At 69.2% G+C, this 56,976-nt stretch carries 51 protein-coding genes (1 of these 51 running past the window's edge); 42 read left to right on the forward strand and 9 right to left on the reverse strand.

Going from position 1 to position 56,976, the window contains the following annotated elements:
- The 4 genes from sucC to odhB form a co-directional block, all read left to right on the forward strand.
- Positions 1-1,007 (forward strand): ADP-forming succinate--CoA ligase subunit beta (sucC, locus tag JJL56_RS06515; protein ID WP_247890967.1); only part of this gene is annotated, 1,007 nt, incomplete at its 5' end.
- Position 1,008: 1 nt separating this feature from the next.
- Entirely contained in the window at positions 1,009-1,884 is an 876-nt protein-coding gene (sucD, locus tag JJL56_RS06520; RefSeq protein ID WP_145622830.1) for a succinate--CoA ligase subunit alpha, read from the forward strand.
- 150 nt (positions 1,885-2,034) lie between these two features.
- Positions 2,035-4,959 carry a 2-oxoglutarate dehydrogenase E1 component gene (locus JJL56_RS06525; RefSeq protein WP_145622831.1) on the forward strand — a complete coding sequence of 975 codons (2,925 nt, stop codon included), beginning with the start codon at positions 2,035-2,037 and terminating at the stop codon, positions 4,957-4,959.
- A gap of 42 nt (positions 4,960-5,001) precedes the next feature.
- On the forward strand, positions 5,002-6,252 hold the full coding sequence (gene odhB / locus JJL56_RS06530; RefSeq protein WP_145622832.1) for a 2-oxoglutarate dehydrogenase complex dihydrolipoyllysine-residue succinyltransferase: 1,251 nt from the start codon (positions 5,002-5,004) through the stop codon (positions 6,250-6,252).
- A gap of 127 nt (positions 6,253-6,379) precedes the next feature.
- On the opposite strand, the gene JJL56_RS06535 is transcribed toward odhB, so the two are convergent.
- Positions 6,380-8,641: an ATP-binding protein gene (locus JJL56_RS06535; RefSeq protein ID WP_200484637.1), complete on the reverse strand. Its 2,262-nt coding sequence runs from the start codon at positions 8,639-8,641 to the stop codon at positions 6,380-6,382.
- 247 nt (positions 8,642-8,888) lie between these two features.
- On the opposite strand from JJL56_RS06535, the gene JJL56_RS06540 reads away from it, so the two are divergent.
- The 3 genes from JJL56_RS06540 to JJL56_RS06550 all read left to right on the forward strand — a co-directional run bounded on the left by JJL56_RS06540 (position 8,889) and on the right by JJL56_RS06550 (position 12,071).
- Positions 8,889-10,268: a diguanylate cyclase gene (locus tag JJL56_RS06540; protein WP_200484639.1), complete on the forward strand. Its 1,380-nt coding sequence runs from the start codon at positions 8,889-8,891 to the stop codon at positions 10,266-10,268.
- A gap of 101 nt (positions 10,269-10,369) precedes the next feature.
- Positions 10,370-11,524, forward strand: a complete 1,155-nt coding sequence (zapE, locus tag JJL56_RS06545; RefSeq protein ID WP_200484641.1) for a cell division protein ZapE — start codon at positions 10,370-10,372, stop codon at positions 11,522-11,524.
- 133 nt (positions 11,525-11,657) lie between these two features.
- A complete protein-coding gene (locus tag JJL56_RS06550) occupies positions 11,658-12,071 on the forward strand; it encodes a hypothetical protein (RefSeq protein ID WP_200484643.1) in 414 nt (137 codons plus the stop codon).
- 12 nt (positions 12,072-12,083) lie between these two features.
- On the opposite strand, the gene JJL56_RS06555 is transcribed toward JJL56_RS06550, so the two are convergent.
- Positions 12,084-12,662 carry an LOG family protein gene (locus JJL56_RS06555; protein WP_014241640.1) on the reverse strand — a complete coding sequence of 193 codons (579 nt, stop codon included), beginning with the start codon at positions 12,660-12,662 and terminating at the stop codon, positions 12,084-12,086.
- 46 nt (positions 12,663-12,708) lie between these two features.
- On the reverse strand, positions 12,709-13,569 hold the full coding sequence (gene pdxY / locus JJL56_RS06560; protein WP_145622837.1) for a pyridoxal kinase PdxY: 861 nt from the start codon (positions 13,567-13,569) through the stop codon (positions 12,709-12,711).
- Positions 13,570-13,725: 156 nt separating this feature from the next.
- Here pdxY and JJL56_RS06565 point away from each other — a divergent pair, with 156 nt between their 5' ends.
- On the forward strand, positions 13,726-14,607 hold the full coding sequence (locus tag JJL56_RS06565; RefSeq protein WP_200484645.1) for an HpcH/HpaI aldolase/citrate lyase family protein: 882 nt from the start codon (positions 13,726-13,728) through the stop codon (positions 14,605-14,607).
- Between the two features lie 45 nt (positions 14,608-14,652).
- Here JJL56_RS06565 and JJL56_RS06570 read toward each other — a convergent pair whose 3' ends face one another.
- Positions 14,653-15,171 carry a hypothetical protein gene (locus tag JJL56_RS06570; protein ID WP_145622839.1) on the reverse strand — a complete coding sequence of 173 codons (519 nt, stop codon included), beginning with the start codon at positions 15,169-15,171 and terminating at the stop codon, positions 14,653-14,655.
- A 199-nt stretch (positions 15,172-15,370) separates the two neighbouring features.
- Between JJL56_RS06570 and JJL56_RS06575 the strand changes: the two genes are divergently transcribed.
- Positions 15,371-15,691, forward strand: coding sequence for a con-10 family general stress protein (locus tag JJL56_RS06575; protein ID WP_145622840.1), 321 nt, complete (start codon positions 15,371-15,373; stop codon positions 15,689-15,691).
- Between the two features lie 102 nt (positions 15,692-15,793).
- On the opposite strand, the gene leuB is transcribed toward JJL56_RS06575, so the two are convergent.
- Positions 15,794-16,909: a 3-isopropylmalate dehydrogenase gene (gene leuB / locus JJL56_RS06580; protein WP_145622841.1), complete on the reverse strand. Its 1,116-nt coding sequence runs from the start codon at positions 16,907-16,909 to the stop codon at positions 15,794-15,796.
- Between the two features lie 148 nt (positions 16,910-17,057).
- Positions 17,058-17,669 carry a 3-isopropylmalate dehydratase small subunit gene (gene leuD / locus JJL56_RS06585; RefSeq protein WP_145622842.1) on the reverse strand — a complete coding sequence of 204 codons (612 nt, stop codon included), beginning with the start codon at positions 17,667-17,669 and terminating at the stop codon, positions 17,058-17,060.
- A gap of 285 nt (positions 17,670-17,954) precedes the next feature.
- Here leuD and JJL56_RS06590 point away from each other — a divergent pair, with 285 nt between their 5' ends.
- The 32 genes from JJL56_RS06590 to JJL56_RS06745 all read left to right on the forward strand — a co-directional run bounded on the left by JJL56_RS06590 (position 17,955) and on the right by JJL56_RS06745 (position 52,563).
- A complete protein-coding gene (locus tag JJL56_RS06590; RefSeq protein ID WP_200484646.1) occupies positions 17,955-19,583 on the forward strand; it encodes a hypothetical protein in 1,629 nt (542 codons plus the stop codon).
- Positions 19,584-19,638: 55 nt separating this feature from the next.
- Positions 19,639-20,667, forward strand: coding sequence for a glycosyltransferase family 2 protein (locus JJL56_RS06595; protein ID WP_145622844.1), 1,029 nt, complete (start codon positions 19,639-19,641; stop codon positions 20,665-20,667).
- 2 nt (positions 20,668-20,669) lie between these two features.
- A complete protein-coding gene (locus JJL56_RS06600; RefSeq protein ID WP_145622845.1) occupies positions 20,670-21,104 on the forward strand; it encodes a GtrA family protein in 435 nt (144 codons plus the stop codon).
- Between the two features lie 154 nt (positions 21,105-21,258).
- A complete protein-coding gene (locus JJL56_RS06605; RefSeq protein ID WP_145622846.1) occupies positions 21,259-21,579 on the forward strand; it encodes a hypothetical protein in 321 nt (106 codons plus the stop codon).
- Between the two features lie 67 nt (positions 21,580-21,646).
- Positions 21,647-22,483 (forward strand): diaminopimelate epimerase, encoded by an 837-nt coding sequence (gene dapF, locus JJL56_RS06610; RefSeq protein WP_200484648.1) that lies wholly within the window; start codon positions 21,647-21,649, stop codon positions 22,481-22,483.
- A 29-nt stretch (positions 22,484-22,512) separates the two neighbouring features.
- A complete protein-coding gene (gene mtaB, locus JJL56_RS06615) occupies positions 22,513-23,772 on the forward strand; it encodes a tRNA (N(6)-L-threonylcarbamoyladenosine(37)-C(2))-methylthiotransferase MtaB (RefSeq protein ID WP_145622848.1) in 1,260 nt (419 codons plus the stop codon).
- 16 nt (positions 23,773-23,788) lie between these two features.
- Positions 23,789-25,024 (forward strand): signal recognition particle-docking protein FtsY, encoded by a 1,236-nt coding sequence (gene ftsY, locus JJL56_RS06620; protein WP_145622849.1) that lies wholly within the window; start codon positions 23,789-23,791, stop codon positions 25,022-25,024.
- Positions 25,025-25,107: 83 nt separating this feature from the next.
- A complete protein-coding gene (locus tag JJL56_RS06625) occupies positions 25,108-26,649 on the forward strand; it encodes an AMP nucleosidase (protein WP_200484650.1) in 1,542 nt (513 codons plus the stop codon).
- Between the two features lie 93 nt (positions 26,650-26,742).
- A complete protein-coding gene (locus JJL56_RS06630; protein WP_200484652.1) occupies positions 26,743-27,819 on the forward strand; it encodes a lipid A deacylase LpxR family protein in 1,077 nt (358 codons plus the stop codon).
- Positions 27,820-27,885: 66 nt separating this feature from the next.
- Positions 27,886-28,461 (forward strand): septation protein A, encoded by a 576-nt coding sequence (locus JJL56_RS06635; protein WP_200484654.1) that lies wholly within the window; start codon positions 27,886-27,888, stop codon positions 28,459-28,461.
- A gap of 35 nt (positions 28,462-28,496) precedes the next feature.
- A complete protein-coding gene (gene puuE, locus JJL56_RS06640; RefSeq protein WP_200484655.1) occupies positions 28,497-29,414 on the forward strand; it encodes an allantoinase PuuE in 918 nt (305 codons plus the stop codon).
- A 182-nt stretch (positions 29,415-29,596) separates the two neighbouring features.
- Complete coding sequence (locus JJL56_RS33895; RefSeq protein WP_211111785.1) at positions 29,597-30,745, forward strand: SPOR domain-containing protein; 1,149 nt, start codon at positions 29,597-29,599, stop codon at positions 30,743-30,745.
- Between the two features lie 219 nt (positions 30,746-30,964).
- On the forward strand, positions 30,965-31,369 hold the full coding sequence (locus JJL56_RS06650; protein WP_200484659.1) for a response regulator transcription factor: 405 nt from the start codon (positions 30,965-30,967) through the stop codon (positions 31,367-31,369).
- Positions 31,366-33,573 carry a 3'-5' exonuclease gene (locus tag JJL56_RS06655; protein WP_200484661.1) on the forward strand — a complete coding sequence of 736 codons (2,208 nt, stop codon included), beginning with the start codon at positions 31,366-31,368 and terminating at the stop codon, positions 33,571-33,573. The genes JJL56_RS06650 and JJL56_RS06655 overlap by 4 nt, the downstream gene beginning before the upstream one ends.
- Positions 33,570-33,803: a hypothetical protein gene (locus JJL56_RS06660; RefSeq protein ID WP_145622857.1), complete on the forward strand. Its 234-nt coding sequence runs from the start codon at positions 33,570-33,572 to the stop codon at positions 33,801-33,803. Before JJL56_RS06655 ends, JJL56_RS06660 begins: the two co-directional genes overlap by 4 nt.
- A 1-nt stretch (position 33,804) precedes the next feature.
- Positions 33,805-36,543: a sensor histidine kinase gene (locus JJL56_RS06665; protein WP_145622858.1), complete on the forward strand. Its 2,739-nt coding sequence runs from the start codon at positions 33,805-33,807 to the stop codon at positions 36,541-36,543.
- A 180-nt stretch (positions 36,544-36,723) separates the two neighbouring features.
- A complete protein-coding gene (locus tag JJL56_RS06670) occupies positions 36,724-37,035 on the forward strand; it encodes an STAS domain-containing protein (protein ID WP_145622859.1) in 312 nt (103 codons plus the stop codon).
- On the forward strand, positions 37,020-37,397 hold the full coding sequence (locus JJL56_RS06675) for a response regulator (RefSeq protein ID WP_014241666.1): 378 nt from the start codon (positions 37,020-37,022) through the stop codon (positions 37,395-37,397). Before JJL56_RS06670 ends, JJL56_RS06675 begins: the two co-directional genes overlap by 16 nt.
- Before the next feature lie 30 nt (positions 37,398-37,427).
- On the forward strand, positions 37,428-39,665 hold the full coding sequence (locus JJL56_RS06680; RefSeq protein WP_145622860.1) for a chemotaxis protein CheA: 2,238 nt from the start codon (positions 37,428-37,430) through the stop codon (positions 39,663-39,665).
- 10 nt (positions 39,666-39,675) lie between these two features.
- Positions 39,676-40,233, forward strand: coding sequence for a chemotaxis protein CheW (locus JJL56_RS06685; protein WP_014241669.1), 558 nt, complete (start codon positions 39,676-39,678; stop codon positions 40,231-40,233).
- A gap of 231 nt (positions 40,234-40,464) precedes the next feature.
- Positions 40,465-43,392 carry a methyl-accepting chemotaxis protein gene (locus tag JJL56_RS33635; protein ID WP_200484663.1) on the forward strand — a complete coding sequence of 976 codons (2,928 nt, stop codon included), beginning with the start codon at positions 40,465-40,467 and terminating at the stop codon, positions 43,390-43,392.
- Positions 43,389-44,309: a CheR family methyltransferase gene (locus JJL56_RS06695; RefSeq protein WP_145622861.1), complete on the forward strand. Its 921-nt coding sequence runs from the start codon at positions 43,389-43,391 to the stop codon at positions 44,307-44,309. The genes JJL56_RS33635 and JJL56_RS06695 overlap by 4 nt, the downstream gene beginning before the upstream one ends.
- Before the next feature lie 3 nt (positions 44,310-44,312).
- Positions 44,313-44,939 carry a chemotaxis protein gene (locus tag JJL56_RS06700; protein ID WP_145622862.1) on the forward strand — a complete coding sequence of 209 codons (627 nt, stop codon included), beginning with the start codon at positions 44,313-44,315 and terminating at the stop codon, positions 44,937-44,939.
- A gap of 3 nt (positions 44,940-44,942) precedes the next feature.
- On the forward strand, positions 44,943-46,007 hold the full coding sequence (locus JJL56_RS06705) for a protein-glutamate methylesterase/protein-glutamine glutaminase (RefSeq protein ID WP_145622863.1): 1,065 nt from the start codon (positions 44,943-44,945) through the stop codon (positions 46,005-46,007).
- An 11-nt stretch (positions 46,008-46,018) separates the two neighbouring features.
- Entirely contained in the window at positions 46,019-47,185 is a 1,167-nt protein-coding gene (locus tag JJL56_RS06710) for a methyl-accepting chemotaxis protein (RefSeq protein WP_145622864.1), read from the forward strand.
- 113 nt (positions 47,186-47,298) lie between these two features.
- A complete protein-coding gene (locus JJL56_RS06715; RefSeq protein ID WP_014241675.1) occupies positions 47,299-47,604 on the forward strand; it encodes an STAS domain-containing protein in 306 nt (101 codons plus the stop codon).
- A 5-nt stretch (positions 47,605-47,609) separates the two neighbouring features.
- Positions 47,610-48,338 (forward strand): ATP-binding protein, encoded by a 729-nt coding sequence (locus JJL56_RS06720; protein WP_186452767.1) that lies wholly within the window; start codon positions 47,610-47,612, stop codon positions 48,336-48,338.
- Complete coding sequence (locus tag JJL56_RS06725; RefSeq protein ID WP_145622866.1) at positions 48,338-49,513, forward strand: fused response regulator/phosphatase; 1,176 nt, start codon at positions 48,338-48,340, stop codon at positions 49,511-49,513. The genes JJL56_RS06720 and JJL56_RS06725 overlap by 1 nt, the downstream gene beginning before the upstream one ends.
- Positions 49,510-50,706: a PP2C family protein-serine/threonine phosphatase gene (locus tag JJL56_RS06730; protein WP_145622867.1), complete on the forward strand. Its 1,197-nt coding sequence runs from the start codon at positions 49,510-49,512 to the stop codon at positions 50,704-50,706. Before JJL56_RS06725 ends, JJL56_RS06730 begins: the two co-directional genes overlap by 4 nt.
- A 24-nt stretch (positions 50,707-50,730) precedes the next feature.
- Complete coding sequence (locus JJL56_RS06735; RefSeq protein ID WP_145622868.1) at positions 50,731-51,186, forward strand: putative toxin-antitoxin system toxin component, PIN family; 456 nt, start codon at positions 50,731-50,733, stop codon at positions 51,184-51,186.
- 114 nt (positions 51,187-51,300) lie between these two features.
- Positions 51,301-51,732, forward strand: coding sequence for a hypothetical protein (locus tag JJL56_RS06740; RefSeq protein WP_145622869.1), 432 nt, complete (start codon positions 51,301-51,303; stop codon positions 51,730-51,732).
- A 255-nt stretch (positions 51,733-51,987) separates the two neighbouring features.
- Positions 51,988-52,563: a DedA family protein gene (locus JJL56_RS06745; RefSeq protein WP_145622870.1), complete on the forward strand. Its 576-nt coding sequence runs from the start codon at positions 51,988-51,990 to the stop codon at positions 52,561-52,563.
- Between the two features lie 82 nt (positions 52,564-52,645).
- Here the strand turns inward: JJL56_RS06745 and JJL56_RS06750 are convergent, their stop codons facing one another.
- Genes JJL56_RS06750 through JJL56_RS06760 form a run of 3 tightly spaced genes read right to left on the reverse strand, consistent with a single transcriptional unit; the run spans position 52,646 to position 54,918 of the window.
- Entirely contained in the window at positions 52,646-53,803 is a 1,158-nt protein-coding gene (locus JJL56_RS06750) for a PP2C family protein-serine/threonine phosphatase (protein WP_145622871.1), read from the reverse strand.
- Positions 53,804-53,822: 19 nt separating this feature from the next.
- Positions 53,823-54,605, reverse strand: a complete 783-nt coding sequence (locus tag JJL56_RS06755) for an ATP-binding protein (protein ID WP_200484665.1) — start codon at positions 54,603-54,605, stop codon at positions 53,823-53,825.
- Between the two features lie 7 nt (positions 54,606-54,612).
- A complete protein-coding gene (locus JJL56_RS06760; protein ID WP_200484667.1) occupies positions 54,613-54,918 on the reverse strand; it encodes an STAS domain-containing protein in 306 nt (101 codons plus the stop codon).
- 234 nt (positions 54,919-55,152) lie between these two features.
- On the opposite strand from JJL56_RS06760, the gene JJL56_RS06765 reads away from it, so the two are divergent.
- On the forward strand, positions 55,153-56,976 hold the 5' portion of the coding sequence (locus JJL56_RS06765) for a PAS domain-containing sensor histidine kinase (protein WP_145622874.1). Its footprint extends 483 nt past the window's final position; only the first 1,824 of its 2,307 coding nucleotides appear in the window; it begins with the start codon at positions 55,153-55,155; the stop codon falls past the right edge of the window.

The following is a 56,976-nucleotide window of genomic DNA, read 5'->3' on the forward strand; positions in this document are numbered from 1 at the left end:
AGGGCAAGGGCGGCGTCCGCGTCGTCAAGTCCATCGAGGAGGTCGGCAAGAACGCCGGCGAGATGCTCAACCACGTGCTGGTCACCAAGCAGACCGGTCCGGACGGCCGCGAGGTCAAGCGCCTCTACGTCGAGGAAGGCGCCGACATCAAGCGCGAGCTCTACCTCGGCATGCTGACCGACCGCGCCACCGGCCGCGTCACCATCATGGCGTCCACCGAAGGCGGCATGGAGATCGAGGAGGTCGCCCACAACACGCCGGAGAAGATCGTCAAGGTCGCCATCGACCCGGCCACCGGCATCCAGGGCTATCACACCCGCAAGGTCGCCTTCGCGCTCGGCCTCGAAGGCAAGCAGGTTTCCGCCGCCGCCAAGTTCATCGTCGCCGCCTACCAGGCCTTCGTGGACCTGGACTGCGCGATCGTCGAGATCAACCCGCTGATCGTCACCGGCTCGGGTGAGATCCTGGCGCTCGACGCCAAGATGAGCTTCGACGACAACGCCCTGTTCCGCCACAAGGACGTCGAGGAGCTGCGCGACGAGGCCGAAGAGGACCCGGCCGAGATCGAGGCCGCCAAGCACAGCCTCAACTACGTCAAGCTGGACGGCAACATCGGCTGCATGGTCAACGGCGCCGGCCTGGCGATGGCGACCATGGACATTATCAAGCTGTACGGCGGCGAGCCGGCCAACTTCCTCGATGTCGGCGGCGGTGCCACCAAGGAGCGCGTCACCGCGGCCTTCAAGCTGATCCTCTCCGACCCCAACGTCGAGGGCATCCTGGTCAACATCTTCGGCGGCATCATGCGCTGCGACGTCATCGCCGAAGGCGTGGTCGCGGCCGCCCGTGAGGTGCACCTGCACGTTCCGCTGGTCGTCCGCCTGGAAGGCACGAACGTCGAGCTGGGCAAGAAGATCCTTGCTGAGTCCGGTTTGCCGATCCTGTCGGCCGACAACCTCGCCGACGCCGCCGAGAAGGTGGTCAAGGCCGTGAAGGAGGCCGCGTAAGATGGCTGTTCTCGTCGATAAGAACACGAAGGTGCTCTGCCAGGGCTTCACCGGAGCCCAGGGCACCTTCCATTCCGAGCAGGCGATCGCCTACGGCACCAAGATGGTCGGCGGCGTCACCCCGGGCAAGGGCGGCACCAAGCACCTCGACCTGCCGGTCTTCGACACGGTGGCCGACGCGGTCGAGAAGACCGGTGCCAACGCCAGCGTCATCTACGTGCCGCCGCCCTTCGCGGCGGATGCCATCCTGGAGGCGATCGACGCCGAGATCCCGCTGGTGGTGTGCATCACCGAGGGCATCCCGGTGCTCGACATGGTGCGCGTCAAGCGCGCTCTGAGCAACTCCAAGACCCGGCTGATCGGGCCGAACTGCCCGGGCATCATCACGCCCGACGAGTGCAAGATCGGCATCATGCCCGGCCACATCCACAAGCGCGGCAAGATCGGCATCGTCTCGCGCTCGGGCACGCTGACCTACGAGGCGGTGGCGCAGACCACGGCGGCGGGGCTGGGCCAGACGACCTGCATCGGCATCGGCGGCGATCCGGTCAACGGGACGAACTTCGTGGACAGCCTGGAGCTGTTCCTGAAGGACCCGGAGACCGAGGGCATCATCATGATCGGTGAGATCGGCGGCGACGCCGAGGTCAAGGGCGCGGAGTTCATCCGCGACTCCGGGACCAAGAAGCCGGTCGTCGGCTTCATCGCCGGCCGCACCGCGCCTCCGGGCCGCCGCATGGGCCATGCCGGCGCGGTGATCTCCGGCGGCAACGACACCGCCGACTTCAAGATCGACTTCATGAAGTCGGTCGGCATCGCCGTCGCCGACAGCCCCGCCAGCCTGGGTTCCACCATGCTGAAGGTCTTCAAGGGCTGATAAAGCGGTAGGCGGGAACCCATATTCCCGCACACCGCCGAAGGACCGGCGGCCCCCGTGACTCCACCCGGAGATCCGGGGGCCGTTCGGACCCCAGCGACAAGCAAAAAAACTCTCTGAGGGAACCGGGCAAACGCCCGAGGCAAACATATGTCCGCTAATCTGGAGAAGACCTCGTTCCTGTTCGGCTCGAACGCCGAATATGTCGCGGAGTTGTACGCGCGCTTCCTGAAGGACCCCTCCTCGGTGGATTCGAGCTGGAACGGCTTCTTCAGGGAGCTGGACGACGACTCCCGCGCCGTCCTGAACGAGCTGAACGGCCCGTCCTGGAGCCTGGAGGAGGGCACGCTCGCCAACGGCGCGCTCGACCCCGTCGCCGCCTCGCTGGAAAACATCGGCGCCCCGGCCGCGACCAACGGCAACGCCGGCCTCGTCGCCCATGCCCAGCAGGTCTATGGCGGCATCAGCCACCAGCAGCTGCGCGCCGCGACTCTCGACAGCATCCGCGCGCTGATGCTCATCCGCGTCTACCGCGTGCGCGGCCACATGAACGCGCATTTCGACCCGCTGGGTCTCGAGAAGCGCGAGCCGCACCCGGAACTGGACCCGGCGACCTACGGCTTCGGTCCGGGCGACATGGACCGCCCGATCTTCCTGAACTACTCGCTGGGCCTGGAAACGGCGTCGCTGCGCCAGATCCTGGAGATCCTGCAGAAGACCTACTGCGGGAACATCGGCGTCGAGTTCATGCACATCCAGGACCCGGAAGAGAAGGCCTGGATTCAGGAGCGCATCGAGGGCGGGCGCAACCACACCGAATTCACGGTGAACGGCAAGCGCGCCATCTACGAGCGGCTGATCGCCGCCGAGGGCTTCGAGAAGTTCCTCCAGCTGAAGTACACCGGCACCAAGCGCTTCGGCCTTGAGGGCGGCGAGTCGATGATCCCCGCGCTGGAGCAGGTCCTGAAGCGCGGCGGCCAGCTCGGCCTCAAGGAGGTCGTCGTCGGCATGGCCCACCGCGGCCGGCTGAACATGCTGACCAACTTCATGGGCAAGCCCTTCGCCGCGGTCTTCTCGGAATTCCAGGGCAACCCGTCCAGCCCGCAGGACGTGCAGGGCTCCGGCGACGTGAAGTACCATCTCGGCACCTCGTCGGACCGCGACTTCAACGGCAACATCGTCCACCTGTCGCTGACCGCCAACCCGTCCCACCTGGAATGGGTGAACCCGGTCGTGCTGGGCAAGGTGCGCGCCAAGCAGGCGCAGCGCAACGACCTGGACCGCGAGCAGGTCATGGGCGTGCTGATCCACGGCGACGCCGCCTTCGCCGGCCAGGGCATCGTGGCCGAGACGCTGGGCCTGTCGGAGCTGCGCGGCTACCGCACCGGCGGCACCGTGCACTTCATCATCAACAACCAGATCGGCTTCACCACGAACCCGACCTATTCGCGGTCCGGCGTCTACTGCTCGGACATGGCGAAGATGGTCCAGGCGCCGATCTTCCACGTCAATGGCGACGACCCCGAATCCGTCGTCCACATCAGCCGCATCGCCGCCGAGTTCCGCCAGAAATTCAAGCGGGACGTGGTGATCGACATGGTCTGCTACCGCCGCCACGGCCACAACGAGGGCGACGAGCCGGGCTTCACCCAGCCGCTGATGTATAAGAAGATCCGCGCCCACGGGACCACGCGGGAGCTGTACGGCAAGCAGCTCGTCGAGGAGAACGTCCTCACCCAGGCCGAGTCCGATCAGATGATCCAGGACTTCATGAAGAAGCTGGAGGGTGAGTTCGAGGCCGCCAACTCCTTCAAGCCGAACAAGGCCGACTGGCTGGAAGGCAAGTGGTCGGGCCTGGAGGCCGCGAAGACCGACGACGAGCGCAAGGGCAACACCGGCGTGGCGATCGACGTGCTGCGCGAGGTCGGCAACAAGCTCTGCGAGTACCCGAAGGACTTCGCGATCAACTCGAAGATCGCCCGCCAGCTCGAGGCCAAGAAGAAGTCGCTGGAGACCGGCGAGGGCATCGACTGGGCGACCGCGGAAGCGCTCGCCTACGGCACGCTGCTGGTCGAGGGCAACGGCGTCCGCCTGTCGGGCCAGGATTCCGGCCGCGGCACCTTCTCGCACCGCCACGCGGTGATGTACGACCAGAACACCGAGAACAAGTACATCCCGCTGAACCACCTGCGTCCCGACCAGGGCCCGTTCGAGGTGCATGACAGCCCGCTGTCCGAGGCCGCCGTGGTCGGCTTCGAATACGGCTACTCGCTGGCCGAGCCGCACAGCCTGACCCTGTGGGAAGCGCAGTTCGGCGACTTCGCCAACACCGCCCAGACCATCATCGACCAGTTCCTCTCGTCGGGCGAGTCGAAGTGGCTGCGCATGTCCGGCCTCGTGCTGCTGCTGCCGCACGGCTATGAGGGCCAGGGTCCGGAGCACTCGTCGGCCCGTCCGGAGCGCTTCCTCCAGATGTCCGCCGAGGACAACTGGCAGATCTGCAACCTGACGACCCCGGCCAACCTGTTCCACGCCTTCCGCCGCCAGATGCGCCGGCCCTTCCGCAAGCCGCTGGTGCTGTTCACGCCGAAGTCGCTGCTGCGCCACAAGCTGTGCGTCTCCAGCCTGTCGGAGCTGGCCGAGGGCACGAACTTCCGCCGCGTGCTGGGCGAGACGGCGACCGACCTGCTGCCGAACGAGCAGATCCGCCGCATCGTCGTCTGCACCGGCAAGGTCTACTACGACCTGCTTCAGGAGCGCATGGCGCGCGGCATCAAGGACGTGGCGCTCGTCCGGCTGGAGCAGCTCTACCCGTTCCCCCGCTCCGCCCTGACCGAGGAGTTCGCCCGCTACCCGAACGCCGAGGTGGTGTGGTGCCAGGAGGAGCCGGAGAACCAGGGCTACTGGGCCTTCGTCGACCGCCGTCTGGAAGGCGCCCTCACCTCGATCGAGCACAAGGCCTCGCGCCCCAGCTACGTCGGCCGTCCGGCCGCCGCGTCGCCGGCCACCGGCCTGCTCAAGCGTCACAACCAGGAGCAGGCGAAGCTTCTGGAAGACGCGCTCGTCATCCGCTGACTCGACGCCCAGGCGTAGAACAAGAAAGTACGAGAGGAACTTATGGCTACCGAAATCAAGGTCCCCACCCTGGGCGAGTCCGTCTCCGAGGCGACCGTTGCCCGCTGGCTGAAGAAGGTCGGCGACGCGGTCGCCGCCGACGAGGCGCTGGTCGAGCTGGAGACCGACAAGGTCACGCTTGAGGTGAACGCTCCGTCCGCCGGCACGCTGGCGGAGATCGTCGCCGCCGACGGCGCCAACGTCGGCGTCGGCGCCCTGCTGGGCGTTCTCGGCGAGGCCGGTGCCGCCGTCGCCGCTCCGGCGGCTGCCGCCGCTCCGGCCGCCGCCCCGGCCAAGACGGCTGCCCCGGCCGCCGCTCCGGCTCCGGCGGGCACCGCCGCCCTGGCCGACGCCGGCCCGGCGGCCCGCAAGCTGGTCGCCGAGAAGGGTCTCGACGCCGCGCAGATCGCCGGCACGGGCAAGGACGGGCGCATCACCAAGGGCGACGTGATCGATCATGCCGCCAAGCCGGCCGCGGCCCCCGCCGCCGCTCCGGCCGCCGCCCCGCAGAAGTACCAGTGGACCGCCGGCACCGCGGGCGACCGTCCGCGCGCCGCGCAGGAGGAGCGGGTCCGCATGACCCGTCTGCGCCAGCGCATCGCCGAGCGTCTGAAGGAGGCCCAGAACAGCGCCGCCATGCTGACCACCTTCAACGAGGTGGACATGACCAACGTCATGGCGCTGCGCAACGAGTACAAGGACTTCTTCGAGAAGCGCCACAAGGTGCGTCTCGGCTTCATGTCCTTCTTCGTGAAGGCCGCCATCCAGGCGCTGAAGGAAATCCCGGCGGTCAACGCCGAGATCGACGGCACCGATCTCGTCTACAAGAACTACTACGACATCGGCGTCGCCGTCGGCACGCCGCAGGGTCTGGTCGTTCCGATCGTCCGCGACGCCGACAAGCTCGGCTTCGCCCAGATCGAGGGCAAGATCGGCGAGCTGGGCAAGAAGGGCCGTGACGGCAAGCTGTCGATGGACGAGCTGACCGGCGGCACCTTCACCATCTCCAACGGCGGCGTCTACGGCTCGCTGATGTCCACCCCGATCATCAACCCGCCGCAGTCGGCCATCCTGGGCATGCACAAGACCCAGGAGCGCCCGGTCGTCGTGAACGGGAAGATCGAAATCCGCCCGATGATGTATCTGGCCCTGTCCTACGACCACCGCATCATCGACGGCAAGGAGGCGGTGACCTTCCTCGTCCGCATCAAGGAGAACATCGAGGACCCGCGGCGCCTGCTGCTGGACGTCTGATACGCACAAGGGGACTGCGGGGGGCACCGTCCTCCCGCACCCGACCGCCGGGGACGAAAGCCTCCGGAACCTGAAGAAAGGCGCCGCAAGGCGCCTTATTTTTTGCCGTCACGCCGTCGGTCGCCCATCACACCAGCGCGGCGGCGATCCGGGCGGCGGTGTCTTCCGGCTTCACCACCCGCTCGGCGGGCAGGCGCAGGGTCATGGTCGTCCCGGCGCCCAGCGTGCTGGCGCAGGTCAGCGAGCCGCCGTGCAGCTCCATGAAGTTCTTGGAGATGGACAGGCCCAGCCCGGTGCCCTCGAACTGGCGGCTGGCGGAGTTGTCGGCCTGCCGGAAGGGCTGGAACAGATGATCCATGAACTCCTTCGGGATGCCGATCCCGGTGTCGGTCACCGACAGGGCCAGGGCGCCGTCCTCCTCGACGCGGGCGGCCAGGGTGACGCTGCCGCCCTCCGGCGTGAATTTCACCGCGTTGGACAGCAGGTTGAGCAGCACCTGCTTGAACGCGCGGCGGTCCACCCAGACGGTGGGAAGGCCACCAGACACGCCGTTGCGCAGGTCCACCCCGCTGTCGGCGGCGCGGTCGCGGACCATGGTCAGGCATTGGGCCACCGCCTCGCAGGGGTCGATCACCTCTTCGGACAGCTCGTAGCGGCCCGCCTCGATCTTCGACATGTCGAGCACGGCGTTCACGATGTCCAGCAGATGCTTGCCGCTGTCGTGGATGTCCTTGGCGCAGGATTTCTGGCGGTCGTTCAACTTGCCGAAGAACTCGCTGTCGAGGATCTCCGAGAAGCCGATGATGGCGTTCAGCGGTGTCCGCAGCTCATGGCTCATGTTGGCCAGGAAGTCGGACTTGGCGCGGTTGGCCATCTCCGCCTGGCTCTTGGAGGCGAGCAACTCGGCCTCCTGCTGCCGTCGCTTGGTGACGTCGCGGATGACGCCGACGAAGACGCGGCGCGCCGCTCCATTCTCCTCCGCCCCATTCTCATCCGGCCCGCCCTCCCCGTCCGGCCCGCCCAGCCGCAGCGCGCTGACCGCCAGATTCATCGGGAAGGTGCTGCCGTCGCGGCGCAGCGCCAGAACCTCGCGGTCGTTGCCGATGATGCGCGACCCGGCGTTCGGGCGGTACTCGGCCATCGAGCGGTCGTGGCCGGCGCGGAAGCCTTCCGGCAGCAGGATGTTGACGCTCTGCCCCACCACCTCCGCCTCGGCATAGCCGAACATGCGCTCCGCCGCGGGGTTGAAGGTCTCGATGATGCCGCGGGAGTCGATGGTGACCACCGCGTCCACCATCGACTCCAGGATGCCGCGGATGCGGCGGGAGGCACGCTCCAGCCGGTTCTGGTCCTGCTCCCGCCGGGACTGCTGCCGCTCCACGTACCAGGTCAGCAGGGCGATCACCACGGACATGGCGAGGCCCATGGCGATCCACACCGCGCTGTCGCGCTTCCATTCGCCCAGCGCCTCGCCCTTCGGCAGGGTGGCGGCGACGGTGAAGGGATAGTCGGCGACGCGGCGGACGCTGGCGATGCTGGGGCGCCCGTCGGTGGGCAGCACGGTGTCCAGCGTCGCCGCATCCCGTGTGCGCAGCACGGCGTCGACCTCCGGCCAGTCGGCCAGCGTGGCGAGGCGCCGGCGGCCCTCGTCCCAGGGGCGGTGGATCAACACCGTGCCGTCGGCCAGCGCCAGGGTGACCGTGCCCTCCAGCCCCAGCCGCAACCCCTCGAAGCCGGCTCCCAGACGCAACGGATTGATCATGGCGACGACCACCCCGGCGAAGCTGCCGTCCGGGTGGGACCAGCGGCGGCTCATCGGAATGACGTAGGTGCCGGGAAAGCCCATGCTGGGGATCGGCGCGCCGATGTGAAGCCCGCCGTCCGACGCGCCCTCGTCCCGGTGGGCCGCGAAATAGGGGCGGTTGGTCAGATCGAAAGCCGGAGGACTGCTGTCGGCGGAATGGTGCAGCGCGCGCCCCTGCTCGTCCACCACGATCAGGCCGGAAATCGGGCCGATGGCGTCGCGCCGGTTGCGCAGAAGGGCGTTCACCGACGGCGCCGCCGCGGTGCGGGCCTGCGGGTGGGTGTCCAGGATGGTGACCAGATCGGACAGCAGCAGGTCCACGCTGAACACCGTGCGGACGGCCTGCTCCTCCAGGATGCGGGCGAGGTTGCGGGTCGAACGCTCGGCCCCATGGACGGCCTCGGCGTGGCGCTGCCAGACGCCGTAGCCGATCATCGCGTTGACCACGACGATGAAGGCCACGCCGGACGCCCTCATCAGGAAGCGCACCGACCCCAGAACCTCGAACAGCCGCTCCCCCATTCCCGCAGGCCCCATTCCAGAGGGCGGCAAGGTCGCGTCGCGAACCGGATTGCGGCTGGCCATGGCTGTGAACAACTCTCCGCACGCAGTACAACGGGACCGTTGAGGGACCGCCCGCGTGGCATTGCCCAACGTAAGACGGTGCCGCCACCGGCCACCGCCAATCTCGCGCGAAAACCATAATGGAAGTTTAACCTTAATGCATCAATGAACCGGACCGTGTGGACAAGCGATTGCCGCTTTGCCTGACGCTCTCGGGGCGTTAAGAATTCGCAGGGGTCGGGGGCGGTTGCGCAAAGGAACAGGGACGATGGACAGCCAGAAAGACCGCAAGGCCGCAATCCTCGCCACCACGCTGTCGTCGCTGTGGACGGACACCGAACCCGCCGTGCGCGAGCGCGTGACCGCCATCGCGCTCGCCGACGCCGACGCGATCTCGGACGTCTTCTACGCGATCCTGCTGGACCGCCCGGACAGCAACGCCTTCCTCAGCCACACGCTGGTCCAGGAACGGCTGCGCCCGTCGCTGGCGCGCTGGATCGCCGCTCTCTTCACCGCCTCCACCGACGAGGCCATCGCAGCGGTGCTGGAGCAGAATTACCAGGTCGGGCTGATCCACGCCCGCATCAACATCCCGCTGACGCTGGTCAACGCCGGGATGCGGATCGTCAAGAAGGAGCTGTCCACCCGCCTGCTGGCCGCCGACCTCAGCCGTGCGCAGACCGCGTCCGCCATCCTGTTCGTCGGCGAGTTGCTGGACACCGTGCTGGACAACATGCACGAGGCCTATCTGGGCGACCTGCTGGGCAACGTCCGCCACCAGCAATCGCTGAAGATGTTCATGAGCGGCCCCAACCTGGCGCTGGAGGGCGAGCGGCTGAAATCGTCGCTGTTCGATTGGCTGCGCAACACGGTTGTGTCCTTCTACACGCACGAGGACAGCAACCATGCGAGCCCGCCGCCCATCGAATCGTCCGATTTCGGCCTGTGGCTGAACCACAAGGCGGAGCTGACCTTCGGCCGCGTGACCGAATTGGACCTCATCCGCGAGCGCACCACCCGCATCAGCGCCAAGGTGACCGCCGCGGTGGAGGGCGGCTTGATCACCCCCGCCTTCGTGAAGGAACTGAACAACGACGTCACGGAGATCGCCTACGTCCTCGGCACCATCATCGGGAAGGCGATGGAGATCGAAAGCGGGCGCGACCCGCTGACCCGTCTGCTGACGCGGCGCTTCATGCCGGCGATCTTCCAGCGCGAGGTGGCCATCAGCCTGCGTCACGGCAAGCCCTTCGCCGTGCTGCTGATGGACGCCGACCATTTCAAGACGATCAACGACACGCTGGGCCATCAAGCCGGCGATTCCGTCCTGTCGGACATGGCCGAGCTGCTGCACACCCACGTCCGGGCCGGCGATTTCGTCTTCCGCTACGGCGGGGAGGAGTTCCTCGTCCTGCTGACCGAGATGGACGAGGCGTCGTTGCGCGTGAAGGCCGAATGGCTGCGCCAAGCGGTCGAGGACCACCGCTTTCCCGGCGCCGGGGGCGCCGGGAATGGGCTGCGGGTCACCGCCTCGATCGGGGCGGCCCTGCACGAGGGGCACCCGGATTACGAACACACCGTCCGCCGCGCCGACGCCGCGCTCTACGAGGCCAAGCGCCAGGGCCGCAACCGTGTGGTGATCGCCTGAATGGTGATCGCCTGAGCGCGGCTGCATCCCGGCATCGGGCGTTGCCCTGCGGGGACGCATCGGCTACGTAAGACCTTTCCCTGCCGAGACCCGCGAATTCCATGTCTGACGGACCGCTTTCGCTCTACCGGGCCCGCCGCGGCACCGGGACGCTGCGCCCCGACCCCGACCAGGAGCTGGCCGCCGAGAAGCTCCAGAGCCTCCACAAGGCGCTGAAGGGTTACAGTCCCCAGCCCGCCGGGAAGGCCGGCGGGGCGAAGGCCGGCTGGCTGGAGCGGTTCGGATTGGGCCGCCCGCGCTCCGAACCGGCGGAGGCGCCGCAGGGCCTCTACATGTACGGCGGCGTCGGGCGCGGCAAGTCGATGCTGATGGACCTGTTCTTCGACACCGCCCCGGTGGAGAAGAAGCGCCGCGTCCATTTCCACGAATTCATGCTGGAGGTGCACGAGCGCATCCACCAGCACCGCCAGTCGGGCAAGAGCAAGGGCAAGGACGCCGACGACGCTCTGCCCGAGCTGGCCCGCGCGCTGGCCGACGAGGCGTGGCTGCTCTGCTTCGACGAGTTCCACGTCACCAACGTCGTCGATGCGATGATCCTCGGCCGGCTGTTCACCAGCCTGTTCGACCTCGGCGTGGTGGTGGTCGCGACGTCCAACTGGCCGCCGGACATGCTCTACAAGGACGGTCTCCAGCGCGAGCTGTTCCTGCCGTTCATCGCGCTGCTGAAGGACAAGCTGGACGTTCTGGCGCTGGAAGGGCCGACCGACTACCGGCTGGACCGGCTCCAGGGCAAGCCCGTCTATTTCTGGCCGCTCGGCGCGGAGAGCGACGCCAAAATCCGCCGGACCTTCGCGACGCTGACCGACGGCGCCCGGGGCGAGCCGACCCATCTTTCGGTCCAGGGCCGGAAGGTGGAGATCGCCTGCGCCGCCAAATGCGTTGCCCTGGTGGATTTCTGGAGCCTGTGCGGCAAGCCGCTGGGCGCCGCCGACTACATCGCCATCGCGACGCACTTCCACACCGTCCTGATCCACGGCGTGCCGACGATGAAGGACGAGTTGCGCAACGAGGCCAAGCGCTTCATGACGCTGATCGACGCGCTCTACGAGCACAAGGTCAACCTCGTGGTCGCCGCCGAAGGCCCGCCGGAGCGGCTGTACCCCGAGGGCACCCACGCCTTCGAATTCGAACGCACGGTCAGCCGCCTGATGGAGATGCAGAGCGAGGACTACCTGCGCCAGCAGCACCTGACCTGAGGGGCCGCGGTCCCGCGCTTCCGCCCGTGTTACCACGGGGATGCCGCCCTACTCCCGTTTCGCGCCGAAGATATGCGGGCGCCCGACGTTGTATTGCTGAACGTCGGTCCAATGGCGAGGGAGAGGGTGAAGCATGCCTTGGCGGTCCCAGTGCGGTGCACTGACGCTGGCGCTTTTTCTGACGGCACCGATCCATCCCGCCCCCGCCGCCGCGGCGGGCAGCGTCGATTGCTGGCTGCTCGATGGGGACGCACTGACCAGGGCGCGCGAAGGCGGCTGGTGCAAGGACGCCTTTTCCCGGAATTCACAGACCGGGGAGGCGCCGGTCGTCACGGTGACCGCGGCCCCCCTGCCCGCCCGCAAGCCCGACCCGCCCCCGAAGAAGCGGGTCGTCACCGTCCAGCGCAAGGCGAAGGCGCAGCCGGACTCCCAGGCGGCGGCCATCGTCCGGCCCGCGGGCCGGAGCGGAGCGGTCGCCGAGGTGGATTTCGGCACCCAGTTCAAGCGCGACTGGAACGCCCTGATGAAGAAGCTGCTTGAGCCGTAAGGCCCCGCCGGGTCAGGTGCGGGCCTCGTCCAGCCACTTCCTCACCGCCGGCGGCTCGTAGGCGGCGAAGGCGTCCAGGATGCCCGGCGCGGTGTCGCGGACGATCAGCATGTCGCGGTGCTTGGGCTGCATGAAGCGTTCCCCCGCCACATGGTCGAGGAAGCCGGCCAGCCCGTCGTAGAAACCGGAGGCGTTGAGCAGGCCGCAAGGCTTGTCGTGGCGGCCGAGCTGCGCCCAGGTCCACACCTCGAACAGCTCCTCCAGCGTGCCGATGCCGCCGGGCAGCGCGATGAAGCCGTCCGACAGCTCGGCCATCAGGGCCTTGCGCTCGTGCATGGTGGCGACGATCCGCAGCTCCTGAAGGCCCTGGTGGCCGACCTCCTTGTCCATCAGGAATTGCGGGATGATGCCGGTGACCGTGCCGCCCGCCGCCAGGACCGAGTCGGCGATCCGCCCCATCAGGCCGGTCCGCCCGCCGCCATAGACGAGGCCGATGCCACGCTCCGCCATGTGGCGGCCAAGCTGCTCCGCGGCCTCGCCATAGGCCGGGTTGGTGCCGGGGTTGGACCCGGCATAGACGCAAATCCGCATGTCGTTCCTCTGTTCGCGCCGTCCGTGGGCGCGTGTCGTAAGGGGCTTACCGGACGCGGGTGACCGTGAAGCGCTGGCCGGGGTTCACGAACTCGTCCTGCGCCGCGATCAGTTGCAGCTCCCGCGTGCCCATCCGGCGGGTGGTCTGGAAGATGGCGTAGATGGCCGCCGCCGCCTGCTCCAGCGCATCGGCCGGATCGAACGCCTTCAGGTAATGGGCCAGGAACAGGGCGGCCACCGCGTCGCCCGACCCGTTGGGCGGCGGGTCCAGCGGCAGGCGCGGGGTGGAGACCAACCACGCGCCGTCCCGGTCATCGGCCAGCATCTCGATGTGGCCGGGGTCGGCGTCCTTGCGGGTCAGGCTGGTCACCAGCACCAGCCGCGGCCCGCGCTCCCGCAGGGCGGCGGTGGCGGCCAGCGCATCGTCCAGCGTCTCCACCGTCCGCCCGGTCAGATACTCCAGCTCGAACTGGTTGGGGGTCATCAGGTCGGCGGCGGGGACGGCGTGGTCGCGGATGAACTCCGGCAGGCCGGGACGCACGAAGAAGCCGCGCCCGACATCGCCCATCACCGGATCGCAGGCGTAGACGGCGCGCGGGTTGGCCGCCTTCAGCCGGGCCGCCGTCTCCACGATCACCTGTCCCAGCCCGACGTCGCCCATATAGCCGGAGAGCAAAGCGTCGCAGGTGGGCAGGACGCCGCGCGCGGCGACGCCGTCCATCAGGTCGGCCACATGCTCCGCCGTGAAGACCTGCCCGGTCCATTCGCCGTAGCCGGTGTGGTTGGAGAACTGCACCGTGTTCACCGCGATGGCGTCGCAGCCCAGCCGTTGCAGCGGGAACACCGCGGCCCGGTTGCCGACATAGCCGTAAGCGACGTGGGACTGGATCGAAATGACGGTCTTCATGGGCGGACGATCCGAAAGGTTGGGGGCGCATCCTAAACCGTCCGCGCCACACGCTGGGGATGTTTCCATGCAGACCAGCCCTACGCACTGCATGGACAGGCCGCGCTCCTGCGGCTAATCCTGCGGCAACGACACAAGACCGCTTGAGGGAATGCCATGGCCGCCACCGCCCGCCCGCGCCGCAGCGTGCTCTACATGCCCGGTTCCAACGCCCGCGCCCTGGAGAAGGGGCGCAGCCTGCCCGCAGACGGGCTGATCCTCGACCTTGAGGACGCCGTCGCTCCCGACGCCAAGGCAGAGGCCCGCGTCACCATCAAGGCGTCCATCGCCGCCGGCGGCTATGGCGGGCGGGAACTGGTGGTCCGCACCAACGGGCTGAACACCCCCTGGGGCTACGATGACCTCGTGATGGCGGCCGCCAGCGGAGCCGACGCGGTGCTGCTGCCGAAGGTGGAGAGTCCCGACATGGTCCGCCAGGCCGAGGCGGTGCTGCGCGCCAACGGCTCGCCGGAGGAGCAGGCCATCTGGTGCATGATGGAGACGCCGCTCGGCATGCTCAACGCCAAGGAGATCGCCGGGGCCAGCCCGAAGCTGGGCGGGCTGGTGATGGGCACCTCCGACCTCGCCAAGGACCTGCACGCGGCCCACACGCGCGACCGGTTGCCGATGCTGACCAGCCTGGGCCTCTGCCTGCTGGCGGCGCGGGCCTATGGCCTCGCCATCCTCGACGGGGTGCATCTCGACCTGAACGACGACGTGGGTTTTGCCGAGTCCTGCGCCCAGGGGCGGGAGCTTGGCTTCGACGGCAAGACGCTGATCCACCCCAAGACCATCGCCGCCTGCAACGCCGCCTTCGCCCCCGGCGAGGATGAAATCGCCCAGGCTCACCGGATCATCAAGGCCCATGCCGAGGCCGTCGCCCAGGGCAAGGGGGTTGTGCTGGTGGACGGGCGGCTGATCGAGAACCTGCACGTCGAGAACGCGCGGCGCCTCGTCGCGATGGCCGAGGCGATCCGGGCGCTGGAGGCGGCGGGCTGAGGCCCGCCGCTCCGCTCACTGGTAAACACTCAGGAAGGAAAACGCTCAGGAGTCGCGGCGCGCCTGGGCGTCCTTCACGAACTGCGACACCCGCCCGATCTCGCGCGGATCGGTGTCGACCGTCCGGCGGCCGCTGGGGATCGGGCGCATGCCCTTGCGGGGGGTGCGTCCGGGCGAGGGGTGCCGGGGCTGCGCGTCCTGCCTGCGCTTCAGGGCATCCTGAAGGTTGGCCTGGATGATCTCCCGCCGCCGCTCGGCGCGGAACCGCTCCAGCCGCCCGTTCACCCGTTTCAAGGCCCGCGCGTAGACCTGCTTCTTGGCGGACAGGCCGCGCTCGCTGGCGTCCGCCGATTGCTGACCGGTGCCGCTGGCCTTGCCCCGCCGTCCCCGACGGCGCGAGGCGATGATGTCACGCGCCCGGTCGCGTTCCCCGCGCAGCCAGCGGGCAAGCGTCAGGGTTTCGTCGGGCGGCAGGGCCTCCAGCTCCGGATAATGGCTGCGGCGGACCTGCTCGAATTCCTTCTCGGACAACAACCGTCGTTCGGCCGTGAGTTCGACTCCCATCGTTGACCCTCTCTGCTTCGTGGTTCCGCTTCGGCTTACCCCCGTCCGGTCAACCGTTCGGGAGGCGAAGCGTTCCCCGATGCTGTCCGATGCGTCCCACTGCCACTTAGGGGTGCTGAAGAAATCAGAATCACGACCTCTCCGGAACCAAGTCGCCCCTCATCGGTTTTCCGGCATGTGGCAGAGGTGGAGGTTGAAGATGGCCTCGAAAGACAACGGCCAAAGCGAAGTCCAATCCGGGAGCGGTCGCACGTCGAACCGCGGCTTCGCGTCGATGGACCGTGACCGGCAGCGCCAGATCGCCAGCAAGGGCGGGGAAAGCGTGCCGGCCGACAAACGCAGCTTCTCCAAGAACCCGGAACTCGCCGCGGAGGCGGGGCGGAAAGGCGGCCGGAGCGTACCGGCATCCTCCCGCAGCTTCTCCAAGAATCCGTCCCTGGCCGCCGAAGCCGGGCGGAAGGGCGGACAGGCGAGCCATGGCGGACGCGGGGCCGCCCTGCGTCCGGGCGAAGGCGACTGACGGCGCTCACGAAAAAGCCCCTCTCCGGAACCGGAGAGGGGCTTTCTTTTCGTCGCCCGCTGGTCGGCGTCCCCAAGCCCGCAGGTCCGGGGACGCGACCGGTCAGGAGGCCAGCTTGTCCAGCTCGCGCAGGATCGAGTCGCCCATGACGGTCGTGGAGCAGCGGGCCATGCCCGGCGCCATGATGTCCGCCGTGCGCATGCCGCCCGACAGCACGTTCTGCACGGCCTTCTCCAGCATCTTCGCCTCCTCGTCCATGTTGAACGAGTAGCGCAGGCACATGGCGAAGGACAGCAGGGTCGCGCAGGGGTTGGCGAGGTCGCGGCCGGCGATGTCCGGAGCGGAGCCGTGCACCGGCTCGTAGAGCGCCTTGCGCTGGCCGTTGGCGTCCGGAGCGCCGAGCGAGGCCGACGGCAGCATGCCGAGCGAGCCGGTCATCATCGCCGCCTCGTCCGACAGGATGTCGCCGAACAGGTTGTCGGTGACGATCACGTCGAACTGCTTCGGGTTCTTCAGCAGCTGCATGGCGCCGTTGTCGGCGTACATGTGCTCCAGCGTGACGTCGGAGAACTCCTCCTGATGGAGTTTCGTGACTTCCTGGCGCCACAGGAGGCCCGATTCCATCACGTTGGCCTTCTCCATCGAGTGGAGCTTGTTGCCGCGCTTGCGCGCCAGCTCGAAGGCGACGCGGGCGACGCGGCGGATCTCGCTGGTCGTGTAGACCTGGGTGTTGACGCCGCGGCGCTCGCCGTTGCCGATGTCGGTGATGCCGCGCGGCTCACCGAAATAGACGCCGCCGGTCAGCTCGCGGACGATCAGGATGTCCAGGCCCCTGATGACGTCGGCCTTCAGGGTCGAGGCGTCGACCAGGGCGTCGAACACCACCGCCGGGCGCAGGTTGGCGAACAGGTTCAGCTCCTTGCGGAGCGTCAGCAGGCCGGCTTCCGGACGCTTGGTGTAGTCGGTGGGATTGTCCCACTTCGGGCCGCCGACGGCGCCCAGCATCACCGCGTCCGCCGCCAGCGCGTCGGCCAGCGTCTCATCCTTCAGGGGAACGCCGTAGGCATCGATGGCCGCACCGCCGACCAGCCCCTCGGTGACGTCGAAGGTGACGTTGCGCTTGCGGTCGAGCCAGTCGATGACCCGGCGCACCTGGCGCATGACCTCCGGACCGATCCCGTCGCCGGGCAAAAACAGAAGCTTCTTGTTGGCGGGCATGGCGCACGCACTCCCCATTGGAGATTTTATCAGTGTTGTCTAATCCGCGGACCGACTGGCCGGAAGGTGGGTCCCACCCCGCCGGTCCGCAAGACCCATGGCCCGATGCCATCGGGCCCGTACGTCGGTTCCGGGCGTTTGGCCCGGATCAGCCCCACAGCCAGGGCTGGCCACCGCGCTGCTTGCCTTCATACTGGTCGATGAAGGCGGCCTGCTGCATGGTCAGACCGATGTCGTCCAGCCCGTTCAGCAGGCAGTGCTTGCGGAAGGGATCGACCTCGAAGCTGATCTTGCCGCCGTCCGGACCGGTGATTTCCTGTTTCTCCAGATCCACCGAGACGACGGCGTTCGACCCGCGCGACGCGTCGTCGAGCAGCAGGTCCACCTGCTCCTTGGGCAGCTTGATCGGCAGGATGCCGTTCTTGAAGCAGTTGTTGAAGAAGATGTCGGCGAAGCTCGGCGCGATGATGCAGCGGATGCCGAAATCGGCCAGCGCCCACGGCGCATGCTCACGCGAGGAGCCGCAGCCGAAATTGTCGCCCGACACGAGGATCTTGGCGCTGCGGTAGGCCGGCTTGTTGAGCACGAATTCCGCGACCTCGGCGCCCTCGGGGGTGTAGCGCATCTCGTCGAAAAGATGCTTGCCCAGCCCGGTCCGCTTGATGGTCTTCAGGAATTGCTTGGGAATGATCATGTCGGTGTCGACGTTGATCATCGGCAGCGGCGCCGCAACACCGGTGAGAACCGTAAACTTTTCCATCGCCAGAATCCTGTCGCGCAAAAGAGGCGCAAGCATGTGCATGCGGAGTTCGGTGAATAGCAGACCCGTCCCGCCATTGCCAGAGGAAGCTTGCCGCAAAAGCCGCTCGCGGCGCGCGATTCCGCATCCCGGAACACAGCCGGACGCAACGAAATTGCTCCCGAATGCCCTTCGCCATGTCCTCCGCCATGTCCTCTGCCAGGGCCGGCCCGGCATCCCGTCCTTGCTGTCGGGCGTCCCCTCGCCTACCAAGGGGCCGACGCTCCCCTGGGTTCCGCGACCTCCATGACTTTGCTCCCCACCGCCCGCCGTCCGCGCACCGCGGCGCTCGCCTTTTTGCTGCTCGCCCCTCCGCTCTACGGCCTGCTCGGGCTGGCGCTCGGCATGGACGCCAACTGGGATCTGCGGAACTACCATTGGTACAACGCCTACGCGCTGCTGACCGGGCGGCTGGGCATGGACATGCTGCCGGCGCAGATGCCCAGCTTCTACAACCCCCTGCTGGACGTGCCCTTCTATCTGCTCGCCAGCCATCTGCCGGCCCGCGCGGCGGGATTCGTCTGGGGGACGCTGCACGGGCTGAATCTGGCGCTGGCCTTCCTGCTGGCCCACGCCACGCTGCGCGTCGGCGGCGCGGCGGGGCGGGTGGCACTGGCCGCCGTTCTGGCGGTGATGGCCGGCTTCGGGGGCGGCACGCTGGGGCTGCTCGGCACCACCTTCCACGACAACATGGTCAGCCTGGGCGTGCTCGGCGCGCTGGCCGTGGTGGCGGGGTCGCTGCCGCGGCTGATCGACGGGCCGGCGCCGGGCGCCCTCGCGCGGGCGGCGGCGGCGGGGCTGCTGGCCGGGGCGGCGATGGGCATGAAGAACCCGACGGTGATCTACGCGGTCGGGCTCTGCCTCGCCTTCCTGGCGCTGCCGGCGCGGCCCTGGCGGCGGCTGTGGCTGGCCTTCGTCTTCGGCGTCGGGGTTCTGGGCGGGCTGGCGCTGTGCGGCGGCTTCTGGATGGCCCATCTGTGGGTGGAGTACGGGAACCCCGTTTTCCCGCACATGAACCAGATCTTCAAGTCGCCCTTCGCCGCGCTGTCCGGCTACGTCAACGTCGGCTTCTTCCCGGACTCGCGGCTGGAGCGCCTGTTCTTCCCGCTGGTCTTCCCTTTCGCCCCGCTGAAGGTCGGCGAGGTTCCCTTTTTCGACCTGCGCGTCCTGGTGCTGTTCCTTCTCGTGCCCGTCGCCGCCGCGCTGGCGCTGCTCGGGCGGGCCTTCCACCGACCTTCCGCGGGACTGACCGAGAAAGCCGCCACCCGCTACCTGCTGACCGCCATGGCGGTGACCTACGCGCTGTGGGTGGGGATGTTCTGCATCTACCGCTATCTGGTGCCGCTGGAGATGCTGGCCCCGCTGGCCATCGTCATGGCGGCGGGCCTGCTGCCGGTGCCGCGCCGGGCGGCGCTCGTCCTGGCGGCGGCGCTCCTGCTGCTGGTCCAGGCCACCGCCCGGCCCGCCGACTGGGGCCGCGCGCCGTGGAGCGAGCGCTGGGTGGAGGCCGCCGTTCCGCCCATCGAGGACCCGGACGGCACGATGGTGCTGATGGCCGGCTACTGGGCGATTTCCCACGTCGTCCCGGCCTTCCCGCCGCGCATCCCCTTCGTGCGCATCCAGTCCAACTTCCTTCAGCCGGACTCGGTCGGCAACGGCTATCTCGCCCTGATGCAGGACAAGGTGGGCGCGCACCGCGGGCGCTTCCTGATGCTCAGCACCATCCCCGACACGCCCGGCGCCGCGAAGGCCGCCGCCCTTCTGGGGCTGCGGGTGGCGCAGGACAACTGCCGCGTCATCCCCAACAACCTGGGCGAGCCGCTGAACCTCTGCGCCGTGGCGCGCCTGGCGGACCTTGAAAGGTCAGTGGATTAAATCAGGCGATTGTGCTGTTTAACCCTACACCGGCACCGTTTCGAAGCGCATCGCCATGACCGTCTCCGCCATCGACCGCCCTGCAGCGTCCGCAGCCCCAACCACGGACCCGGACCCGGACACGGCGCCCGCAATGACCCCCGTGGTGGCGGTTCTGATCCCCTGCTACAACGAGGAGGCGGCCATCGCCGCCGTCGTGCAGGATTTCCGCAAGGCCCTGCCCGACGCGACGGTCTATGTCTACGACAACAACTCGTCCGACCGCACGGTGGAGGTGGCGAAGGCCGCCGGCGCCGTGGTCCGGCACGAGCCGTTGCAGGGCAAGGGCAATGTCATGCGCCGGATGTTCTCCGACATCGAGGCGGACGTCTATGTGCTGGTGGACGGCGACGACACCTACCACGCCCCCTCCGCGCCGCTGATGGTCAGGCGGCTGTGGGACGACCAGCTCGACATGGTCAACGGCGCCCGCGTCACCGAGATCGTCAAGGCCTACCGGCCCGGCCACCGCTTCGGCAACAAGCTGCTGACCGGCATGGTAGCGCTGATTTTCGGCAACCGCATCCAGGACATGCTGTCGGGCTACCGCGTCTTCTCGCGGCGCTTCATCAAGTCCTTCCCGGCGCTGGCCAGCGGCTTCGAGACGGAGACGGAACTGACCGTCCACGCGCTGGAGCTGAACATGCCCATCGCCGAGATCAAGGCGCCCTACAAGGACCGCCCGCCGGGCTCGCACAGCAAGCTGAACACCATCCGCGACGGCGTCCGCATCCTGCGCACCATCGTCAATCTGGTGAAGGAGGAGCGCCCCCTGCCCTTCTTCTTCGCCATCTTCGCGGCGCTGGCCGCGGCGTCGATGATCCTCGCCTGGCCGGTGGTGGCGACCTATCTGCAGACCGGGCTGGTGCCGCGCCTGCCCACCGCCGTTCTGTCCACCGGGCTGATGCTGCTGGGCTTCCTCAGCCTGACCTGCGGGCTGATCCTCGACACCGTGACGCTGGGCCGCCGCGAGGCCAAGCGCATGCGCTACCTGTCCATCCCCGCGCCCGGCGTCCATCCGGTCCGCAAGTCGGCCGGGTCCTGACGATGGGCGAATTCATCGGCTCCCTGTCCGACAGCCGGCTCGGCCGGCTGGCCGTGCAGTTCGGCAAGTTCGGCCTCGTCGGCGTGGTCGGTCTGGTGGTGGACACGGCGGTGGTCTACGCGCTGGTGTTCGGCGCCGGGATGGAGTTCTTCGCCGCCCGCATCCCGGCCTATCTGGCCGCCGCCACCACGACCTTCGCGCTGAACCGCGCCTTCACCTTCCGCGGGGCCGCCGACGCGCCGCTCCACATCCAGTGGGCCAAGTTCCTGGCCGCCAACGCCTTCGGCGGAGCGGTGAACTATGGGGTCTCGGTCGGGCTGGAGGCCGCCCTGCCGCTGGCCGAGGCGCATCCCGTGCTGGCGGTCGCCGCCGGCTCCCTGGCCGGCATGGCCCTGAACTTCGCCGCCTCCAAGCATCTGGTCTTCAAGGGCGCCTGAAAAGGGGGCGCCTGACGGCCCCTCTCTCCTTCCGCATATGACCGGAAGCCCCATTGTGCGCCGCCGCAAACACCCGAAGTCCATGGAATGGGGCGCATCCTCCGGGAAAGGCCCCCTTCACCGCCCAGCCTTGGCAAGGAGCCGGGAGGTTGCCATGAACAACAGCGACGTGCTGTGGGCCTGGGTGGCCGGAGTGGCCGTGTCACTGGCCTTGCTGGCTGGACTGTCCGGCGCGGACGGGCCGCCGCCCCACGCCACAGACGGGCATTTCACGCTGCCGGAGATGGGCATGGGAGCCTCGGGCTGGGATTACGAGGCGTGGGAGCGCACCGGCGGGACGCCGCCGAGGCCCGAGTCGGGCGATGCGCTCGCCCGGGCGCTGGATCTTCTGGAAGGCGCGGTGCCCGCAGCGGACGCAGTCCTTCCCGACGGGGACATGGCGGACACGGACACCGGCGGGGCGGAGACGCAGTGAACTCTTTGCCGCCGCCCATCGGCGCGGCCATGGACTCCGCGGGTCCGGTCGCCATATAACGGCGGTCATGACGCGCGAATTCCTGAAGATGCACGGGCTCGGCAACGACTTCGTCGTGATCGACGCCCGCAACACGCCGTACACGCCGGCCGAGGCCGAGGTGCGTGCCATCTCCGACCGCAAGACCGGGGTGGGCTGCGACCAGTTCATCGTGATCGAGCCGGCGAAATCGGACGGCACGGCGGGCTTCATGCGCATCCGCAACGCCGACGGCGGCGAGGTGTCGGCCTGCGGCAACGCCTCGCGCTGCGTCGGCTGGCTGCTGATGGAGGAGGCGGGGGCGGAGCGCGTCGCCTTCGAGACCAACGCCGGCATCCTGCAGGCCAGCCGCGCCGACAATGGGCGGATCACCGTGGACATGGGTCAGGCCAATCTGGACTGGACGCAGATCCCGCTGGCGGAACCGGCGGACACGCTGCGCCTCGACGCGGTGTCGCACGGCGGCTTCGCCGGTCCCACCGCGGTCAGCATGGGCAACCCGCACGCCGTCTTCTTCGTGGACGACGCCGAGGCGGTGCCGCTGGCCGAGGTCGGCCCGGTGTTCGAGACTCATCCGGCCTTCCCCGAGCGCACCAACGTCGAGTTCGCGCAGGTGCTCTCCCCCGGCAGCGTCCGCATGCGCGTGTGGGAGCGCGGGGCCGGCATCACCCAGGCCTGCGGGACCGGCGCCTGCGCCACCGCGGTCGCCGCGATCCGCCGCGGGCTGACCAACCGCAAGGTCGACGTGATCCTGGATGGCGGCACCCTGACCATCGAATGGCGTGAGGACGGCCGCGTCCTGATGACCGGCCCGGTCGCCCTCAGCTACACCGGGCGGCTGTCCGCGGAGTTGGCGGCCACCTGAACGAATAGCCGCCGTTAGGCTGAAAGAGCATGAGCGACACTGTGACCAACGAGCCGGAGATCGTCACCTTCGGCTGCCGCCTCAACACCTACGAATCCGAGGTGATGCGCACCCACGCCCGCAACGCGGGTCTGGAGGACGTCGTCATCGTCAACACCTGCGCGGTGACCTCGGAAGCGGAGCGGCAGGCCCGCCAGACCATCCGCAAGCTGCGGCGCGAGCGCCCGAACGCCCGCATCGTGGTGACCGGCTGCGCCGCCCAGATCGACCCCCAGCGCTACGGCGCCATGCCGGAGGTCGATCAGGTCCTGGGCAACCAGGAGAAGCTGCAGCCCGAAAGCTGGGGCCTGGCCCCGGCGGAGAAGGTGCTGGTCAACGACATCATGTCGGTCAAGGAGACCGCCGGCCATCTGATCGGCGGGTTCGAGGACCGGGCGCGCGCCTTCGTCCAGGTCCAGCAGGGCTGCGACCACCGCTGCACCTTCTGCATCATCCCCTATGGCCGCGGCCCGTCGCGCTCCGTCCCCATCGGGGCGGTGGTGGAACAGGTGCAGGCGCTGGTGAAGGCCGGCTACAACGAGGTCGTGCTGTCCGGCGTGGACATCACCAGCTTCGGCCCCGACCTGCCCGGCACGCCGACGCTGGGGCAGATGGTGCGCCGCCTGCTCGCCCTGGTGCCGGAACTGCCGCGGCTGCGCCTGTCCTCGCTCGACTGCATCGAGATCGACGACGACCTGTGGCGGCTGATCGAGAACGAGCCGCGGCTGATGCCGCACCTCCACCTGTCGCTCCAGGCCGGAGACGACATGATCCTGAAGCGCATGAAGCGCCGGCACAGCCGCGCCGACGCCATCGCCTTCTGCGAGCGCGTGCGCTCCCTGCGCCCCGACATGGTGTTCGGCGCCGACTTCATCGCCGGCTTCCCCACGGAAACCGACGAGATGTTCGAGAACACGCTGCGGCTTGTCGAGGAGTGCGGCCTGACCTGGCTGCACGTCTTCCCCTACAGCCCGCGCCCCGGCACCCCGGCCGCCCGCATGCCGCAGGTCGACGGCGGCGTCCGCAAGGAGCGCGCGGCCCGTCTGCGCGCGCTCGGCGCCGAGGCGGAGGCCCGCACACTGGCCTCCCTCGTCGGGCGCGAGGTGTCGGTGCTGGTCGAGAAGGACGATCTCGGCCGCACCCAGCATTTCGCCGAAATCCGCCTGGGCACGCCCCGGCCCCCCGGCTCCGTCCTGCGTGCCACGGTCACCGGCGTGGCCGGCGGCGCGCTGACCGGCACCCCCCTTTGAGAACAGTGGACACGCCATGATCCTGCGTTGGTTCGGCCGCAAGAAGCCCGAAGAGCAAGCCCGCAAGGACGAGACGACCGCCCCGCTCCCGGAGCCGGTTGTCCAGGAGCCGATTGTCCAGGAGCCGCCTGTTCCGGAACCGGTCGCCGAGGAGCCGCCCCCGGTGCCCGAGGTGGTGCCGGAACCCGAGCTTCCGCCCCCGCCCGCGGTCGAAACCCCGCCCCCGCCGCCCATCGCCCCGCCGTCCGAGCCGGAGGAGCGCGAGGACACGCCGGAGATCGTCCGCGACGACCTCCCCGTGGCCCTGACGGCCGAGGAGGAGAAGCCCAAGAAGGGCTGGTTCGCCCGGCTGAAGGACGGCCTGTCCAAGTCCTCGTCCAAGCTGACCGAGGGCATTTCCGGCATCTTCACCAAGCGCAAGCTCGACGACGAGGCGCTGGAGGAGCTGGAGGAGCTGCTCATCACCGCCGACCTCGGCCCGACCACGGCGGCCAAGGTGACGGCGGAGCTGGCCCGCACCCGCTTCGGCAAGGAAGTCAGTCCGGAAGAGGTCAAGGCCACGCTCGCCGCCGAGGTCGCCAAGATCGTCGGTCCGGTGGCCAAGCCGCTGGAGATCGACGCCGCGCTGAAGCCCCATGTCATCCTGGTGGTCGGCGTCAACGGCACCGGCAAGACCACGACCATCGGCAAGCTGGCCCGCCAGTTCCGCGCCGAGGGCAAGACGGTCATGCTGGCCGCCGGCGACACCTTCCGCGCCGCCGCGGTCAGCCAGCTGAAGATCTGGGGCGAGCGCACCGGCTGCCCGGTGATCTCGCGCGACACCGGGGCCGACGCCGCCGGCCTCGCCTTCGACGCGCTGGAGGAGGCGCGGCGCCAGGGTGTGGACATCCTGCTGATCGACACCGCGGGCCGCCTGCAGAACAAGGCCGGGCTGATGGAGGAGTTGCGCAAGATCGTCCGCGTCATCAAGAAGGTGGACGAGAGCGCCCCGCACACCACCCTGCTGACGCTGGATGCCACCACCGGCCAGAACGCGCACAATCAGGTGGAGGTGTTCCGCGACATGGTGAACGTGTCCGGCCTGATCCTGACCAAGCTGGACGGGTCGGCGCGCGGCGGCGTGCTGGTCTCGCTGGCCGAGCGGTTCAAGCTGCCGGTGCACGCCATCGGCATCGGCGAGGGCGTGTACGACCTGCGCCCCTTCGACGCCGACCAGTTCGCCAAGTCTCTGATGGGGTTGCCGTCCCAGTAACGGCGCCCCCAGCACGGGCAGGCGGGCGGGGAGAGCGAGAAAGGGACTTCCGGCAGCTTCGTCCAGGCCCTATCTGAAGAGTCATGACGGCTGCCCAAACCTCCCCCTCCCCCGTGCCTCCCGGTCCTGTCGAGCGCTTCACCGACGCGGACGCCGCCCTGGCCCTCGTCAAGGACCTCTACGACCGCAACACCGCCTATCTGCGCGACCGCTTCGCCGCCTTCACCCGCGGCGGGGACGGCGGGCGGCGCGAACAGGCCCACTACCCCTATGTCCGCCTCTCCACCGCCTCGGCGGCCACGGTGGACACGCGGCTGGCCTACGGCTTCGTTGAGGGACCGGGCACCTACTCCACGACGCTGACCCGCCCCGACCTGTTCGACCGCTATTACCGCGAACAGCTCTCGCTCCTGCTGCGCAACCACGGCGTTCCGTTGGAGGTCGGCATCAGCGACGAGGCGATTCCCATCCATTTCGCCTTCCCCCAGGGCATGCATGTCGAGGGCGACCTGACGCCGGAGCGGCTGGCCGGCCTGCCCGACCTGTTCGACCTGCCCGACCTCGCCCGCATGGACGACACCATCGTCAACGGCACCTACGAGGAGTCGCTGGACGCGGTGAAGCCGCTGGCTCTGTTCACCGCGCCGCGGGTGGATTTCTCGCTGCACCGGCTGCGCCACTACACGGCGACGGCGCCGGAGGATTTCCAGAACTTCGTCCTGTTCACCAATTACCAGTTCTATGTGGACGAGTTCATCCGCATGGCCCGCGAGATCATGGAGCCGGCCTCCGATCCCGAACTGGCCGCCTACCGCAGCCAATACGACCGCTTCGTCGAGCCCGGCGGCATCGTCACCCAGAACGCCAATCTGATGGCCGGTGCGGGCGGTACCCCCGGCGAGGCGCCGACGAACGGCGCCCGGCTGCTCCGCCTGCCGCAGATGCCCGCCTACCACCTGACCCGCCCGGACGGGAACGGCATCACACTGGTCAACATCGGCGTCGGCCCATCCAACGCCAAGACGATCACCGACCACATCGCCGTCCTGCGCCCGCACGCCTGGATCATGCTGGGCCACTGTGCCGGTCTGCGCAGCACGCAGCGGCTGGGCGACTATGTGCTGGCCCACGGCTATGTCCGCGACGACCATGTGCTGGACGCCGACCTGCCGACCTGGGTGCCCGTCCCGGCGCTGGCCGAGGTGCAGCGCGCCCTGGAGACGGCGGTGGAGCGGGTGACCGGCCTGTCCGGCTACGCGCTGAAGAGCATCATGCGCACCGGCACTGTGGCGACCATCGACAACCGCAACTGGGAACTGCGCGACCACCGCGAGCCGCTGATGCGCTTCAGCCAGAGTCGCGCCGTCGCGCTGGACATGGAAAGCGCCACCATCGCCGCCAACGGCTTCCGCTTCCGCGTTCCCTACGGCACGCTGCTCTGCGTTTCCGACAAGCCGATGCACGGGCAGTTGAAGCTGCCGGGCATGGCCGACCGCTTCTACCGCGAGCGGGTGGACCAGCATCTGAAGATCGGCGTGCTGGCCATGGAGCTTCTGCGCGAGCATGGCATGGAAACCCTGCATTCCCGCAAGCTGCGCAGCTTCGCCGAGGCCGCCTTCCAGTAAGATAGAACGTTTTGCCTGACCCGAAAGCGCAGGCGCCAAAGGGCGTCCGCGTCTTATCTTAGGGTGCCCGGCAACGAAGGGAATTTGACCATTATGGCCGTGCGTTCAGGTTGGAGCGTCATCGCCGCCCTCTCTCTCGGGCTGGCGGCAGGACCGGTGCTGGCCCAGGACAATGTTCCAAAAACCGACGCTGTTCCAAGCACGGAGGCCGCTCCGCCAGCGGAAACCACTCCCCGGTCCGGCCCGTCCATCGGCTTCTGGGTCGACAACGACCTGTTCGGCGGCGGGACGGACCGTTACTACACGAACGGAGTCCAGTTCTACTACGTCTCCGGCGAGCGCCCGACCTACGGCAACATCGACTGGCTGGCCAACCTCGTCCCCTGGATCGGGGAGCATGGGGTGCGGCGCTACGGCATCGCCTTCGGCCAGAACATGTACACCCCCAGCGACATCACCAAGCCGATCCCCGACGCCACCGATCGCCCCTACGCCGGCTGGCTGTACGGGCGCCTGTCGGTGATTTCCGAAGAGACGCGGCAGGTGGACCGCATCGACCTGGACATCGGCATGGTCGGCCCGGCCTCGCTGGCGGAGCAGACCCAGAAGACGGTGCACCGCATCGTGCCCGGTGCCCGCTGGCCGGAGGGCTGGGATTACCAGCTCAAGAACGAGCCGGGCATCATCCTCAGCTACGAGCATGTCTGGCGCGCCGAGCGCCCGGCGCGCATCGGCCCCTTCGAGGCGGACATCAGCCCCCATGTCACGGCCAGCGTCGGCAATGTCCTGACCTTCGGCGGGGCCGGCGTCACGATGCGGCTGGGCGGCAACATGGCGCCGCCGGTCGGCGCGCTGATCCTGCGCCCGACCGCCAGCATCCCTTATCAGGACAGCGTGGCCGCGGGCGCGCCGCGTCCGCCCTTCTCCTGGTACGTCTATGCGGGGGCGGAGGGGCGCGCCGTCGCCCGCAACATCTTCCTGGACGGCAACAGCTTCCGCGACAGCCGGTCGGTGGACAAAAACAACTTCATCGCCGCCTTCCAGCTCGGCGTGACGCTGCGCTACGACCGGTTCGGCATCTCCTATGCCCAGAATTTCCTGTCGCCGGAGTTCGAGGGGCAGAAATCCTACACCAACTACGGCTCGATCCGCGCCTCCTACCGGTTCTGACCGCCTCGACTGCAATCACCCCGCTTCCCTCTTTATCCCAAGCCCGGTTCGGTCTATGTGAGGGTCATGAACCAATACGCCCGACTGCTGATCGAAGCCGGCCCGCTGGCGGCCTTCTTCATCGCCAATTCCCAGGCCGGCATCATGATCGGCACCGCCGTCTTCATGGTGGCGATCAGCATTTCCGTGCTGGTCTCCTGGCGGTTCGAACGCAAGGTGCCGGTGATGCCGGTGGTCGGGGCGGGCTTCGTCCTGCTGTTCGGCGGGCTGACCCTGTGGCTTCAGGACGATCTGTTCATCAAGATCAAGCCGACGCTGGTCAACCTGCTGTTCGCGGCGGTCCTGTTCGCGGCGCATCTGACGCGGCGCAACGTGCTGAAGCACGTCCTGGGGTCGGTCCTGAACCTGTCCGACGCCGGCTGGCGCACGCTGGCGATCCGCTGGGCGTGGTTCTTCCTGCTGCTGGCCGCGCTGAACGAGGTGGTGTGGCGCACCATGACCACCGACGCCTGGGTGAACTTCAAGGTGTTCGGCATCATGCCGCTGACCCTGCTGTTCAGCGCCTTCCAGGCCCCGTTGATCCTGCGCCATCAGGTGCCGGAAGAGCCGCCGGCCGAGAAGTCCTCCACCTCCGCCTCCTGACCGTCCCCCCTCTTCCCTGAAGGAGCGCACCCGCCATGTCACACGACTACCCGCGCGACCTGATCGGCTACGGGTCCCGTCCGCCGCACCCCTACTGGCCGGGCGGGGCGCGGGTGGCGGTGCAGTTCGTCATCAACTACGAGGAGGGCGGGGAGAACTGCGTCCTGCACGGCGACGCCGCGTCGGAGGCCTTCCTGTCGGAGATCGTCGGCGCCCAGCCCATCGTCGGCATGCGGCACATGAACATGGAGTCGATCTACGAGTACGGGTCCCGCGCCGGCTTCTGGCGGCTGCACCGGATGTTCACGGAGCGCGGCCTGCCGGTGACCGTCTACGGCGTCGCCATGGCGCTGGAACGCAACCCCGACGCCGTCCGCGCCATGCAGGACGCCGGGTGGGAGATCGCCACCCACGGCTACCGTTGGATCGATTACCAGCATCTGCCGGAGGAGGTGGAGCGCGAGCACATGCTGCGCGCCATCGACATCCACACCCGCGTCACCGGCTCCCGCCCGCTCGGCTGGTATCTCGGGCGGTGCAGCCCAAACACCTGGAAGCTGGTGTCGGAGGAGGGCGGCTTCCTCTACAACGCCGACAGCTACGCCGACGACCTGCCCTATTGGGACGACCGCTTCGGCCGGCCGCAGCTGATCGTGCCCTACACGCTCGACGCCAACGACATGCGCTTCGCGACCAACCAGGGCTTCAACACCGGCGAGCAGTTCTTCACCTATCTGAAGGACAGCTTCGACGTGCTCTACGCCGAAGGCGAAGACCAGCCGAAGATGATTTCGGTCGGGCTGCACTGCCGTCTGGTCGGGCGTCCGGGGCGCGCCGCGGCGCTGGCCCGCTTCCTCGACTATGTGGGGGGCCATGACAAGGCGTGGGTCGCCACCCGGCTGGACATCGCCCGCCATTGGATGGCCGAGCATCCCTACCGGCCGGGGGCCTGAACCGGGAAGGGGCGTCCCGAACGCGCCCCCGGCCCAACTTTCTCACGCCAATTCGTCGCATCGGCGTTTGAACGAACGTCGAAATACAGTAGAAGGTCTTTGGATCGCGGCGCGGCCCTTTCGGGGCCGCGGTCCCGTGACTGCCGATTCCTTGCGATCTTCAACTGGGTGCGCACGCCGCCGTGACGTTCAAGGATGAGATGAAGGCCGCCGGTCAGACCGGGGAAAACAAGACATCCCCGATGGCGGATGGTCTTGCCGGCGATGACGGGGAGGCCAGGGACGACATCGCCCGCCTTCTGCGCGCCCTCAACGACGACCTGAAGGCCGATCCGACGGAGGACGACGATCTCCTGTCCCCGGACGCCGGGCGGAAGTCGGAGCGGCACCTGCCCATCGGCAAGATCGCCGCGGCGCTGGCCGCCGCCATCGGCATCGGCGCGGTCGTCGTGATGCTGGACCAGGGCGGGGAAGCGCCGTCCGCGCCCCCCGCGCCGCTCATCACCGCCGTTCCCAGCGCACCGGCCCCCGGCGGCGCCTCGCCCGGCGCCGGGACTCCGGCGAAACCGGAAGCGTTGATCACCCGCGCGGCGCCCGTTCCTGCACCGCCCCAGCAGGCGCCGATGCAGACGCAAACCATCGTCGCACCGGCCGCACCGGCGCCCGCCGTGGGCACGCCGCCCATGGCGCTGCCGCAGATTCCGCCGCCCGCCCTGAAGGTGCCGGAACCGCCGGCCCTGCCGTCGCCCGCCCCTGCCGTCGCCAAGCCGGCCGACCCCGCGCCGCATCCCGTGGAAGCGGCGGAAAATGCGAAGGCCCCGACGCATCCGCCGGCTTCGACCATGGCCCCGCCCCCGGCCGAGCCCGTCAAGGCGCCCCCCCCCATGAAGACCGCGGAAACGGCGGAGCTTCAGGCCATGCTGTCGGCTCCACCGCCGCCGACCTCGACCCAGCGCCAAGCCGCGGTGGCGCGCCCGGCGCCGCAGCCCGCCAAGCCGGCGCCCAAGGCCGCTTCCACACCTCCCACGGCTCCACCCGCCACGGCGCCGTCGTCCGGCGTGCTGACGCCCCCGCCGTCGGCCGCCGCTCCGGACGGGCGCTACACCGTGCAGGTCGGGTCCTTCCAGCAGGCCGACAACGCCGAAGGGCTGGTCCGCCGCCTGCGTGGTCTCGGCTTCAACGCCTACGCGCTGGACTGGACCGACGCCGAGCAGCGGTCCTGGCACGTCGTCCGCGTCGGCGGCTATGCCGACACCGCCGCCGCCCGTCAGGCCGCCGCGTCGCTGAAGGGCAAGGTGGAAGCGCAGCCCATCGTCGTCTCGACGCGCTGACCGCAGGCAACGGCGCTGCCGCGACAAACTGTCGCTCCTGTCTATTCCGCTTCTTTCCTTTGCAAGAGCCCGTCCGCAATTTCGGTATTGCGGGCGGGCTTCGTCTTGATCTGTCCTTCTCCTTACCGCTAACATGGGATTGAACAGGCACGCATATTAGAACAAGCGCAGCCGCAAGAAGCCGGCGCATCAGACCGGCGAACCGGAGGAAACCCTGGTATGAAGCCGACGATCCTGGTCGCCGACGATGAGCCCAGCATCGTGCTGTCCCTGCAGGTTCTGTTGCAGAAGGCGGGCTTTGTCGTGCGCATCGCCCGCAACGGTGAGGAAGCCCTTGAATCGGTTGCGGAACACACGCCCGACCTGATCCTGCTGGACGCCATGATGCCGCGGCGCGACGGGTTCGACGTCTGCCAGTCGCTGCGCGCCGACCCCGCCTACCAGTCGCTGCCCATCATCATGCTGACGGCCAAGAGCCGCGACGTGGAGCGGCAGAAGGGCATGGCGCTGGGCGCCACCGACTACATCACCAAGCCCTTCTCGACCCGCGACCTCGTAACCACCGTCCGCAAATACCTGACCCCCGAGAGCAACCAGGGCGGAACCGCGGAGCCTCAGCCATGAGCGCCCCGGCGACCACTGGAAGCGCCGGAACCGCCGCTCCGGCAACCACCCCGTCGGAACCGCGCCGGATCATCCCGCTGGCCTTCCGCGCCGCCGGCGTCGGCCTGCCCCTGCTGTCGGTGGGGGCTGCGGTCGGCTTCAGCGCGAACGGCGACCCCGCCGCCTTCGTCACCTACGCCGTCACCATGACCGCCGCCGTCACCGCCGCGGTCTGGGGCCTGTGGGGTCTGGTCGACCGGCGGCTGCTGCGCGCCTCGGAAACGCTGAGCCGCGAGGCCGGGCTGATCGCCCATGGTGCTTCGGACGGCAAGACCGGCGCGCGCATCCCGCTGGCGCGCTACGGCGACCTCGCCCCGGTGGCCAAGGCGGTCAACGAGCTGTCGGACAAGCTGGCCGCCGCCCGCCGCGACACCGCGCGCACCGTCGCCGAATCGACCGCCAAGGCGGAGGAGCAGAAGACCCGCCTTGCCGCCGTCCTGCGCGACCTGCACGAAGGCGTCCTGGTCTGCAACCTGAAGCACCAGATCCTGCTCTACAACCAGACGGCGCTCGACATCCTGCATCTGGCCGGCGACCTCGGGCTGGGCCGCTCCCTGCTGCATTTCGTGGTGGCGGAGCCGGTCACCCACACGCTGGAGCGGCTGACCCTGCGCGTGCGCGAGGGGCGGCACGTCAACCACGAGCATGGCACCACCGCCCAGTTCGTCGGCGCCACCACCGACGGGCGCATCCTGCTGGCCGGGCGGATGAGCGCCATCCTGCAGGACCCGCCGGAGGGCTCGGACGAGCCGCCGACCATCACCGGTTATGTGATCACTCTATCGGACGCGACCAGCGAACTGGCCGCGCTCGGCCAGCGCGACGCCCTGCTGCGCGAGGCGACCGAGGGCTTCTGCGCCCCCATCGCCAACCTGCGCGCCGTGCTGGAGACGCTGGAGGACACGCCGGAACTGGGGCCGGACGAACGCGCCGCGTTCCAGGCCGCGCTGATGGACTCCTCCAACACCCTGTCGGAACGGCTGGCCCGCGTCACCAACGAGTACCGCAGCGTCGTCACCGGCTCCTGGCCGATGAGCGACATCCACTCCACCAACCTCATCAACCTGATCCGCCACCGGGTGGGGCCGGACGCGCAGTACGGCGTGACGCTGACCGGCCTGCCGCAATGGGTGCACGGCGACAGCTACAGCCTCGTCATCCTGTTCGGCTATCTGATCGAATATGTCTACGCGCTGACCGGCGTCCCCGCCTACGACCTGTCGGTGGAGGCCGGGGACAGCTGGGTCTATCTGGACATCACCTGGCGCGGCCCGTCGGTGCCCAGCGGCATCGTGGACAGCTGGCTCGACCACCCGCTGCCCGACGCGCTGGGCGGCCTGACGGTCGGCGACGTGCTCCAGCACCACAAGAGCACGATGTGGAGCGAGCCGGTGAAGGGGCCGGGATCGGAAGGCGAGCTGCTGTCGCGCCTGCGCGTGCCGCTGCCGCCCGCGCTGAAGCCGCCGTCCGCCCACACCGCGGCGCGCGGCGGGGCGCGGCCGGAATTCTTCGACTTCAACCTGCTGCACCAGCCGCTGGCCACCAGCGAGCTTGGCCGCACCCCGCTCGACCAGCTCCACTATGTGGTCTTCGACACCGAGACGACGGGCCTGTCACCCAGCACCGGCGACGAGATCGTCCAGATCGCCGCCGTGCGCGTCGTCGGCGGGCGCATCCTGACCGGCGAGACCTTCAACACGCTGGTCAACCCGAAGCGGACCATCCCGCCGGAATCGATCCCCTTCCACGGCATCACCGACGCGATGGTCGCCGACAAGCCGACCATCGACAAGGTGCTGCCGCAGTTCCGCGGCTTCGTGTCGGGCGCGGTGCTGATCGCCCACAACGCCGCCTTCGACCTGAAATTCCTCAAGATGAAGGAAAAGGCGTCGGGCGTGCGGTTCGACAGCCCGGTGCTGGACACCATGCTGCTGTCCCGGATGCTGCTCGGCGAGGGCGGCGACCACACGCTGGACGGCATCGCCGAACGGCTGGGGATCGAGGTGGTGGACCGCCACACGGCGCTGGGCGACAGCCTCGTCACCGCCGCGGTCTTCCTGCGCATGGTGGAGATGCTCAAGGAACGCGACGTCCGCACGCTCGACGACGCCATCCGCGGCGCCAACATGATCGTCGAGCTGGCGGCGCGGGAGCGCGCCTTTTGACCGGGGGACCCGCCCCGCAACCCGCAACCCCTCCACCGCGCCGGGCGGGCGCCGACCGCCTGATCGCGCTGTTCCTGTTCGGCGTCGTCGCCTTCAACCCGCCGCTGCTGCGCGTCTTCGGCGCCGGGGACACGCTGTTCGGCCTGCCGCTGCTGTACGTGTACGCCCTGGGGGTGTGGGGCGGGGTGATCGCGCTGTCGGCGGTGCTTCTGGAACGCGGGGGGCGCTGACATGCCCTGGCCCGCCATCGTCGCCGCCAGCTTCGCCTACCTGCTCCTTCTCTTCGCCATCGCCTGGTGGGCGGACCGGCGGGCGGACGCCGGGCGCAGCGTCATCGCCTCGCCGTACGTGTACGCGCTCTCGCTGGCGGTCTACTGCACCACCTGGACCTTCTACGGCTCGGTCGGGCGGGCGGCGTCGTTGGGCATCGGCTTCCTGCCGATCTATCTCGGTCCCACCCTGCTGATGCTGCTGGGGCCGCTGGTGCTGCGCAAGATCCTGCGCATCGCCAAGGCGCAGCGCATCACCTCCATCGCAGACTTCATCGCCTCCCGCTACGGGCGCAGCCAGGGGCTGGGCGGGCTGGTGGCGCTGACCGCGGTGATCGGGGTGACACCCTACATCGCCCTGCAGCTCAAGGCCGTGGCGGTCAGCTTCGACGTGCTGTGGGGCACCGACCCGTCCGGCGCCACCGGCGGCCTGTCCCTCCCCGTCGTCCTGGACAACGCCTTCTACGTGGCGGTGGTCATGGCGGCCTTCGCCATCATCTTCGGCACGCGCCACATCGACGCGGCGGAGCATCACGAGGGCATGGTGGCGGCCATCGCCTTCGAATCGGTGGTCAAGCTGGTGGCCTTCCTGGCGGTCGGCGCGGCGGTCGTCTGGGGGCTGCACGACGGCCCTGCCGAGCTGTTCGCCACGGCCGCGGAGCATCCGGATATCCGCGACCTCTTCACCTCCGCCCCGGCGCTGGCCGACGGGTCGTGGCTGACCATGACGCTGCTGTCGATGGCGGCGGTGCTCTGCCTGCCCCGCCAGTTCCAGGTGACGGTGATCGAGAATGTGGACGAGCGGCACCTGACCCGCGCCCTGTGGCTGTTCCCGCTCTACATGCTTCTGATCAACCTGTTCGTCCTGCCGGTGGCGGTGGCCGGTCTGATGCGCTTTCCCGACCGGGCGGTGGACCCGGACATGTTCGTGGTGGCGCTGCCGCTGGCCGCCGGGAACGAGTGGCTGGCCCTTCTCGCCTTCATCGGCGGGTTGTCGGCGGCCACCGGCATGATCGTGGTCGAGGCCATCGCGCTCTCCACCATGGTGTGCAACGACATCGTGATGCCGCTGTTGCTGCGCGCCCGCAGCGCCCGGCTGGAGCGACTGCACGACCTGTCGCCGCTGCTGCTGACCATCCGGCGCGCCGCCATCGTGGCGATCCTGCTGCTCGGCTACCTGTATTTCCGCATCGCCGGCTCGGCCTACGCGCTGAGCGCCATCGGCCTGATCTCCTTCACGGCGGTGGCGCAGTTCGCCCCGGCGCTGATCGGCGGCGTCTACTGGGCGGGGGCGACCCGGCGCGGCGCGCTGGCCGGTCTCGGCACCGGCATCCTGACCTGGGCCTACACGCTGCTGCTGCCCAGCTTCGCGCGGTCCGGCTGGCTGCCCGCCTCCTTCATCGAACAGGGGCCGTGGGGCGTCGCCTTGCTGCAGCCCTACGCCCTGTTCGGGCTGGACGGCATGGACCCGCTGACCCACGCCCTGTTCTGGAGCATGCTGCTCAACATCGGCCTCTACGTCGTGGTCTCCCTGCTCGACCGGCCGGGCCTGGGCGAGCGGGCGCAGGCCACCGCCTTCGTCGAGGTGTTCCAGCACCGCGACACCCCCCTGCCCGCGGGCGCGTGGCGCGGCACCGCCACGGTCGGCGATCTGCAACGGATCGTCGCGCGCTTTCTCGGTCCGCAGCGGGCGGAGGCCGCCTTCGCCCAGCATGTCCGCCGCAACGGGCCGCTGGAGCCGGACCGCCGGGCCGGGGCGGAGCTGGTGCGCTTCGCCGAGCGGCTGCTCGCCGGGGCGATCGGCGCCGCCTCCGCGCGGGTGGCGCTGGCCTCCGCGGTCGAGGGTGGCGAGGTCAGCTACCCCGAGCTGATGCGCATGCTCGACGAGACCAGCCACGTCATCGAGTACAGCCGCCAGCTCGAACACAAGACGGCGGAGCTGCAGCGCGCCTCCGCCGCCCTGCGCGCCGCCAACTTGCGGTTGAAGGAGCTGGACCGGCTGAAGGACGAGTTCCTATCCACCGTGACGCACGAGCTGCGCACGCCCCTGACCTCCATCCGCGCCCTGACCGAAGTGCTGCACGACAACCCCGACATCGAGCTGGAGCAGCGGCAGGAGTTCCTCGGCCTCGTCATCACCGAGAGCGAGCGGCTGACCCGTCTCATCAACCAGGTCCTCGACATGGCGAAGATCGAGGCCGGGGAGATCGACTGGCAGGTCCGCCCGATGGACCTGGGGGCCGCGCTGGAGCAGGCGGCGGCGGCCACCGCCCGGCTGTTCCACGAGCGCGGCATCGCGCTGGCCGTCACCATCCCGCAAGGTTTGCCGGCGGTGCGCGGTGACCACGACCGGCTGGTGCAGGTGGCGGTGAACCTGCTGTCCAACGCCGCGAAGTTCACCCCAGCGGGCGGGCGGGCCTCGCTGTCCGTGACGGTGGAAGGCGACCACCTGCGCGTGTCCGTCACCGACAGCGGCCCCGGCATCGCCGCGGAGCATCAGGCCATCGTCTTCGAGCGCTTCCGGCAGGTCGGCGACACCATGACCGACAAGCCGCAGGGCACCGGGCTGGGGCTGGCCATCTGCAAGCGCATCGTCGAGCATCTCGGCGGCCGCATCTGGGTGGACAGCGCCCCTGGCCGCGGTGCCACCTTCGCCTTCACCGTGCCGCAGGCGGAAGCGCGTGCGGAAGCGGCGTCCTGAATCAATCGGAAGACGAAACGATCGGGACACCCCGCCCGATAACACCCTTGGTTGACACAGGTCAGTCCAGTTGCCTTAACGAATCCTTATACGTGTTTCTGGCAGGTTTTTTCCCAAATGCCGGACATGGAAGCCCTCCCGGTGCCGGTTCTGCCCGGTCGGGTGGCAAGGAGACGAGCGGTGACACTGATCAAGTGGAGCGACGAGGGGGGGACGGTGCGCCTGGGCCTGCCCAGCGACCTCGACCTCGCCATGGCTCAGCCCCTTCTGGACAGCCTGCGCGCCGGCTTCGCCGCCTCCGGGACCGTCATCGCCGAGGCCGCCGCCGTGGAGCGGGTCAGCACCGCCTGCGTCCAGGCGCTTCTGGTCGCCTCCCGGCATGCCGCCGAACACAACCGGACGTTCGCCATCGCCCAGCCGTCCGAGATCCTGGCGGAAGCCTGCGAGGATCTGGGGCTGGACGGCTGGTTGAAGCAATGGAGCCAAGCGTGAAGAAGAAGGTACTCACCGTCGACGATTCGCGGACCATGCGGGACATGGTCTCCTTCACGCTGAAGGGCGCCGGCTACGACGTGGTCGAGGCCGCCGACGGCCAGCAGGCGCTGGGCGTGATCGGCGCCAACAAGGTGGACCTCGTCATCACCGACCTCAACATGCCGGTGATGGACGGGCTGACCCTGATCCGCCGCCTGCGCGCCACCCCGGCGCACCGCACGCTGCCCATCCTGATGCTGACCACCGAGGCCGACGAGAAGAAGAAGTCCGAAGGCCGGGCGGTGGGGGCGACCGGCTGGATCGTGAAGCCCTTCAACCCGGAGAAGCTGATCTCCGTCGTGCAGAAGGTGTGCGGCTGACGCCGCATCCTGGCTTGTGAGGTGGCGCCCGTGGAAGACCTGAGCCGGTTCAAGCAAACCTATTTCGACGAAAGCGCGGAGTTGCTGGAGGTCGCCGAATCCGGCCTGCTGCGGCTGACGCCGGGCGAGGTCGATTCCGACGAGGTCAACGCCATCTTCCGCGCCGTCCATTCCATCAAGGGCGGCGGCGGCGCCTTCGGCTTCACCGAACTGGTCGCCTTCGCGCACGAGTTCGAGACGGTCATGGACGGGGTGCGCAACAACACCGTTCCCGTCACGACCGAGCTGGTGGACACGCTGATCCGCGCCAACGACCTGCTGGGCCAGATGCTGGCCTACGCGCGGGAGGGCGACCCGGCCCCGGCGGGGACCACCGACGGCACCGTGGCCGCTCTGCGCCGCCATCTGTCGGGTGGTGCTCCGCAGGCCCAGGCTCCGGCGGCTGCTCCCGCCGCTCCGCCGCCTACCCCCGTCTACGCCCCCACCTATGCGGACGACGAGGATGACGAGGCCGGCCTGTTCGGCGACGCCATGGCGGCCATCGCCGCTGCCCGTGCGGAGGAGGACCCGGTTCCGCCCGGCAAGCTGCGCTGGACCATCGTCTTCCGGCCGCGGTCCGACCTGCTGATGTCGGGCAACGAACCGGCCTTCATGCTGCGCGCGCTGCGCCGGCTGGGCGACGCCACCGTCGAATGCCACACCGACGCCCTGCCCAACCTCCAGAACCTGGAGGCGGAGCTTCTCCACCTCTCCTGGACGGTCACGCTGCTCGCCGATGCGGACGTCGATCTGGACAAGATCAACGACGTCTTCGAGTTCGTGGCCGACGACTGCGACATCCGCATCACCGCGGAGGCCCCGCCTCCCGCCGCCCCCGAGGCGCCGCCGCCCGTCACCGATCCGGTGCCCGTCGCCACCCCGCCGACGGTGGTCGCCGCGATCCCCGAAGCGCCAAAGGCCGAACCTCCGAAGGCCGAGGCCGCCCGCCCGCGCCCCAACGGCGGCGGGGCGGAGCATGCCGGGCTGACCAGCCACACCATCCGCGTCGATCTCGACAAGATCGACCGGCTGGTCAACATGGTCGGCGAGATGGTCATCACCCAGGCGATGATCGCCGAGCATGTGCGCGAGCTGCCCCCCGGCGAGTTCCAGGAGCTTCTGGAAGGACTGGAGCAGCTGGCCCAGCACACCCGCGAGCTGCGCGAGAGCGTGATGTCGATCCGCGCCCAGCCGGTGTCGAGCGTCTTCTCCCGCATGCCGCGGCTGGTCCGCGAATGCGCCGCCACGACCGGCAAGGAGGTCCAGCTCGTCACCAGCGGCGAGACGACCGAGGTGGACAAGACGGTGGTGGAGAACCTCGTCGATCCGCTGACCCACATGATCCGCAACTCCATCGACCACGGGCTGGAAGGCCCGGATGAGCGGGAGCGCGTCGGCAAGCCGCGCGCCGGCACCGTGCATCTGTCGGCGCAGCACCGCTCGGGCCGCATCGTCATCGAGATCACCGACGACGGGCGCGGCATCAACCGGCCCAAGGTGCTGTCCAAGGCCATCGAGAAGGGCCTCGTCCAGCCGGGCGCCACCCTGTCGGACGAGGAGATCGACAACCTGATCTTCCTGCCCGGCTTCTCCACCGCCGATCAGGTGTCCAACCTGTCGGGCCGCGGCGTCGGCATGGACGTGGTGCGGCGGAACATCACCTCGCTCGGCGGGCGCATCGGCGTCTACTCGACGCCGGGCGAAGGCTCGCGCTTCGTGCTGTCGCTGCCGCTGACCCTGGCCGTTCTCGACGGCATGGTGATCTCGGTCGGCGAGGAGCGCTTCGTCCTGCCGCTGACCAACATCGTGGAGAGCCTGCGCCCCAAGGCGGCGGACCTGCACGGGCTGGTCGGCAAATGCGACGTGATGATGGCCCGCGGCGAGTATGTGCGGCTGGTCTACCTGCACCAGCTGTTCGGCATCCCCGGCGCCGTCGCCGACCCCACCCACGCGCTGGTCGTGCTGGTGGAGACGGAGGATGGCTCCCGCCTCGGCCTCGTCGTGGACGAGGTGCTGGGTCAGCAGCAGGTCGTCATCAAGAGCCTGGAAGCGAACTTCCGCCGCCTCGACGGCGTGGCCGCCGCGACCATCCTGGGCGACGGGCGCGTCGCCCTGATCCTGGACGTCGCCGGCCTGCGCGAGATGAGCCGGCACATGGACTCCAGGGCGCCGCGTCCGCCGTCTCCGCCGGTGGCCGCGCTGCCCGCACCCGCACTCGAACCGGTCTGAGGCCACAGCGATGAGCAGTTCCACCGCGCTCGCCACCGTCGGCGGTAGCCGCACCGACGCCCGAAACGACGTCATGGCGGTCAACGCCGCCGAGGAGCAGTACGTCACCTTCACCGTCGGCAGCGAGGAGTACGGCGTCAACATCCTGTCGGTCCGCGAGATCCGCGGCTGGACGCCGGAAAGCCGCCTGCCGAACCTGCCGGACTACGTGCGGGGTGTCATCAATCTGCGCGGCATCATCATCCCCATCTTCGACCTGCGCGCCCGCTTCGGCGGCGGCGCCACGTCGGTCACCAAGCGCCACGTCGTCGTGGTGATCCAGGTGGGGGAGCGCACCCGCGGCATCCTGGTCGACGCCATCTCCGACATCCTGGCGATCGGCCACGACGCCATCAAGCCGCCGCCCGACGTGGACGGCGGCATGGTCGACGCCGAGTATCTCAGCGGCCTCTACACCGCCGACGACCGCATGGTCACGCTGCTGAGCGTCGAGAAGCTGTTCTCCGTCGAGAACAGTGAGCTGGACTCGGCGACCAAGGCCCTGCCGGCGCTGGAGCGGGCGTCCTGATTGGATAGCCCTCTCCCCTCTGGGGAGAGGGTGGCCCGAAGGGCCGGTGAGGGGGCGGGCTTGTGCCGGACGAGGCGCCACGCATAACCCCCTCACCCTAACCCTCTCCCCAGAGGGGAGAGGGGACATCAAAAGCAGCGACACAGGGGTGCGTCATGTCGCGGCTTTTCACACGGGTTTGTTTCAAATAAGGGCTAACGCCGGTACGACACGGCGGGCAAGGGGGATGGCATGGCGAAACGGGTTGGTTCGTTCGTTGGGTCGATGGGCATCTCGAAGCGGCTGTGGCTGGCCTTCGCGCTCCTGCTCGCCCTGCTGGCCGCCCAGGTCGCCGCCAGCCTGCTGAGCATCCGCAGCCTGAACGGCAGCGTCGACGCGGTGCTCACCAGCGGCGAACTCGCCACCTTCGCCAAGGACCTCTCGGCCCGCCTCGCCAACCAGCGCATCCACGGGCGCGATTATCTGGTGTCCGGCGACCCCGCCGCGCTCAACCGCCAGCGGGCGCTGCGCACCGAATTCGATCAGGCGCTGGCCGCCCACGGCGCGGCCATCCAGCGCTCCAGCCAGGCGGCGGCCTTCGCCGAGCTGGCGCGGCTGCACACCGAGTACCACACCCAGTTCGAGGCGATCCGCGTCGTCCGCGACCGCTACGACGCGGCCATCCGCCAGACCATGGACCCGCTGGGCACCCAGATCACCGAGACGCTGGAGCGCATCGTCGAGGGCGCCCAGGCCACCGGCGACAAGGACGCCGCCCTGGTCGGGGAAGAGATGGAGAAGCACTGGGTGCTGACCCGCCTCTTCGCCAACCGCGCGCTCGGCATGCGCGATGCCGCCGCCGCGGGGCCGATGGAAAAGAACCTGGACGAGATGCTGGAGCATGTGCGCGAGGCGCAGGCCCTGCTGACCGAACCCCGCGTGGCGGCGATGCTGCGCGAGGTGGCGGAACGGGCGCCGGGCTACCGCACCGCCTTCCGCGACGCCGTCGCCGCCGACAAGGAGATCGACCGCCTGCGCGCCGAGGTCGTCGCCAAGGTCGTCACCGCCCTGAACGCGACGCTGGACTCCATCGCCACCGCCATCCAGGCCGAGCAGAAGGGGATCGAGTCCCGCGCCGAGGCCGAGGTGGAGAACAGCGTCCTGCTGGCCCTGGTGCTGGGCGGCTTGTCGCTGCTGCTGGGCATCGGCGCCGCCCAGGTCATCGCCCGCTCGATCACCGGCCCGGTCCAGGGCATCCGCAAGGTGATGACCGACCTCAGCGACGGCCATCTGTCGGTCTCCGTCCCCCACACCGACGGGCGCGACGAGCTGGGCGCGATGGCCCGCGCCGTCGCCGCCTTCAAGGAGGACGCGGTGACCGCCGTGCGGGCGGGAATCGCGCTCGACCGCGTGTCGTCCTGCATCATGACGGTGGGCGAGGACGGGACCGTCACCTATTGCAACGCCGCCGCGCTGGCGATGTTCAAGACCGCCGAGAGCGACCTGCGCAAGGCCCTGCCCGCCTTCGACGCCGCCGGGCTGATCGGGAAAACTCTCGATGCGCTGGACACCGAGGCCCCGCGCCTGCGCTCCAGCCTGACCGGCCTCGCCAGCCCCTACAAGGGCATGGTGAAGGCGGGCCGCCGCAGCTTCGAGATCACCGCCAGCCCGGTCGCCGGGCGCCACGGCGAGAAGCTGGGCCTCGTCGTCGAATGGCGCGACCTGACGGCGGAGCTGTCCATCGAGGCGGAGATCGCCGGCATGGTGGACAGCGCCGTTCGCGGCGACTTCACCCAGCGGATCGCGCTGGACGGCAAGACCGGGTTCTTCCGGCTGGTCAGCGAGGGCATGAACCGGCTGGCCGCCAACGTCTCCGGCGTGACCGAGGATCTGGCCGCCATGCTGGAATCGCTGTCGCAGGGCGACCTGTCGCGGCGCATCGACAAGCCGTACGAGGGCGTGTTCCTGCGCCTGAAGGACGATTTCAACGGCACGGCGGAAAAGCTGTCGGAGATCGTCCGCCGCATCAACGGCGCCGCCGAATCCATCGCCGCGGCCAGCCGCGAGATCGCCGACGGCAGCCTCGACCTGTCCGAGCGCACCGAGCAGCAGGCCTCCTCGCTGGAGGAGACGGCGGCGAGCATGGAGGAGCTGGCGGCCACCGTCCGCTCCAACGCCGACAACGCCCAGCAGGTCAACGCCTTCGCCAACGACGCCCGCCGCGCCGCCGAGAAGGGCGGTCAGGTTGCCGCCAGCGCGGTGGAGGCGATGCGCGGGATCGAGCGCTCGTCGCAGAAAATCTCCGACATCATCGGGGTGATCGACGAGATCGCCTTCCAGACCAACCTGCTGGCGCTGAACGCGGCGGTGGAGGCGGCGCGGGCCGGCGACGCCGGGCGCGGCTTCGCCGTGGTGGCGCAGGAGGTGCGCAACCTCGCCCAGCGCTCCGCCCAGGCGTCCAAAGAGATCAAGACGCTGATCCTCGACAGCGGGGCGCAGGTCAAGGACGGGGTGGAGCTGGTCCGCTCCGCCGGGTCGTCGCTGACCGACATCGTGGCGGGCATCGCGCGGGTCGCCGACCTCGTGTCGGAGATCGCCCGCGCCACCGCCGAGCAGGCGTCCGGCCTGGACGAGGTCAACACCGCCGTCGCCCAGATGGACGAGATGACCCAGAAGAACGCCGCGCTGGTCGAGGAAAGCACCGCCGCCGCCCGCTCGCTGGAGGAGCAGGCCGGTCAGCTCCGCCAGCAGATGGCCTTCTTCTCGCTGGACGCCGGCCACACGCACGGCGCGTCCGACCTGGCCCGCCACATCCAGCTGATCGAGAACACCAAGATCGACCATGTGACCTTCCGCGACACCGTGCTGAAGACCGTCCAGGGCCACGGCGAGGCCACCGCGGACCGGCTGGCCGACCATCACGGCTGCCGTCTGGGCAAATGGTACGACACGGTGAGCGACGCCGCCGTGCGCTCCTGCCCGTCCTTCGAGCGGATCGCCGAGCCGCACGCCCGCTTCCACGAGGCCGGCAAGCGCGCCCTGCGCGCCCATGAGCAGGGGGATGATGCGACCGAGGCCCAGGCCCTGGCCGATCTCGACCGGCTGTCGGGCACCGTGCTGGGCCTGCTGGACGCGCTGGCCACCGAGGCGCGGGCCAAGGCCCGCGGACGGGCGGCATGACCACGGCCCCCAGCCTTTCCCCGCCCCCGGACTCAGAGGCGGCCGACCGCGGCGCCGTTCCCCCGGCGACGTCCGGCCGGCGGGAATTCCCGTTCGAGCGGCGGCACTTCGACTTCATCGCCCGCATGCTCTACCAGCTCGCCGGGATCGCGCTGGCCCCGCACAAGATCGAGATGGTCTATTCCCGCCTCGCCCGGCGGCTGCGCGACCTGCGTCTGAGCGACTTCGACAGCTACTGCGCCCTGCTGGAGAGCGAGGAGGGGGCGAACGAGGTCGGCTTCCTGGTCAACGCCCTGACCACCAACCTGACCAGCTTCTTCCGCGAATCGCACCATTTCGACTTCCTGGCGAAGACCGCGGTGCCGGAGATGCGCGCCCGCCACGCCGGGGAATCCTCCCACCCGCGGCTGCGCATCTGGTCCGCCGGCTGCTCCTCCGGGCAGGAGCCCTACACCATCGCCATGGTCCTGGCCTCCAGCTTCGGGCCGGAGCTGCGGCGCTGGGACGTGAAGATCCTGGCGACCGACATCGACACGCACATGGTCGACACCGCCCGGCGCGGCGTCTATCCCGCCGATCTGGCGAACAGCATCCCGGCCCCCCTGCGCGACCGCTTCACCCGCCGCCAGCGCGAGAGCGGCGAGCCGGTGGTGGCGATGGAGGAGGAGCTGAGGCGGCTGATCACCTTCAAGCCGCTGAACCTGCTGGAGCACTGGCCCATGAAGGGGCCGTTCGACGCGATCTTCTGCCGCAACGTGCTGATCTATTTCGACCGGGTCGGGCGGACCCAGGTCATCGGCAACTTCGCCCGCATGCTGGAGCCCGGCGGCTGCCTGTTCCTTGGCCATTCGGAGAGCCTGTACGGCGTGTCGGACCGCTTCCGCCAGACCGGCCCCACCATCTACCGGAGGCTGTGACGCATGACCGCTTTCGCAAGCCGCCGCGCGGCGGAGGCCCGGCAGACCGGCGGCTACTTCCACCCGCAGTTCCGCGCCCACACGATGAAGGTCTTCCTGGGCCATCACCTGGTCAGCGACCGCTCGGACGTGATGATGGTGACGACGCTGGGCTCCTGCGTGGCCGCCTGCGTCCATGACCCGGCGACGGCGATCGGCGGCATGAACCATTTCCTGCTGCCCGAGGTGCCGGAGTCCGAGGACGCCGGCACCGGAGCGGCGGCGCGCTACGGCTCGGTCGCCATGGAGCGGCTGATCAACGACCTGCTGGGGCGCGGCGCCCAGCGCGGGCGGCTGGAGGTGAAGCTGTTCGGCGGCGCCCGCGTCATCGATTCCAGCTTCGACGTCGGCCAGCGCAACGCCGCCTTCGCGCTCGACTACGTGCGGCGGGAGGGGCTGAAGCTGATGGGCCAGGATCTGGGCGGCGCCTCGGCCCGGCGCATCCACTACTTTCCCCACACCGGCAGGGCCATGCGCAAGATGCTGCGGCCCGAGGCCCTGTCGGAGACGGCGAACCAGGAACTGCATTTCCGCACCAGCCTGCGGCACCAGCCGATCGAGGGCGACGTGGAACTGTTCGGGGAGGACTGAGCCATGGCACGCCCCATCCGCGTCGTGATCGTGGACGACAGCAGCCTGATGCGGGAGATGCTGAAGGCCGTCATCTCGGACGAGCCCGGCATCGAGGTGGTCGGCGTCGCCCGCGACCCCTACGAGGCGCGCGACGTCATCAAGCACACCAACCCCGACGTCGTCACGCTGGACGTCGAGATGCCGCGGATGGACGGTCTGTCCTTCCTGGAAAAGATCATGACGCTGCGCCCGACGCCGGTCGTCATGGTCTCCTCCCTGACCCAGGAGGGATCGGAGGCGACGATCCGCGCGCTGGAGATCGGGGCCGTGGACTGCGTGGCCAAGCCCGACGGCTCCGAAGGCCACGGGTTCGAGGCCATGGCCCACGAGCTGGTCGGCAAGATCCGCATCGCCGCCACCGCCCGCCTGTCGATGCGGCGCCCCCAGCCCGCGACCGCCACCCTGCCGACGCCGCGCCGCGCCGGGTCGGGCACCCGCTTCATCGCCATCGGCGCTTCCACCGGCGGGGTGGAGCGCATCCGCGACGTGCTGGCGGTCATGCCCGCCGACTGCCCGCCCATCGTCATCACCCAGCATATGGGTCCCAGCTACGTCCCCAGCTTCGCCGCCCGGCTCGACCGCATCTCGCCGCCGTCGGTGGAGGTCGCCACCCAGGGCGCCCGGCTGGTCCAGGGCAAGGTCTACATCGCCCCCGGCGACCGGCATCTGGTGGTGATCCGCGACGCCCAGGGCTATTCCTGCCACATCCAGGACGGGCCGGCGGTCAGCGGCCACCGCCCGTCGGTGGACGTGCTGTTCTCCTCCGTCGCCAAGGCGGCGGGGGCGAACGCGGTGGGGGTGATCCTGTCCGGCATGGGCCGCGACGGGGCGTCGGGCATGCTGGCGATGCGCGACGCGGGGGCCTATACCATCGGCGAACAGGAATCGAGCTGCGTCGTCTACGGCATGCCGCGCGCCGCCCGGGAAGCCGGGGCGGTCGCCGTCGAACTGCCGCTGGCGCAGATACCGGCCGAGATGCTGCGCGCGTTCGACGCCATCGGCGAACACCGCACGCGCGCGAACTGAGGAGCAGCACCATGTCTTTCTACGGCCGCGCGCCCCGCCTGGAAGCCGGACCGGAACCGGAGAAGCCGGACCTTCCCGACGATGGCGCTCCCGTGCACAGCCTGCCCGAGATCGGCGAGAAGATCGCGGTCACCGGGGAGCTACTGGCGACCTGGATGGGCTACGCCGACATCCAGCGCCGCACGCTGGAGGCCGTGCAGAACGAGCTGACCCGCACCTCCTCGACTGTCGAGGACGCCACGCTTGACCTCTCCTCCCGCTTCCGCGAGCTGGCCGAGAAAGCCATGCAGCAGTCGGAGCGGGTGGAGGAGATCGTCGGCATGGCCGGCTCCGTCTCCATCGACGGGGAGCGGGTGCCGATGGACCAGCTGGTCACCGGCATGCAGCAGATGATCGCGGACATGATCTCCAACATCGTCATGCTGTCGCGCCACGCCATGAGCATGGTCTATCTGCTCGACGACGTGCAGAAGGACGTGGCGGAGCTGGAGAAGTCGATCGGCGACATCGACGCCATCAACCGCCAGACCAACTTCCTGGCGCTGAACGCCACCATCGAGGCGAGCCGCGCCGGCGAGGCCGGCAGGACCTTCGCCGTGGTCGCGCAGGAGGTGCGCCACCTCTCCCGCTCCACCGGGGCGCTGGCCGACCGCATGCGCTCCAAGGTGACCGCGGTGGTCAAGGGCGTGCGCAACGGCCACGACATCCTGCGCCAGATCGCCGACACCGACATGTCCCCCCAGATGCTCGCCAAGGAGCGGGTGGACAAGACCATGGACAGCCTGGTCGACCAGACCAACCACTTCCAGGCGGTGCTGGAGACGGCGGCCAACGTGTCGTCGGACATGTCCGCCACCATCAGCCGGATGGTCACCGGGATGCAGTTCCAGGACCTGACCAAGCAGCGGCTGGAGGCCATCAACGACAGCCTCGCCATCATGGCGGAAGGGCTGAACGAGCTGGAAAACCGCACCCGCGTCGAAATGCCCGCTTCCTTGGGGCCGCAGGTTCCGCAGGAATGGCTCGACGAACTGCTGGGCCGCTTCAAGCTGAGCGAGATGCGCCAGCGCTTCGTGCGCCGTCTGCTGCTGGAAGGGACGGCGCTGGACGAGCATGGCGTCCTTGACGTCGATGCCGGCCAGGCCGACAGTTCCGGCGGCGACATCGAACTTTTCTGAGGCCGAGGGATTCTCTGGAATCCCCGGCCTGTCTTGCTCCATTCTGGCGTGGTCCGCACAAGGCCACCCGCCCCACTGCCCCTTCAGGAACACCCTTCAGGAACACCGGACCGATGGACTACGGAATTGAGGACAAGGAGCAGGAGACCCTGGTTCGGTTGCGCGGTCGCCTGACCTTCAACGACCACGCCAAGCTGCGCGCCCTGATCCGGGAGATGCTGCAGAACAAGGCCAAACGTCAGGTGCTCGACCTCTCCACGCTGGAATTCGTCGATTCGGCGGGAATCGGCATGCTGCTGATCGCGCGGGAGGAAATGGCCAACGCGGACAAGCAGCTCGTCCTGCGCTCCGCCGCCGGACAGGTCAAGCGCGTGCTGACGGTGGCCCAGCTCAACAAGATCGTCACGATCGAGGACTGACCCCCTTGGTCCCCTCCCCCACCCGCGTCGCCGCCCTGCAAGGCCTGGGCGTGCCGGCCGACCGGCTGGACCGGCTGTCGGCGGCGCTTCGGCTTCCGCCCCGGCGGCCCGGCTCCCCGGCGGGGGAGGAGTTCGGCGCCTCCGTTCTGCTTCTGGTGGGCGATGCCGGCGCCGTGGAGGCGCCCGACTTCTGGCAGCGGCCCTTTGGCGCCTGGATCGAGGTCGCCAGCCTGTCCGACGCCCAGATCGTCGAGGCCGCGCGGCGCGCCGCGCGCGCCGACCTGTTCGCCTGCGTGACGACGGTGACCGCCAACCGCCTGCATCTGGCCGGGCGCATCCTGAACGGGCTGGCCGCCCTGCACCCCATGCCGGAGGCCCAGCGCGACGACATGGAGCTGGCGCTGCACGAGGCGATCAGCAACGCGGTGGTCCACGGCAACCTTCAGGTCGAAGGCATGAAGGGGCTGAGCGTGGAAGCGCTGGAGCGCTTCTCCCACGATCTGGCCGCGCGCATGGCCGACCCCGCCTTCGCCGACCGCCGGATCGAAGTCGCCGCCTGGCTGGAAAGCGCTTGCGCGGTGGTGGAGGTGGCCGACGAGGGAACCGGCTTCGCCCGGCCGGAGCGCATCGATTACGGCGCCTCGGGCCGCGGGCTGGACCTGATCGCCGCCATCGTCGAGGAACTTCAGCTTCTCGACGGCGGGCGCCGCATCCGCATGAGGTTCCCCCTCTGATGGACGAGGCCATCGCCGCCTGCCGCATCCTGGTGGTGGATGACACCGACTTCAACCGCACACTGATCGGCGCCCTGCTCGGCGAAGCCGGCTTCCAGAACGTCGCCTACGCCAAGGACGGCTTCGACGCGCTGGACCAGATCGCCGCGGAGGCGCCGGACCTGCTGATCCTCGACATCATGATGCCGGGAATGGACGGGTTCGAGGTGTGCCGCCGCCTGCGCGCCGACCACGCCTACGCCGACCTGCCGGTGCTGGTGCAGACCGCCCTGTCGTCCAGCGACGACCGCAACCGCGCCTTCGCCGCCGGCACCACCGACCTGATCTCCAAGCCGCTGGACCGGACGGAGCTGGTCGCCCGCGTGCGCATCCATCTGCAGAACCGGGTGCTGATCCGCGACCTTCAGACCTACCGCGCGCGGGTCGAGGGGGAGCTGGCGATGGCGCGCTCCATGTACGACCATCTCCTGCCCTCCGCGACGCTGTGCGCCGCGCTGACGGACAGCGCGGGGGTGACGCTGCGGTCGCACACGGCGCTGTCCTCCGACCTCGGCGGCGACCTCTGGGGGGTTCTGCCGCTGGCGGGCGGGCGGTTCGGGCTGTTCCTGCTGGACATGGCCGGGCGCGGCGTGTCGGCGGCGCTGAACGCCTTCCGCATGCACACGCTGATCCACGAGCTGGCGCCCCCTCTCGGCGAGCGGCCCGGCGCCTTCCTCACCGAACTGAACGAGCGGGCCGTCTGCCTGCTTGAGCTTGGGCAGCACGCCACGGTGATCTACGGCGTGGTGGACGGCGCGGCGGAACGCTTCACCTATGCGGCGGCGGCGGCGGCCCCGCCGGTCCTGATCCCGCCCGGCAACGCGCCGCTGGTCTTCGGCGAGGGGGCCGGTCCGCCGGTGGGCATCGCCGCCGGCGCCCGCTACGAGGAGCACGGCCTGCCCTTCCCGCCGGACTCGGCGCTGGCCCTGCATTCGACCGCCGTTCTGGAGACGCTGGGCGGGCGCAACGGCGGCCTCGCCGCCCTGCTCCAGAGCGCCGCCGTCCGGAACGCCATGGCCGACGGCCGCGGCGGCGACGCCTTCACGGCGGTCACCAAGGCGCTCGCCGCGGCCCAGGGCGACGTGCCGCTCGACGACCACACGCTGGTCTGGATCGGGCACGGGGGTGCGCGATGAACAGCCTGCCGGAAGTTCCGGGTCTGGAATCGGCCCGCGTCCTGGTGGTGGACGACAACCGCGTGAACCGCCATCTGCTCCAGGCCCTGCTGGAACGCGGCGGCGTCACCCGCATCGACATGGCGGAGGACGGCAACGACGCGCTGGCCCGGCTGGACGCCTTCCGGCCCGACCTGATCCTGCTCGACCTGATGATGCCGAACCTGGACGGGTTCGAGATGTGCCGGCGCCTGCGCGCGATCCCCGCCTGGAAGGATCTGCCGGTCCTCGTGCAATCCAGCCTGAACCGGGCCGAGGACCGCGCCAAGGCCTTCGCCGCCGGGGCCACCGATTACGTGACCAAGCCGATCAACGCGGTCGAGCTGCTGGCCCGCGTGCGCATCCACCTGCAGAACCGCGCCCTCCTGCACGATCTCCAGCGCTTCCACGAGCGGACGGAGAGCGAACTGTCGCTCGCCCGCAAGATGCAGGAACGGCTGATGCCGTCGCCGGAGCGGCTGGCCGAGGTGGAGGCTGCGGCGGGGGTGGGCATCACCGCCCATTTCGCCCCCTCGTCGGAGCTGGGCGGCGATTTCTGGGACCTGAGGCATGACGCCGTGGCGCCGGGACAGGGTCAGGGACAGGGCCGGACCATGCTCTACATGGTCGATTTCTCCGGCCATGGCGTCGGGGCGGCGCTGAACACCTTCCGCCTGCACGCGATCTGCCAGCAGATGGACGTGCCCAGCCTGACGCCCGGCGAGTTCCTGTCCATCGTCAACCGTCGGTTGTGCGCGTTGCTTCCCAACGGGCAGTTCGCCACCATGCTGGCCGGGGTGGTCGAGCCGGCGGGGAACCGCTTCGTCTACGCCTCCGCCGGATCGACGCGCCCGATGGTCTGGGCGCCCGGCGACACCGAACCGCTGCTGGGCGACAGCGCCGGCTTGCCGCTCGGCCTTCTGGCCTCGGCGGAGTATGAGGAGCGCTCCCTCCCCCTGCCCCCCGGCGGGCGCCTGTTCCTTTATTCGGATGGCGCCATCGAGATCCCGGTCGGCAGCGACGTTCTGGACGAGCCGGGCCTCGCCGCCCTGGTCGCCGAGCGGATGGGCGAGACGGACGGCGGCCGTTTCCTGGACGGGTTGCTGGACCGCCTGCGCGCCCTCGGCCCGATCGACGACGACCTGACCGCGCTGCTGCTGACCCGCAAGGGCTGACCGCCCCATGGAACCGACGGGCGCATGACCGCCACCCACGATCACGTCGCCCGACCCTTCCGGGCCGTTCTGGACACCAACATCCTCGTCGGCTACGCCCTGCTGGGCGCCGAGGTGCCCCGCCGCAGCCTGGCCATCCAGTGCAGCGTCGAGGCGGTGCGGGCGCGGGGAACCGCCTTCGTCTCCGACGCCACCCTGGCGGAGTTGCGGGAGGTGCTGATGCGCCCGGACTTCGACCGCTACCGCCCGGCCCAAGAGCGCGCCGCCTTCCTGGCCGCCTTCGCCGCCGAGGCCCGGCGGGTCGAGCCCGCCCCGGTGGAGCGGCTGTGCCGCGACCCAGACGACGACATGTTCCTGGCCGTGGCGCTGGCCGCCGACGCCGATTGGCTGGTGACGGTGGACCGGCAGCTTCTGTCGGTGCGCCAAGTGGGCCGCACCCGCATCCTGCGCCCCGAACGGTTCCTGGACGCGATCGGCTGACTCCGCCATTCGCGTTTTTTCCCGAAAAGTTTCCCCTCGACTTCCGTCGCGTGTTCCCTAGAATGAAAAGAGAACACTTCGCAAACTAGCGGTGAACGGATCGCGGGTGATCGGATGAGCACGCAACCTCTCTTGTTCGACAGCCTGCCCGAGACGGAGCGGGCGCGCAAACCGGCGCGCCGGTCCCGCGCCACCACCGTGGCGGCGCCGGTGGCCGTCGATGTGGTGCGGGAGGATGTTCCGGCGCCTTCATCCCCGGCGCCCATGACCCTCGCGCTCGTCCCGCCGCCGCCTGTCCCGATGGCGCCGCGCGCCGACTTCGATCCGGCGGCCCTGACCAACGCGGAGCTGCGGGCGCTGGCGCAGGCCCTGCCCGACCAGAAGCTGGCCCATCTGCTGATCGAAGCCGCGCGCGAGCTGAAGCGCCGCGCCGCGCCGGGCGCCTGGGAGGAGGAAGAAGGAGAGGACGGCCCGTCCGAACCGAATCCCCTGCTGCTGCGCGCCGCCCGGCAGGCGGTGGGCGAGCTGTCGGGCGAGGATGGCTGACCAAGTCACGAACACTGACCGATTCACAGAATACGTGTCCGGACACAAAATAATCCCACCGCAATAGATCGTTTCGTACCCCAACTTTGTACGGTTCCCTCCCCCCGATTCGGGAATGATTGCGCGACAAGACACGCACTTATGTGCAATGATATGTCCTTAGCCTGACCAATGGCCGCGCCTGCGTTTCCCTGGCGCATCGCCGGCGGTCGGAGCCGATAAGGAACGACCCGCGGGGAGGGTGATTTGGACTGGATGACCTGGCTCCAGGATTGGGGCGATGCCTTCTATCCCCTGGCCTTCATATGGGCCTTCTTCGAAGGCGAGACCTTCGTCATTTTCGGCGGGATGGGCGCGCATCTGGGGATCATCAACCTATACTGGTTGGTTGCCGCCGTCTGGATTGGCAGTTTCATGGGCGACCAGTGCTATTTCTGGATCGGCCGCAAATGGGGCGGCAAGGCGCTGGCCCGCTTCCCGGCGGCGGAGGCCCGCGCGACGCGCGTGCTGTATTGGCTGGAAACCTACGGCGTCGGCTTCATCCTGGCCTTCCGCTTCCTCTACGGGGTGCGCAACATCGCCTCGGTCGCCGTCGGCACATCCCGCATGCCCTGGCGAAAATTTCTGTTCTGGAACTTCATCGCCGCCGGCATCTGGGCCTGGAGCTTCGCCGGGGCCGGCTACCTGTTCGGCGAGGCCGCCGCCGCCATCGGCGAGAACGGCCCGAAGATCCTCCTGCTCATCGCGCTGGGCATCGGCGTCACCATCTTCACGGTGAAGAGCGTGATGTGGGTCCGCCGCCGCTACGCCGCGTCCGAGACGCAGGCGTAACGGCGCCCCTCCCCCCGACACCAGGTCAAAGGGCCGCCGCGGACAACCGCGGCGGCCCTTTTTTCGTTTCCGAGGCTGCCCCTCACGCCCGGCGGGCAATCCACACGGCGGTCAGGTCGTCGCGCAGGGGCAGGCTGGTGCGGGCGTAGAAGCGCTCCAGCAACGGCCCCAGCGGGCGGGCGCGGTTGGCGGCGATGGCGCCGCGCAACAGACCGGGCACCCCGTCCTGCCCGATCGGTTCGTTGTCCGGACCGCTGCATTCGATCAGCGCGTCGCTGTAGAGGAACAGGCAACTCCCGCGGGGCAGGCGCAGGCTGCGGTCGGCGTAGACGGCGCGACGCGACGCGCCCAGCACCAACCCCGCCGAGTCGAGCAGCCGCAGTTCCCCCGCGATCCCCACCACCGGATTCGGCGCCCCGGCCGAAGCGTAGGTCAGAGTGTCGGTGTGCAGGTCGAGGATGCCGAAGAAGGCGGTGGCGAACTGCCCGATCGGCAGCACCTCCTTCAGCGCCAGATTCAGCCCGGCCAGCCATTCCGAGGGCGGCACATGCTGCATGGGGAAGCGGTCGATCAGCGTGTGCAGGCGAAAGGTGTTGATGGCGGCGGTGATGCCGTGCCCGGCGAAATCGACCAGCAGGAAGGCGACGCGGTGGCTGTCCAGTGGATAGACGTTCCAGAAATCGCCGCCCAGCTCCGACGAGGTTTCGAAATGGGCGTCCAGCACCAGCTCGTACCGCTCGGCGACCGCCTCCAGCTCCTTCGGTTCGGGCAGCAGGGACAGCTGCATCGCCTTGGCGTGCTTCAGCTCCCGCTCGACCCGCCCGCGGAAGTTGGCGAGGTCGGTGAACAGCTTGCGCTTTTCGAGCTGGTGGCGGACGCGGGCGACGCACTCGCCGGGCTTGATCGGCTTGGAGATGAAGTCGCTGCCCCCGGCCTCGAAACAGCGGACCTGCTCCTCGTCGCTGTCCAACGCCGTCTGGAACAGGATCGGCAATTCCTCGTGGGTCAGCCGCTCGCGCAGGCGCCGGCACATCTCCAGCCCGTCCATCACCGGCATGTTGACGTCGAGCAGCACCAGATCGGGGCGGAAACTCTCCACCTTGCGCAGCCCCTCCACACCGTTCTCGGCGACCTCGATCTGGGTCAGCCCGGCGCGGCGGATCATCAGGGCCAGCGATTTCCTGTTGAACTCGTTGTCGTCGACGATCAGGACACGGCTGGCGGCGAGCGAAATGGGCATGCGCGGACCCGTCCGCCCGTCACAGGTCGAACTGCAGCAGGGTGCAGCGCCCGCCGTCGGTCACGTGGATGCGCCGGGCCAGCGCCCGCATGAACACGAAGCCACGGCCGGAATGGGCGCCGCTGTCGGTGTCCTGCGGCAGGGCTGCGGCGTCGAACCCGTTGCCCTGGTCGACCACCGCGATGGACAGGCTGTCGGCGGTCCAGCGCGCGAAGATGTCGATCCGCCGTTGCCGCACGGCACCGTCGCCCAGCCGTTCGCGCAGCAGCCGGCTGAACAGGCGGTAGCCCTCGGGCTGCTCCTTGGTCGCGCTGGGAATGCCCAGATTGCCGTGGACGATGGCGTTGGCGATGGCCTCGTGCAGGCACAGCTCGATGTTGCCGCGCCGCTCCGGCGTCAGCACGCCGCGCCGGGTCAGCTCGTCGCAGACCAGAACCGCGCATTGCAGGCCATAGGCCGTCCCGGTGGTCAGCGACAGGTAGAACCCCCGCTCCACCGGCGGGGCGCCAAGCCAGTCGGCCTCGATGGCGCCGGTCCCATCCTCCTGCTCCGTCAACTCCACCGTCAGGAAGCGGTTGAGCCCGAAGGCGCCGCGCAGGATGTCCCGGTCGGCCTGGGCCAGCAGCACCGCGGCGGCGGCCCGACCGTCAACGGCGTCACCAACGCCTCCACTCGGGCCGAAGCGCGCCGCGACCCGCGCGGCGATGTCCGCCGGCACACGGTCCCGCACCACGCTGAAGGGGCGCACGGCACCGGCCGGACCGGGGGAAGGGCTGGCGGAGGAGGCGGGGGAACCGTCCATCGCCCGCTCACCGCTCGATGGTGACGACTTCGCCGATCCGCGCCAGATCGATGGATCGCAGCACATCGCCCTGCAGCTTGCGGAGGACCAGCTTGATGTTGCGCTGCTCCGCCTCGTCCTGAAGGATCAGCAGCATGCCGATCCCCGCGGAGTCGATGAAGGTCAGCCCGTCCATGTCCAGGACGAAACGGCGCGTGCCCTCCCCGTTCAGCAGCTCCACGATGTCGGGAAGGCTGTCGTGATCGGTGAACTCCAACCGGCCGCTCAACAGCACCTCGATGGTTTCGGAGGAACGGCGCACCTGGAAATTCATGACATCCTCTTGTGTTGCACCGCGCAAGCGGCCCCCCGAACAGTAGTGCAAGGTTGCCACCCCCTCAAGCGACAAGTATCCATTGCGTCACTTTTGCCGATCGAAAGGAGAATTTTCACGCTCTCCACACCATAGACGACCGACACCGGTTGATAGTACAACCGCATGACCGGGAAAGGCGGCGCCGTGCCGCCGGTCCGCCCGGCTTGCGCCCCCGATTGCGGGATACCCTTCATGACGGTGATCGAGCAGGCGTGGAAGAAGGTGCCGACGGTGTCGGCGAAGTTCCTGCTGATCCTGATTCCCATCCTGATGCTGACAACGCTCGGCTTCTCCTCGATCTTCTTCTACGGCAAGTACAAGGACCTGCGCGGCGCCCTGCGCGACCGGATCGAGGCGGTGGCGGAGATCAACGCCGTCGCCCTGTCCTCCAGCCTGTGGGCGGTGGACGTTCCAGCCATCCGCAACATCATCCAGGCGATCTCCGTCAACCGCGAGCTTCTCTGCATCGAGGTGGCGGATGAGTTGGCCGACGGCCATTTCGCATGGCCGGAGGCCGACTGCCGTCCCTTCGCCGGACGCGAGGCCGTGCGCCGTCCGATCCAGGTGCAGAACCGGCGGCTCGGCACGCTGACGCTTTATTTCAGCTACGCTCCGGTGGACGAGCAGATCCGGCAGGAGATGGTCAACACGCTGTGGCTCCTGCTGCTGATGCTGGTCGGCACGCTGGTCACCGCGCTGACCGCCCACCGGCTGACCATCGGCGTGCCGCTGGGCCGGCTGATCGCGTCGATCCGCACCGCGGAGCAGGAGCATCCGCGCCAGCCCGTGCACTGGTCCTCCGCCGACGAGCTGGGGCGGGTGATCACCGCCTACAACGGCATGCTGACCCGGCTTGACGAGGAGGAGGCCGCCCTGCGCCAGAGCGAGGAGCGGCTGGGGCTGGCCATCGCCGCCACCCGCTCCTCGGTCTGGGATTACGACCTGCGGACCGGTGAGTACTGGTGGTCGAGGGAGTTTCCAGCCCTGCTGGGCTACGGCCCGGCCGAGCTGGCGATGACAGCGCGGACCTGGGAATCGCTGATCCATCCCGAGGAGCGGCGGCGCGTCATCGCGGAATCCCGCAGCCGCGTGCGCGACAAGGACAGCGCCTATGCCACCGTCTACCGCATGCGCCGCCGCGACGGCGGCTGGAGCTGGATCGAGGACCGGGCGACCGCCCTGCGCGACGGCGAGGGAACCGCGGTCCGCCTGACCGGCACCATGTCCGACGTGACGGAGCGCATGCAGGCCGAACGGGATCTGGCGCGCGAGCGGAACGTCCTTCAGATCACGCTCGACAACACCGACCAGGGCATCATCATGGTGGACCGCCACCTGCGGGTCGTCATGTCCAACCGCCGCGCGGCGGAGCTTCTCGACGTGCCGGCAGCCTTCCTCGCCCGCAACCCGCTGTTTCTCGAGATCATCCGGCTCCAGCGCGCCCAGGGCGCCTTCGAGGATTTCAGCATCGACCCCGACCTGGAACTGGACGAGACCGCCGTGGTTCCCGACCAGCCCTTCGCCTTCAAGCGGCGGCGGCCCGACGGCACGATCATCGAGGTGCGGTCCAACCCGCTGCCGGAGGGCGGCTTCGTCCGCACCTTCACCGACGTGACGGTGGAGGCGCGCTCCGCCGAGGAGGTGTTCCACGCCATGGAGGCGCTGGAGACCGCCTACGCCGACCTCAAGGAGACCCAGAACAGCCTCGTCCAGGCGGAGAAGATGGCCTCGCTCGCCCTGCTGGTGGCCGGCGTCGCGCACGAGATCAACACGCCTGTGGGCATCGCCTACAGCTGCTCCACCCATCTGGCCTCGAAGACGCGGTCGCTGACCGAGGCCTTCGCGAAGGGCGCCATGAAGAAGTCCGACCTGACCGCCTATGTGGCGGCGGCGGGCGAATCCTCGCGGCTGATCGAACAGAACCTGACCCGCGCGGCGGAGCTGATCCAGAGCTTCAAGCGCGTCGCCGTCGACCAGACCAGCCAGGAGCGCCGCCGCTTCGACCTGCGCTCCTAT

The sequence above is a fragment of the Azospirillum aestuarii genome (assembly GCF_016632405.1).
In the GTDB taxonomy this organism is placed as follows: Bacteria; Pseudomonadota; Alphaproteobacteria; order Azospirillales; family Azospirillaceae; genus Azospirillum; species Azospirillum aestuarii.

Excerpts from the sequence above, each read along its gene's own strand:
- sucD (WP_145622830.1), top strand. The coding sequence starts at position 1,009 with ATGGCTGTTCTCGTCGATAAGAACACGAAGGTGCTCTGCCAGGGCTTC.
- JJL56_RS06525 (WP_145622831.1), top strand. The coding sequence starts at position 2,035 with ATGTCCGCTAATCTGGAGAAGACCTCGTTCCTGTTCGGCTCGAACGCC.
- odhB (WP_145622832.1), top strand. The coding sequence starts at position 5,002 with ATGGCTACCGAAATCAAGGTCCCCACCCTGGGCGAGTCCGTCTCCGAG.
- JJL56_RS06535 (WP_200484637.1), bottom strand. The coding sequence starts at position 8,641 with ATGGCCAGCCGCAATCCGGTTCGCGACGCGACCTTGCCGCCCTCTGGA.
- JJL56_RS06540 (WP_200484639.1), top strand. The coding sequence starts at position 8,889 with ATGGACAGCCAGAAAGACCGCAAGGCCGCAATCCTCGCCACCACGCTG.
- zapE (WP_200484641.1), top strand. The coding sequence starts at position 10,370 with ATGTCTGACGGACCGCTTTCGCTCTACCGGGCCCGCCGCGGCACCGGG.
- JJL56_RS06550 (WP_200484643.1), top strand. The coding sequence starts at position 11,658 with ATGCCTTGGCGGTCCCAGTGCGGTGCACTGACGCTGGCGCTTTTTCTG.
- JJL56_RS06555 (WP_014241640.1), bottom strand. The coding sequence starts at position 12,662 with ATGCGGATTTGCGTCTATGCCGGGTCCAACCCCGGCACCAACCCGGCC.
- pdxY (WP_145622837.1), bottom strand. The coding sequence starts at position 13,569 with ATGAAGACCGTCATTTCGATCCAGTCCCACGTCGCTTACGGCTATGTC.
- JJL56_RS06565 (WP_200484645.1), top strand. The coding sequence starts at position 13,726 with ATGGCCGCCACCGCCCGCCCGCGCCGCAGCGTGCTCTACATGCCCGGT.
- JJL56_RS06570 (WP_145622839.1), bottom strand. The coding sequence starts at position 15,171 with ATGGGAGTCGAACTCACGGCCGAACGACGGTTGTTGTCCGAGAAGGAA.
- JJL56_RS06575 (WP_145622840.1), top strand. The coding sequence starts at position 15,371 with ATGGCCTCGAAAGACAACGGCCAAAGCGAAGTCCAATCCGGGAGCGGT.
- leuB (WP_145622841.1), bottom strand. The coding sequence starts at position 16,909 with ATGCCCGCCAACAAGAAGCTTCTGTTTTTGCCCGGCGACGGGATCGGT.
- leuD (WP_145622842.1), bottom strand. The coding sequence starts at position 17,669 with ATGGAAAAGTTTACGGTTCTCACCGGTGTTGCGGCGCCGCTGCCGATG.
- JJL56_RS06590 (WP_200484646.1), top strand. The coding sequence starts at position 17,955 with ATGACTTTGCTCCCCACCGCCCGCCGTCCGCGCACCGCGGCGCTCGCC.
- JJL56_RS06595 (WP_145622844.1), top strand. The coding sequence starts at position 19,639 with ATGACCGTCTCCGCCATCGACCGCCCTGCAGCGTCCGCAGCCCCAACC.
- JJL56_RS06600 (WP_145622845.1), top strand. The coding sequence starts at position 20,670 with ATGGGCGAATTCATCGGCTCCCTGTCCGACAGCCGGCTCGGCCGGCTG.
- JJL56_RS06605 (WP_145622846.1), top strand. The coding sequence starts at position 21,259 with ATGAACAACAGCGACGTGCTGTGGGCCTGGGTGGCCGGAGTGGCCGTG.
- dapF (WP_200484648.1), top strand. The coding sequence starts at position 21,647 with ATGACGCGCGAATTCCTGAAGATGCACGGGCTCGGCAACGACTTCGTC.
- mtaB (WP_145622848.1), top strand. The coding sequence starts at position 22,513 with ATGAGCGACACTGTGACCAACGAGCCGGAGATCGTCACCTTCGGCTGC.
- ftsY (WP_145622849.1), top strand. The coding sequence starts at position 23,789 with ATGATCCTGCGTTGGTTCGGCCGCAAGAAGCCCGAAGAGCAAGCCCGC.
- JJL56_RS06625 (WP_200484650.1), top strand. The coding sequence starts at position 25,108 with ATGACGGCTGCCCAAACCTCCCCCTCCCCCGTGCCTCCCGGTCCTGTC.
- JJL56_RS06630 (WP_200484652.1), top strand. The coding sequence starts at position 26,743 with ATGGCCGTGCGTTCAGGTTGGAGCGTCATCGCCGCCCTCTCTCTCGGG.
- JJL56_RS06635 (WP_200484654.1), top strand. The coding sequence starts at position 27,886 with ATGAACCAATACGCCCGACTGCTGATCGAAGCCGGCCCGCTGGCGGCC.
- puuE (WP_200484655.1), top strand. The coding sequence starts at position 28,497 with ATGTCACACGACTACCCGCGCGACCTGATCGGCTACGGGTCCCGTCCG.
- JJL56_RS06650 (WP_200484659.1), top strand. The coding sequence starts at position 30,965 with ATGAAGCCGACGATCCTGGTCGCCGACGATGAGCCCAGCATCGTGCTG.
- JJL56_RS06655 (WP_200484661.1), top strand. The coding sequence starts at position 31,366 with ATGAGCGCCCCGGCGACCACTGGAAGCGCCGGAACCGCCGCTCCGGCA.
- JJL56_RS06665 (WP_145622858.1), top strand. The coding sequence starts at position 33,805 with ATGCCCTGGCCCGCCATCGTCGCCGCCAGCTTCGCCTACCTGCTCCTT.
- JJL56_RS06675 (WP_014241666.1), top strand. The coding sequence starts at position 37,020 with ATGGAGCCAAGCGTGAAGAAGAAGGTACTCACCGTCGACGATTCGCGG.
- JJL56_RS06685 (WP_014241669.1), top strand. The coding sequence starts at position 39,676 with ATGAGCAGTTCCACCGCGCTCGCCACCGTCGGCGGTAGCCGCACCGAC.
- JJL56_RS33635 (WP_200484663.1), top strand. The coding sequence starts at position 40,465 with ATGGCGAAACGGGTTGGTTCGTTCGTTGGGTCGATGGGCATCTCGAAG.
- JJL56_RS06695 (WP_145622861.1), top strand. The coding sequence starts at position 43,389 with ATGACCACGGCCCCCAGCCTTTCCCCGCCCCCGGACTCAGAGGCGGCC.
- JJL56_RS06700 (WP_145622862.1), top strand. The coding sequence starts at position 44,313 with ATGACCGCTTTCGCAAGCCGCCGCGCGGCGGAGGCCCGGCAGACCGGC.
- JJL56_RS06705 (WP_145622863.1), top strand. The coding sequence starts at position 44,943 with ATGGCACGCCCCATCCGCGTCGTGATCGTGGACGACAGCAGCCTGATG.
- JJL56_RS06710 (WP_145622864.1), top strand. The coding sequence starts at position 46,019 with ATGTCTTTCTACGGCCGCGCGCCCCGCCTGGAAGCCGGACCGGAACCG.
- JJL56_RS06715 (WP_014241675.1), top strand. The coding sequence starts at position 47,299 with ATGGACTACGGAATTGAGGACAAGGAGCAGGAGACCCTGGTTCGGTTG.
- JJL56_RS06725 (WP_145622866.1), top strand. The coding sequence starts at position 48,338 with ATGGACGAGGCCATCGCCGCCTGCCGCATCCTGGTGGTGGATGACACC.
- JJL56_RS06730 (WP_145622867.1), top strand. The coding sequence starts at position 49,510 with ATGAACAGCCTGCCGGAAGTTCCGGGTCTGGAATCGGCCCGCGTCCTG.
- JJL56_RS06735 (WP_145622868.1), top strand. The coding sequence starts at position 50,731 with ATGACCGCCACCCACGATCACGTCGCCCGACCCTTCCGGGCCGTTCTG.
- JJL56_RS06740 (WP_145622869.1), top strand. The coding sequence starts at position 51,301 with ATGAGCACGCAACCTCTCTTGTTCGACAGCCTGCCCGAGACGGAGCGG.
- JJL56_RS06745 (WP_145622870.1), top strand. The coding sequence starts at position 51,988 with ATGACCTGGCTCCAGGATTGGGGCGATGCCTTCTATCCCCTGGCCTTC.
- JJL56_RS06750 (WP_145622871.1), bottom strand. The coding sequence starts at position 53,803 with ATGCCCATTTCGCTCGCCGCCAGCCGTGTCCTGATCGTCGACGACAAC.
- JJL56_RS06755 (WP_200484665.1), bottom strand. The coding sequence starts at position 54,605 with ATGGACGGTTCCCCCGCCTCCTCCGCCAGCCCTTCCCCCGGTCCGGCC.
- JJL56_RS06760 (WP_200484667.1), bottom strand. The coding sequence starts at position 54,918 with ATGAATTTCCAGGTGCGCCGTTCCTCCGAAACCATCGAGGTGCTGTTG.